General features: G+C 40.3%; 54 protein-coding genes and 1 tRNA gene (2 of these 55 running past the window's edge). 26 read left to right on the forward strand and 29 right to left on the reverse strand.

Annotated features, from left to right (window positions below):
• On the reverse strand, nucleotides 1–1,085 hold the 5' portion of the coding sequence (locus MMO42_RS10355; protein ID WP_241320462.1) for a long-chain fatty acid--CoA ligase. Its footprint begins 541 nt before the window's first position; the window shows 1,085 of its 1,626 coding nt (coding positions 1–1,085); the start codon lies at nucleotides 1,083–1,085; the stop codon falls past the left edge of the window.
• Nucleotides 1,086–1,678: 593 nt separating this feature from the next.
• Between MMO42_RS10355 and MMO42_RS10360 the strand changes: the two genes are divergently transcribed.
• The 3 genes from MMO42_RS10360 to MMO42_RS10370 are packed head-to-tail and all read left to right on the forward strand — an operon-like array spanning nucleotide 1,679 to nucleotide 3,410.
• The gene (locus tag MMO42_RS10360; RefSeq protein ID WP_241320463.1) at nucleotides 1,679–2,350 is read left to right on the forward strand and encodes a CsgG/HfaB family protein; all 672 of its coding nucleotides are present in this window, start codon (nucleotides 1,679–1,681) and stop codon (nucleotides 2,348–2,350) included.
• A 17-nt stretch (nucleotides 2,351–2,367) separates the two neighbouring features.
• Nucleotides 2,368–2,736, forward strand: coding sequence for a DUF4810 domain-containing protein (locus MMO42_RS10365; RefSeq protein ID WP_241320464.1), 369 nt, complete (start codon nucleotides 2,368–2,370; stop codon nucleotides 2,734–2,736).
• Nucleotides 2,733–3,410 (forward strand): GNA1162 family protein, encoded by a 678-nt coding sequence (locus MMO42_RS10370; protein ID WP_241320465.1) that lies wholly within the window; start codon nucleotides 2,733–2,735, stop codon nucleotides 3,408–3,410. The genes MMO42_RS10365 and MMO42_RS10370 overlap by 4 nt, the downstream gene beginning before the upstream one ends.
• 61 nt (nucleotides 3,411–3,471) lie before the next feature.
• Here the strand turns inward: MMO42_RS10370 and MMO42_RS10375 are convergent, their stop codons facing one another.
• On the reverse strand, nucleotides 3,472–4,932 hold the full coding sequence (locus tag MMO42_RS10375) for a coniferyl aldehyde dehydrogenase (RefSeq protein ID WP_241320466.1): 1,461 nt from the start codon (nucleotides 4,930–4,932) through the stop codon (nucleotides 3,472–3,474).
• Between the two features lie 131 nt (nucleotides 4,933–5,063).
• Here MMO42_RS10375 and MMO42_RS10380 point away from each other — a divergent pair, with 131 nt between their 5' ends.
• The 5 genes from MMO42_RS10380 to MMO42_RS10400 all read left to right on the forward strand — a co-directional run bounded on the left by MMO42_RS10380 (nucleotide 5,064) and on the right by MMO42_RS10400 (nucleotide 11,568).
• Complete coding sequence (locus tag MMO42_RS10380; RefSeq protein WP_241320467.1) at nucleotides 5,064–6,134, forward strand: AraC family transcriptional regulator; 1,071 nt, start codon at nucleotides 5,064–5,066, stop codon at nucleotides 6,132–6,134.
• 480 nt (nucleotides 6,135–6,614) lie between these two features.
• Entirely contained in the window at nucleotides 6,615–7,952 is a 1,338-nt protein-coding gene (locus tag MMO42_RS10385; protein WP_241320468.1) for a CitMHS family transporter, read from the forward strand.
• Nucleotides 7,953–8,093: 141 nt separating this feature from the next.
• Nucleotides 8,094–9,209 (forward strand): porin, encoded by a 1,116-nt coding sequence (locus tag MMO42_RS10390; RefSeq protein WP_241320469.1) that lies wholly within the window; start codon nucleotides 8,094–8,096, stop codon nucleotides 9,207–9,209.
• A 213-nt stretch (nucleotides 9,210–9,422) separates the two neighbouring features.
• The gene (locus MMO42_RS10395; RefSeq protein WP_241320470.1) at nucleotides 9,423–9,983 is read left to right on the forward strand and encodes an undecaprenyl-diphosphatase; all 561 of its coding nucleotides are present in this window, start codon (nucleotides 9,423–9,425) and stop codon (nucleotides 9,981–9,983) included.
• 172 nt (nucleotides 9,984–10,155) lie between these two features.
• A complete protein-coding gene (locus MMO42_RS10400) occupies nucleotides 10,156–11,568 on the forward strand; it encodes a glutamine synthetase family protein (RefSeq protein WP_241320471.1) in 1,413 nt (470 codons plus the stop codon).
• Nucleotides 11,569–11,605: 37 nt separating this feature from the next.
• On the opposite strand, the gene MMO42_RS10405 is transcribed toward MMO42_RS10400, so the two are convergent.
• The 5 genes from MMO42_RS10405 to MMO42_RS10425 form a co-directional block, all read right to left on the reverse strand.
• Nucleotides 11,606–11,678: transfer RNA gene (locus tag MMO42_RS10405), tRNA-Arg, on the reverse strand.
• Between the two features lie 185 nt (nucleotides 11,679–11,863).
• Nucleotides 11,864–12,319 carry a hypothetical protein gene (locus MMO42_RS10410; RefSeq protein ID WP_241320472.1) on the reverse strand — a complete coding sequence of 152 codons (456 nt, stop codon included), beginning with the start codon at nucleotides 12,317–12,319 and terminating at the stop codon, nucleotides 11,864–11,866.
• Nucleotides 12,320–12,333: 14 nt separating this feature from the next.
• A complete protein-coding gene (locus tag MMO42_RS10415; RefSeq protein ID WP_241320473.1) occupies nucleotides 12,334–12,954 on the reverse strand; it encodes a hypothetical protein in 621 nt (206 codons plus the stop codon).
• Nucleotides 12,955–12,959: 5 nt separating this feature from the next.
• Nucleotides 12,960–13,508 (reverse strand): PAAR domain-containing protein, encoded by a 549-nt coding sequence (locus MMO42_RS10420; RefSeq protein ID WP_241320474.1) that lies wholly within the window; start codon nucleotides 13,506–13,508, stop codon nucleotides 12,960–12,962.
• A gap of 245 nt (nucleotides 13,509–13,753) precedes the next feature.
• Entirely contained in the window at nucleotides 13,754–15,112 is a 1,359-nt protein-coding gene (locus MMO42_RS10425; protein ID WP_005296452.1) for an amino acid permease, read from the reverse strand.
• 372 nt (nucleotides 15,113–15,484) lie between these two features.
• On the opposite strand from MMO42_RS10425, the gene prpF reads away from it, so the two are divergent.
• The 3 genes from prpF to MMO42_RS10440 all read left to right on the forward strand — a co-directional run bounded on the left by prpF (nucleotide 15,485) and on the right by MMO42_RS10440 (nucleotide 18,320).
• Complete coding sequence (gene prpF / locus MMO42_RS10430) at nucleotides 15,485–16,672, forward strand: 2-methylaconitate cis-trans isomerase PrpF (protein WP_241320475.1); 1,188 nt, start codon at nucleotides 15,485–15,487, stop codon at nucleotides 16,670–16,672.
• 168 nt (nucleotides 16,673–16,840) lie between these two features.
• Nucleotides 16,841–17,758, forward strand: a complete 918-nt coding sequence (locus tag MMO42_RS10435) for a polyprenyl synthetase family protein (protein WP_241320476.1) — start codon at nucleotides 16,841–16,843, stop codon at nucleotides 17,756–17,758.
• Nucleotides 17,759–17,951: 193 nt separating this feature from the next.
• On the forward strand, nucleotides 17,952–18,320 hold the full coding sequence (locus MMO42_RS10440) for an MmcQ/YjbR family DNA-binding protein (protein WP_241320477.1): 369 nt from the start codon (nucleotides 17,952–17,954) through the stop codon (nucleotides 18,318–18,320).
• 47 nt (nucleotides 18,321–18,367) lie between these two features.
• Here MMO42_RS10440 and MMO42_RS10445 read toward each other — a convergent pair whose 3' ends face one another.
• From MMO42_RS10445 to MMO42_RS10460, 4 genes are all read right to left on the reverse strand, one after another.
• Nucleotides 18,368–19,219, reverse strand: coding sequence for an SPFH domain-containing protein (locus MMO42_RS10445; RefSeq protein ID WP_005150204.1), 852 nt, complete (start codon nucleotides 19,217–19,219; stop codon nucleotides 18,368–18,370).
• A gap of 19 nt (nucleotides 19,220–19,238) precedes the next feature.
• Nucleotides 19,239–19,700: an NfeD family protein gene (locus tag MMO42_RS10450; protein ID WP_005192694.1), complete on the reverse strand. Its 462-nt coding sequence runs from the start codon at nucleotides 19,698–19,700 to the stop codon at nucleotides 19,239–19,241.
• A 182-nt stretch (nucleotides 19,701–19,882) separates the two neighbouring features.
• Nucleotides 19,883–20,800 (reverse strand): patatin-like phospholipase family protein, encoded by a 918-nt coding sequence (locus MMO42_RS10455; RefSeq protein WP_241320478.1) that lies wholly within the window; start codon nucleotides 20,798–20,800, stop codon nucleotides 19,883–19,885.
• Nucleotides 20,801–20,861: 61 nt separating this feature from the next.
• Entirely contained in the window at nucleotides 20,862–21,488 is a 627-nt protein-coding gene (locus tag MMO42_RS10460; protein ID WP_241320479.1) for a lysophospholipid acyltransferase family protein, read from the reverse strand.
• A 145-nt stretch (nucleotides 21,489–21,633) separates the two neighbouring features.
• Between MMO42_RS10460 and MMO42_RS10465 the strand changes: the two genes are divergently transcribed.
• The 5 genes from MMO42_RS10465 to MMO42_RS10485 all read left to right on the forward strand — a co-directional run bounded on the left by MMO42_RS10465 (nucleotide 21,634) and on the right by MMO42_RS10485 (nucleotide 28,277).
• Entirely contained in the window at nucleotides 21,634–22,881 is a 1,248-nt protein-coding gene (locus MMO42_RS10465) for an MFS transporter (RefSeq protein WP_241320480.1), read from the forward strand.
• Between the two features lie 335 nt (nucleotides 22,882–23,216).
• Nucleotides 23,217–24,323, forward strand: coding sequence for a porin (locus MMO42_RS10470; protein WP_241320481.1), 1,107 nt, complete (start codon nucleotides 23,217–23,219; stop codon nucleotides 24,321–24,323).
• 276 nt (nucleotides 24,324–24,599) lie between these two features.
• Nucleotides 24,600–26,237: a phosphoethanolamine--lipid A transferase gene (locus MMO42_RS10475; RefSeq protein ID WP_241320482.1), complete on the forward strand. Its 1,638-nt coding sequence runs from the start codon at nucleotides 24,600–24,602 to the stop codon at nucleotides 26,235–26,237.
• A 14-nt stretch (nucleotides 26,238–26,251) separates the two neighbouring features.
• Nucleotides 26,252–26,929, forward strand: coding sequence for a DNA-binding response regulator PmrA (locus MMO42_RS10480; protein WP_005296434.1), 678 nt, complete (start codon nucleotides 26,252–26,254; stop codon nucleotides 26,927–26,929).
• 4 nt (nucleotides 26,930–26,933) lie between these two features.
• Nucleotides 26,934–28,277, forward strand: coding sequence for an ATP-binding protein (locus tag MMO42_RS10485; protein WP_241320483.1), 1,344 nt, complete (start codon nucleotides 26,934–26,936; stop codon nucleotides 28,275–28,277).
• Nucleotides 28,278–28,305: 28 nt separating this feature from the next.
• On the opposite strand, the gene MMO42_RS10490 is transcribed toward MMO42_RS10485, so the two are convergent.
• The 11 genes from MMO42_RS10490 to MMO42_RS10540 form a co-directional block, all read right to left on the reverse strand.
• A complete protein-coding gene (locus MMO42_RS10490; protein ID WP_241320484.1) occupies nucleotides 28,306–29,118 on the reverse strand; it encodes a lipopolysaccharide kinase InaA family protein in 813 nt (270 codons plus the stop codon).
• A gap of 61 nt (nucleotides 29,119–29,179) precedes the next feature.
• The gene (locus MMO42_RS10495; RefSeq protein ID WP_241320485.1) at nucleotides 29,180–29,896 is read right to left on the reverse strand and encodes a phosphatase PAP2 family protein; all 717 of its coding nucleotides are present in this window, start codon (nucleotides 29,894–29,896) and stop codon (nucleotides 29,180–29,182) included.
• Nucleotides 29,897–30,083: 187 nt separating this feature from the next.
• The gene (locus tag MMO42_RS10500) at nucleotides 30,084–30,809 is read right to left on the reverse strand and encodes an amino acid ABC transporter ATP-binding protein (protein ID WP_241320542.1); all 726 of its coding nucleotides are present in this window, start codon (nucleotides 30,807–30,809) and stop codon (nucleotides 30,084–30,086) included.
• 14 nt (nucleotides 30,810–30,823) lie between these two features.
• Nucleotides 30,824–31,507 (reverse strand): ABC transporter permease subunit, encoded by a 684-nt coding sequence (locus tag MMO42_RS10505; RefSeq protein WP_241320486.1) that lies wholly within the window; start codon nucleotides 31,505–31,507, stop codon nucleotides 30,824–30,826.
• Nucleotide 31,508: 1 nt separating this feature from the next.
• Nucleotides 31,509–32,252: an amino acid ABC transporter permease gene (locus MMO42_RS10510; RefSeq protein ID WP_241320487.1), complete on the reverse strand. Its 744-nt coding sequence runs from the start codon at nucleotides 32,250–32,252 to the stop codon at nucleotides 31,509–31,511.
• Nucleotides 32,253–32,328: 76 nt separating this feature from the next.
• The gene (locus MMO42_RS10515; protein ID WP_241320488.1) at nucleotides 32,329–33,273 is read right to left on the reverse strand and encodes a transporter substrate-binding domain-containing protein; all 945 of its coding nucleotides are present in this window, start codon (nucleotides 33,271–33,273) and stop codon (nucleotides 32,329–32,331) included.
• A 446-nt stretch (nucleotides 33,274–33,719) separates the two neighbouring features.
• Nucleotides 33,720–34,907 (reverse strand): ammonium transporter, encoded by a 1,188-nt coding sequence (locus MMO42_RS10520; RefSeq protein ID WP_005296410.1) that lies wholly within the window; start codon nucleotides 34,905–34,907, stop codon nucleotides 33,720–33,722.
• Between the two features lie 351 nt (nucleotides 34,908–35,258).
• Nucleotides 35,259–36,668, reverse strand: coding sequence for a TIGR00366 family protein (locus MMO42_RS10525; protein WP_241320489.1), 1,410 nt, complete (start codon nucleotides 36,666–36,668; stop codon nucleotides 35,259–35,261).
• A 137-nt stretch (nucleotides 36,669–36,805) separates the two neighbouring features.
• Complete coding sequence (locus MMO42_RS10530; protein WP_241320490.1) at nucleotides 36,806–37,447, reverse strand: CoA transferase subunit B; 642 nt, start codon at nucleotides 37,445–37,447, stop codon at nucleotides 36,806–36,808.
• 2 nt (nucleotides 37,448–37,449) lie between these two features.
• Entirely contained in the window at nucleotides 37,450–38,154 is a 705-nt protein-coding gene (locus MMO42_RS10535) for a CoA transferase subunit A (RefSeq protein ID WP_241320491.1), read from the reverse strand.
• 147 nt (nucleotides 38,155–38,301) lie between these two features.
• A complete protein-coding gene (locus tag MMO42_RS10540) occupies nucleotides 38,302–39,186 on the reverse strand; it encodes a LysR family transcriptional regulator (RefSeq protein ID WP_005296398.1) in 885 nt (294 codons plus the stop codon).
• Between the two features lie 505 nt (nucleotides 39,187–39,691).
• Between MMO42_RS10540 and MMO42_RS10545 the strand changes: the two genes are divergently transcribed.
• Both MMO42_RS10545 and MMO42_RS10550 read left to right on the forward strand, forming a co-directional pair.
• Entirely contained in the window at nucleotides 39,692–41,116 is a 1,425-nt protein-coding gene (locus MMO42_RS10545; protein ID WP_241320492.1) for a GntP family permease, read from the forward strand.
• 72 nt (nucleotides 41,117–41,188) lie between these two features.
• The gene (locus MMO42_RS10550) at nucleotides 41,189–41,974 is read left to right on the forward strand and encodes a 3-hydroxybutyrate dehydrogenase (protein ID WP_241320493.1); all 786 of its coding nucleotides are present in this window, start codon (nucleotides 41,189–41,191) and stop codon (nucleotides 41,972–41,974) included.
• Nucleotides 41,975–42,038: 64 nt separating this feature from the next.
• Here the strand turns inward: MMO42_RS10550 and MMO42_RS10555 are convergent, their stop codons facing one another.
• Nucleotides 42,039–42,647 (reverse strand): hypothetical protein, encoded by a 609-nt coding sequence (locus MMO42_RS10555; RefSeq protein ID WP_241320494.1) that lies wholly within the window; start codon nucleotides 42,645–42,647, stop codon nucleotides 42,039–42,041.
• A gap of 162 nt (nucleotides 42,648–42,809) precedes the next feature.
• Between MMO42_RS10555 and MMO42_RS10560 the strand changes: the two genes are divergently transcribed.
• Nucleotides 42,810–43,397, forward strand: coding sequence for a hypothetical protein (locus MMO42_RS10560; RefSeq protein WP_241320495.1), 588 nt, complete (start codon nucleotides 42,810–42,812; stop codon nucleotides 43,395–43,397).
• A 103-nt stretch (nucleotides 43,398–43,500) separates the two neighbouring features.
• Nucleotides 43,501–44,520 carry a molecular chaperone DnaJ gene (locus tag MMO42_RS10565; protein ID WP_241320496.1) on the forward strand — a complete coding sequence of 340 codons (1,020 nt, stop codon included), beginning with the start codon at nucleotides 43,501–43,503 and terminating at the stop codon, nucleotides 44,518–44,520.
• Nucleotides 44,521–44,565: 45 nt separating this feature from the next.
• Here MMO42_RS10565 and MMO42_RS10570 read toward each other — a convergent pair whose 3' ends face one another.
• The 3 genes from MMO42_RS10570 to MMO42_RS10580 form a co-directional block, all read right to left on the reverse strand.
• A complete protein-coding gene (locus MMO42_RS10570) occupies nucleotides 44,566–45,237 on the reverse strand; it encodes a hypothetical protein (protein WP_241320497.1) in 672 nt (223 codons plus the stop codon).
• Entirely contained in the window at nucleotides 45,230–46,771 is a 1,542-nt protein-coding gene (locus tag MMO42_RS10575; protein WP_241320498.1) for an AAA family ATPase, read from the reverse strand. Before MMO42_RS10575 ends, MMO42_RS10570 begins: the two co-directional genes overlap by 8 nt.
• Nucleotides 46,772–46,841: 70 nt before the next feature.
• Nucleotides 46,842–49,742 (reverse strand): valine--tRNA ligase, encoded by a 2,901-nt coding sequence (locus MMO42_RS10580; RefSeq protein WP_241320499.1) that lies wholly within the window; start codon nucleotides 49,740–49,742, stop codon nucleotides 46,842–46,844.
• A gap of 372 nt (nucleotides 49,743–50,114) precedes the next feature.
• Here MMO42_RS10580 and MMO42_RS10585 point away from each other — a divergent pair, with 372 nt between their 5' ends.
• From MMO42_RS10585 to MMO42_RS10610, 6 genes are all read left to right on the forward strand, one after another.
• Nucleotides 50,115–50,795, forward strand: a complete 681-nt coding sequence (locus MMO42_RS10585; RefSeq protein WP_241320500.1) for a hypothetical protein — start codon at nucleotides 50,115–50,117, stop codon at nucleotides 50,793–50,795.
• Between the two features lie 112 nt (nucleotides 50,796–50,907).
• The gene (locus MMO42_RS10590) at nucleotides 50,908–51,570 is read left to right on the forward strand and encodes a hypothetical protein (RefSeq protein ID WP_005296370.1); all 663 of its coding nucleotides are present in this window, start codon (nucleotides 50,908–50,910) and stop codon (nucleotides 51,568–51,570) included.
• 13 nt (nucleotides 51,571–51,583) lie between these two features.
• Nucleotides 51,584–52,390 (forward strand): SDR family NAD(P)-dependent oxidoreductase, encoded by an 807-nt coding sequence (locus tag MMO42_RS10595; RefSeq protein WP_241320501.1) that lies wholly within the window; start codon nucleotides 51,584–51,586, stop codon nucleotides 52,388–52,390.
• Nucleotides 52,391–52,423: 33 nt separating this feature from the next.
• Entirely contained in the window at nucleotides 52,424–52,759 is a 336-nt protein-coding gene (locus tag MMO42_RS10600; protein WP_241320502.1) for a hypothetical protein, read from the forward strand.
• Between the two features lie 53 nt (nucleotides 52,760–52,812).
• Entirely contained in the window at nucleotides 52,813–53,520 is a 708-nt protein-coding gene (locus tag MMO42_RS10605) for a diphthine--ammonia ligase (protein WP_241320503.1), read from the forward strand.
• Between the two features lie 233 nt (nucleotides 53,521–53,753).
• A complete protein-coding gene (locus tag MMO42_RS10610; protein WP_241320504.1) occupies nucleotides 53,754–55,382 on the forward strand; it encodes an OFA family MFS transporter in 1,629 nt (542 codons plus the stop codon).
• Nucleotides 55,383–55,498: 116 nt separating this feature from the next.
• On the opposite strand, the gene MMO42_RS10615 is transcribed toward MMO42_RS10610, so the two are convergent.
• From MMO42_RS10615 to adeK, 3 genes are all read right to left on the reverse strand, one after another.
• Complete coding sequence (locus tag MMO42_RS10615; RefSeq protein ID WP_241320505.1) at nucleotides 55,499–55,933, reverse strand: heavy metal-binding domain-containing protein; 435 nt, start codon at nucleotides 55,931–55,933, stop codon at nucleotides 55,499–55,501.
• A gap of 8 nt (nucleotides 55,934–55,941) precedes the next feature.
• Nucleotides 55,942–56,292 carry a YbjQ family protein gene (locus tag MMO42_RS10620; protein ID WP_005296351.1) on the reverse strand — a complete coding sequence of 117 codons (351 nt, stop codon included), beginning with the start codon at nucleotides 56,290–56,292 and terminating at the stop codon, nucleotides 55,942–55,944.
• Between the two features lie 108 nt (nucleotides 56,293–56,400).
• Nucleotides 56,401–57,671 carry the 3' portion of a multidrug efflux RND transporter AdeIJK outer membrane channel subunit AdeK gene (gene adeK / locus MMO42_RS10625; protein ID WP_241320543.1) on the reverse strand. It continues 190 nt past the right edge of the window, so the window shows 1,271 of its 1,461 coding nt (coding positions 191–1,461); the start codon falls outside the window, past its right edge; it ends in the stop codon at nucleotides 56,401–56,403.

Consider the following 57,671-nt stretch of genomic DNA (forward strand, 5'->3'; position numbering starts at 1 on the left):
GGACGACCTTGGTTTTGTCGCAATTTCTCAAGTTCATCTGGATTTAACGCATCATGTTTTGCTTTGGGTTGATTGGCTGTGCCCAGTGGGCTTATTTCTGACATTCCCCATGCATGAATCGTGTCGCAATGATACGTGTTTTTAAATTCACGGATGATCGATGGCGGGCAGGTCGCACCTCCAACAACATTGCGCTGCATACTTTCCAAGCTGCTGCCTATTTTTTTAGCAGCAACCAATAGGCCTTGCCAAATGGTCGGTACACCCAAAGCCACGCTCACTTTATAATCGTCAATCAAGTGAACGAGGCTCTCGCCATCTAAATTTGGTCCGGGCAAAACTAGAGAGCTACCCACCATTGCAGCTGCATAGGGGATGCCCCATGCATTGACATGGAACATGGGAACCACGGGCATGACAATATCTCGAGCAGAAATATTTAAAGAGTCAGGCAGTGCAATTGCCATACTATGCAGTAAGGTCGAACGATGGCTATATAAGACACCCTTAGGATTTCCTGTCGTGCCGGAGGTATAACATAAGGAACTTGGTGTTTCTTCTTTGAATTGTGGCCAATCAAATTCAACCGATTGATCTTGAATTAACGCATCATAGAAAATAACGTTTGGAAGTGCAGCAGCGACACTTTCATCATACGCGCTTAAACAGATAAATTTCTCAACTGAAGGCACCTTATCTTTAAGGGCGCTGATTAATGGTAAAAATGTAATATCGAAGAAAATAACTTTATCTTGGGCATCATTAATAATGAAGGTCAATTGCTCTAGAAATAATCGGGGGTTAATGGTGTGGCAAACATAGCCACATCCAGAAATGGCATACCATGATTCTAAATGGCGATGGTTATTCCATGCAATTGTTGCAATACGATCGCCCTCGGTTAAGTTAAATACCTTGAAAGCATTTGCTAGGCGTTTAGTATTTTGCTGGATGCGTTTCCAATCCGTTTTGTAGAGTTGACCATCAACTTCACGTGAAAAAATAGCAGTATCTGCATGGTATTTTGCTGCATGCTCAATTAAGTTACTGATCAATAAATCCTGATGTATCATTTTTCCAAACATTTTTTATCCTTTTTCGCGGGTTGGTGTATTCAATTAAGGGATGAGCATGAGGTTGATTGTGTGACTTTTTATCGTTACCAACTGAAATAAAATGATATTTTAAAGGTAAGCTCAGGACAAATGAGCGATCTAGAAACCTACCATATCGGTATAGAGAAAATTTTAGGTATGGCAAAATGAAAGTAGCATTGAGAAAAATAGTGGTCAATATGAACGCAAATTTTATTCATATTTATCATACAAACGCTGAATAACTCGATGCATTTCAGCTCACTGATTTACAGCAATTTTATACAAGTTATATGAGCAAATCAGATACATAAGATTTTAGAAAATAAAAGAAAATTTAAAATATATTTTTGAAACTCTAATTGTCATTTTATGTGATTGAGCCAAGAAATAGGGTTGCAACTCTCGTTCATCACAGCGTATTGAGTGATCATCAGATACTTGTAATGTGTAATATATTTGAAGGTATAAAATTAATTTTATTATAATTAATAATAGTTTAGCCTTTTAATGGTTATAGGCTATATTCAGCTTTTTAGTATATACTGCTGAGACTTTTTTATGTCTTGCTTATTAGAGTCAAAATGAAAAAATTATTAGCGATTACTGTATTCAGTTCTTTAGGTTTAATGGCCTGTTCAACCACAGAAACTTCAAAATCAATCCAAAGCCCACAAGTGACGGCAGCAGTACAACAAATTAAATATAACGGCGTGAAAGTACCTGTTTCAATTGGCAAGTTTGATAATCGCTCAAGTTATATGAGAGGAATATTTTCAGATAATGTCGATCGTCTTGGCGGACAGGCAAAAACTATTTTAGAAACACATCTACATCAAACAGGTTATTTCTCTGTTTTGAATCGCGATAATTTGTCTGAACTCAAACAAGAAGTCGGTTATAGCAATTCGGCCCAAACCATTAAAGGCGCACGCTATGTCATTACAGGCGATGTATCTGAGTTCGGCCGAAAAGAAGTGGGTGACCAACAGTTATTCGGTATTTTAGGCCGTGGTAAACAGCAAATTGCCTATGCAAAAGTGAACTTAAATATTGTAGATGTGAAAACCTCAGAGATTGTTCATTCAGTACAAGGTGCTGGTGAGTACGCGTTGAGCGCGCGTGAAGTACTCGGTTTTGGCTCTACAGCATCTTATGATTCTACTTTAAACGGCAAAGTCTTAGACTTGGCGGTACGTGAAGCAGTCAACAATTTGGTTACCGATATTCAGAATAATCGCTGGACTGCACAATAAGACTGGATCGTCCTAAAATGAAAAACATTGTTTACACCAGTCTGATCAGCATCGGATTGGTCGGTTGTGCTGCTGGACCTCAACCTTTATATAGCTGGGGCTCTTATACACAGCAAACCTATCTGATGTATAACGCGTCAGAAAAAGCAACGCCCAATGCACAAATGATCAAGTTGGAAGCAGAAATAGAGAAAGCGAAAGCAAAAAATCTGGCTGTTCCACCTGGACTATATGCACATCTGGGTTTGTTGTCTTTACAGCAAAATAATGCACAAAAGGCAGTTGAATATTTTCAATTGGAGCGACAGGTCTACCCTGAATCTACGGTATTGATGGATCGTTTGTTGCAGAAAATGAATGCCAATGCAGGGGATCCAAAGCCATGATGAAGGCATTTTTAGTTTCGAGCCTTCTGCTCGCGAGCGTGCTTGTGACGGGATGTGCATCATCTCCTGCGGTGAATAAGGATATGACTGTTTATAAACAGCATATGCCGAAATCCATTTTGGTATTACCCCCTGTAAATGATTCTCCTGATGTTAAGGCAACCTATAGCTATTGGCCGACAGTGATTACGCCAGTTGCTGAAGCAGGATACTATGTCTTTCCAATTTCTGTAGTCGATTCGATGTTCAAAGAGAATGGTGTGACCAATGGTCATGATGCTCAAAGCATTCCGCCGCAGAAATTACAGGAAATCTTTGGGGCTGATGCGGCCTTATATATTCGAATCAAAGAATATGGATCAAAATATCAGGTCATTCAAAGTGTTGCTACAGTAAGTGTGGAAGCCAAACTGGTCGATCTAAAGACCAATGAAACTATTTGGACTGGGGAGAAGAAAGCGGTTCAATCGAGTAATAATGGCAACAACGATTTACTTACTGCACTGGTTGGAGCATTGGTTGAACAAATTGCGGGCAGTGTCAATGATCGTGCTTATCCTTTGGCGACGATTGTTAATACCCAGTTATTTACACCAACACAGCACAATCCTGGATTAGGGTTGCTGTATGGACCTCGTTCACCCAAATATCAACAAGATGGCATGATGAAGTAAACCATTTACTTGCATGTAAAAATAAAAAAGCCTCTAGACGAGGCTTTTTTATTTTCAGTGATTATTTAATATTTGGGTCGCCCTGTTTCAGGAAGAAACGTATAGCCAGTTTTTGTACCCAAGTGCCATATGGAGGATAGAACAGTTGGGTCGGGAAGAAGCGATGACGGGCAAAGACGGTTTTCGCATGGGAAAGCTCACGGAAACCTTCTTCGCCATGATAAGTTCCCATGCCTGAGTTACCAATCCCACCGAATGGTGCATCATGGTTTACCACATGCCAGCCCCAATCATTGACGGTGACTCCACCTGAGTGAGTCCGTTTTAAAATATAATCAAGTTCGTTAGCATCATGGCTAAAGCAATATAAAGCCAATGGTCTTTCACCTGCTTGAATATACTGAATCGCATCATCTAATGCCTCATAAGCGACGACAGGTAAAACAGGGCCAAACAATTCTTCTTTTAAAATACGCATGTCAGGTGTGCAATTCAGTACGATATGCACAGGCATACGACGCGCATCTTGGTCGCGGTCATATTCACCACAAGCAATGACTTGTGCGCCTTTGGCTTTGGCATCATCCAGAATTTCGAGCAAACGTTTCAGATGGCGGTCATTCACAATCGAGGTGTAATTGTCGTTATTGCGAATACTTTTGCCATACATGCTGGTGAAATTCGCTTGGCATTCTGCGACAAATTGATCGACTTTTTCTTTTGGTACCAGTGCATAGTCGGGTGCAACACAGATTTGACCACAGTTCGTTGCTTTACCATGTAAAACACGTTTTGCAGCATCGGCTAGAGGATAATTGCGGCTAACCAATGCTGGAGATTTACCACCCAGCTCCAAGGTGACTGGAGTTAAATTATCTGCTGCTGCGCGCATGACCACACGACCAATTGCTGGCGAACCTGTAAATACAATATGGTTGAATGGCAGTGAAGTGAATTGTGCTGGATCAAGGATCTCTTCACCAAAAACAGCAACCTCATCTTCATTAAAGATTTCAGCCAACATCCGTTTAACCACTGCATTAGTGGCTGGAGTCACTTCAGGTAATTTGATCATCACGCGATTGCCTGCTGCAATTGCCGCAACCAATGGACCAAGTGCTAAATAAACAGGAAAGTTCCATGGGACAATGACACCAACGACACCTTTGGGTTGGTATTGCACGCGCAAACGATTCGATAAAAACAGCAATTCAGTGCTACGTTTGCTGGGTCGCATCCAACGTCTCAAATGACGAATTGCATGTTCTGCTTCAAGTACAGAACCAAGCAAATCAAGTAGTTTGGATTCATCTACAGAGCGTGAACTAAAATCCGTATTGATTGCAGCCGCAATTACATCTTGATAACGGATAATTTGCTTTTTTATTTTCAGTAATTTGGTGCGTCGATCATCCAGATCAGGGTAGGGCTGAACATCAAAAGCAGCACGCTGTTGATTAAAAACCGAATACATATGTTCGGTTGCAGGATCACTGAATTGTTGTGAAGTTGAAAGTGTCATTGTTGCTCCTTTCATGCTTATTAGTAGAATAGACTTTATGATTGATGAGATTTGTAGTCGATGTTAAATTGAGACAACAAAAGGTAATTTAGTGCCATTATGCATCATCACTCAAGGAATGAGGTGAAAAAATGCGTAAACAGGATGTGAACTCGAAAATGATTGAAGCACGATATGATCATAATCAATTGGGTCAAGGCACAGCGATCTTAGGTCTGACCAGTCTGCTTGACGCAATGCAACAACAAGGTTATAGCTTAGCTGAAATATTAAAAGGTACAGGTATCGCTCATGATGCACTGAGCAGCGCAGCTTCCCAGATCTCACCCTATCAAAAATTACAACTTTTCCAGACGATTCAGCATTTATCAAAAGACCCTTTGATTGGTATGCGAGCAGGACAAAAACAGAAACTCTCGGACTTTGGTGTCTATGGTTATGCGCTTTATTCTTCTCGTAATTTTCAACAGGCAGTCGAGTTTGGGATTCGCCATATTAAGCTCGCTGCACCTGTATTAAAGAAATCATTTTCTATTCAAAAGCACGCTGCGGTTTTTGAAGGGAGTGAAATTATTGCACTGGGTAAATTACTACCTTTGGTCTGTGAGTTTTGGTTTAGTTCAATGCAAACTTTGATTGAGTGTGTATTAGAAGCGCCTTTTCAGGCTCAAAAATTATTGTTGCCTTATCCTGCACCTGACTATGCCGATGAATATCAAAAGGTATTTCGCTGTCCAGTTGAATTTAATGCAGAGGTGATGCAGTGGCATTTTGATCTTGGCTGGCTAGACAAGCCTTGCCCAAATGCCAATCCAATTACGGCTGATATGTGCCAGTCATTCTGTGAACGAATGCTAGGTACAGATGAGCATGAAGAACCTGAACTGGTTCGTAGTATTCGGCTGCTGTTGTTAGATGCGGTAGGTAGCTTTCCTACAGCGCAACAGATGGCGGATCAATTGCATTTATCTAAAAGAACACTCTATCGTCGTTTAGCGGATATTGAGGTCAGTTATCAGGATATTCTAGATAGTACCAGAAGGCGACTTGCTGATGAGTATTTAGGGGCTACAACATTAAGTATTGATGAAATAGCAGCAAGATTGGGCTTTTCTGATACTTCGAATTTTAGGAAGGCATATCGAAATTGGGTGGGGATTTCACCAAATGAATATCGAGAGCATCAAACTCACCATATTTAGTTTTAATAAGTACTATTATTCTCAAAATATGAATTTTTTAATTTAATTTTAATATCGCTCGATAATAATGATTGCTATAATTGTTTTATGGCAATGAAGGGTTGTTCATTTTAAGTTGGATAGTGGTTTTATAAATTAATGATATTTGTTTTGATTATCATTTAATGGTTCATGTTGATTGTTTAATCAATAAATGCACCATAATATAGCATTTCGATTTCAAATAAATGGTGTGCTGATTAGTTATTATTCAAATTTTTTGATCGTTTGATCTATAATTAAAATAATAAATATAATAATAATCATGGTCTTATGTTTAAAGTATATTTGTATACTTTTAAGGTATTTTTCATGTGAATGGGTGCCTAAGACATATAATTAAATTAAATGAATTACCTAAAGTTAAATCGCATAGAATCTGTGCTGGATTAGGGTAGGTCTACCCATTAAAAAAACTTATTATGCTAAGGATTGCTTTAAATGCTGACTTTTTTAGGTATCAGCATGATCATGTGCTTTATGTATTTGATCATGTCAAAACGTCTCAGTGCATTAGTTGCATTAATTTTAATCCCATTCATATTCGCTATTATCGCTTGGGGCTTAGGTTTTTATTTTGAGAGCTTAAGTCATATTCAATTGGCCGAACTTGGCAATACCATGTTAGAGGGTATTAAAAAGTTAGCACCAACAGGCGTAATGCTTCTTTTCGCTATTTTATATTTTGCATTAATGATTGATTCGGGGTTATTTGACCCTTCGGTAAGATGGATTTTAAAGAAAGTAAAAGGCGATCCATTAAAAATCACTTTAGGTACTGTTTTTCTAACATTATTGGTTTCTTTAGATGGTGATGGTTCAACCACGTATATGATTTGTGTGGCGGCAATGATGCCATTGTACAAACGTGTTGGCATGAATCCATTGATCATGACCTGTTTGATGCTGCTTTGTAGTGGAGTCATGAATTTGACACCATGGGGTGGGCCAACAGCACGTGCTGCAAGTGCGCTTCAGGTCGATGCCAGTGAAGTCTTCATTCCAATGATTCCATCAATGATTGTTGCTGCTGCTTGGTTATTTTTCTTGGCCTACTTGTATGGAATGTATGAACGCAAACGTTTAGGCGTGATTGAACTGGTCGATATCAGCCATGCGGATGACATCTCTATTTCAAAAGACCCAGAAGCACAACGTCCGCATTTACGCTGGTTTAACGGTATCTTGACCGTAGTGTTGATGGCTTCGTTGGTAAAAGGGATCTTACCAATGTCGATTCTGTTCATGCTGGGTTTCTGTATTGCTTTAGTCGTGAACTATCCATGCGTCAACATGCAGAAAAAACGTATTGCCATGCATGCGGATAGCGTACTCGCAGTCGTCGGTGTGATCTTTGCTGCAGGTGTCTTTACTGGAATTTTATCTGGTACAGGCATGGTTGAAGCGATGTCTAAAGGTTTCGTGGCTGTGATTCCACCAAGTATGGGACCTTATTTGGCACCAATTACAGGTGTCTTAAGTATGCCTTTAACCTTCTTTATGTCGAATGATGCCTTCTATTTCGGTGTTCTACCGATCCTTGCCGAAGCTGCATCGCATTATGGAATTTCAGCGGTTGAAATTGCCCGTGCTTCGATTATTGGTCAACCGATTCACTTGTTATCGCCACTCGTCCCTTCAACCTATTTGTTATGTGGTTTGGCGGCTGTAGAAATGGGTGATCATCAGAAATTCACGTTGAAATGGGCCTTTATTACCTGCTGCGTGTTGATGGGCAGTGCGTTAATATTTGGTGTATTCCCATTTTATAATATGTAAATCAAATTGTTATAATGCTTTTATATTCATGAGAATATAAAAGCATACCTGTTTACACATTCCCAGTTAATTTTAAATTTTGCTTGAAACAGAGCGAAATAGAGACTTTTTACACTTTTTTAGATGGTTAGGAACATAAAAATGAAGATGAAACTTGCGCTTGCGACAATCATAAGTATTGCAACCAGTTCTGCCTTTGCAGCGCCAAAATTATATGGAGAAATTGATGCGAGTTTGGATTATTTACCTGAAGTGAATGCTAATTCATCAGACCGCGATGTATGGAAAATAAATAGTAATAGTTCATTTCTTGGGATTAAAGGCGAAGAAAAATTAACCGAGCATTTGAGCGCGATTTATTTAGCAGAATGGGCATTTTATGCCGATGGTGATAAAACAGACTGGTCACAACGAAACCGTTATGTTGGATTAAAAGATGATCGCTTTGGTGCGATTAAAGTGGGCAAGCACAATACACCTTTGAAAGATTTATCGAGCCCAGTCGATAGCTTTAACAACTATATTAGTAATAAAGCAGATATCACGGGCATCATGACAGGTGAGAACCGTGTCAATAACGTCGTGGTCTATGATTCTCCAGAAGTTGCTTTTAATGGTGGTAATTTTGAAGCAAGCGTTTTGGTTGCGACAGGTGAAAATAAAAGTAAGGGAATTGAAGATGACAACCGCGGTGGTGTCAATGTCGCTGGTGGTGGTCTAGGGGATGCATGGTCTGCATCACTGAGTTATAGCCATCCATTATTCTTAGTCGGTTTGGGCTACGATAAAGCGATTCCAAGTGATTTCTTGGGACATGGTTTATTGAACTCTAGCGACACTGAAACGCAAGTGGATGAAGTGTTTGCTGCTGCGAATACAGTGCGTGTGATTGGTCGTTTGACGGCAATTGAAGGACTGGCATTAAAAACCTTATATCAGACCTCGAAAGTTGCTGATAAAAAAGGAAATGATGACACTGCGATCAATATTGATGATTCGCAAGGCTGGCTCATTGGTGCTGAATACAAGTTACCGAATCAATCAAAATGGACGGTGAAAGCACAATATAGCCAAAATAGCACCAGCTTTAAAGCCAATGAAGCCGATTTCGATGCCAAGCAACTTTTGTTAGGTGCAGACTACTCATTTACTAAACAAACGAAAGTGTATGGTTACGCAGGCTATTCAACTTTTGAGCAAGCAAGTGCTAAAGATAAGCAACCGATTGCGGGCACTGGTTTAGAATTTAAGTTCTAAACTTCAGTCAGTTAACGTCAATAAATAGGATAAATTTGTCCTATTTATTGATGATTTTACTTGAGGAATTTTGTGAGTCAATTCAGTAATACTTGCCCTCAATCTTTTTGGAATATGTGAATAATAAAATATAAAAATTATTAATAATTTCTTCATTATTATCCTGTATATTGAGCGCATTGATCTTCATGGATAGTGTGGATAGAAACGGAAATGATTTTTAAAGAGTTAAATATTTCTTTATTTAATAGTATAAATTCTTTTGCAAAGGAACATGCAGTTTTAGACAAGGCCGCGATTTTTCTAGCCGATGATCTCAACACTGTGTTTATCAGTTTTCTTGTATTTTTATTAGTGACACAATGGAAAATCTATAACTTATTGTTCGCAAAAACATTGGTGATCGTCCTGTTCTCTTTACTGCTCAGCGACATCATTGAATTCTTTTATCATCATCCACGCCCATTTCAAATTGATTTAGGTCATAAATTGATTGGTCATGGTTCAAGTTCATCCTTCCCAAGTCAACATACTTTAACCATTGTTATTATTGCGTTTTCCTATTTATTGGCGGGTTTCAAAAAGATTGGAATCATCGGGTTGATCTTGAGTGCGATTGTTGGGCTATCACGGGTTTTTGTCGGGGTGCATTTTCCATTCGATGTGATCGGTTCGTTTGTAATTGGTTTCATGCTGGTTGTTTCGATCAATTATGTATTGAAAGAATTGGCTATAAGAATAAGACGATTAAAAGCTATTCGGGTACTCGACTAAGCATCAAGAATAAATTGATTTATTGTTTTAAGAACGGAGTCTGACTCCGTTTTTTATTGCTCATTTTTATGAAAAATTTATTCAATACCGCAATGAGTTTACGCACTGTTTACGTTACTTATATTGAGGCTTGTTCTAAGCTGAATCTATCGAATAACTAGAGTTTTCAGCTATGAGTGCTGTACTTGTTGAGATTAATCATCCATCTGTGCTTAAAAAGTATATGCATACCACCATGCATAAAAATGAGCGCAATGATCTTGAGTTAAAGAATTTATTCATAGAAGAAGTTGAAGCCTATTTACAACAGTATCCAAATACTCAACATGTCGATGTGTACTTATGTGATTTGAACGGACATTTACGTGGCAAAAGAATTGATATTGGCTGCCTAAAAAAACTGGTCAAAGGTTGTTATTTCCCGTTGTCGATTTACGCAATGAGCTTAGATGGTAAGGTGATTGAAGAGACTGGATTGGGAAAATATATCGGTGAGCCAGATCATTTGTGTGAACCTATTTTAGGGTCCTTACAACCTCATCCCACCGATCCTGAGCATAACGCACAGTTGCTTCTTAGTATGAAAGACGATTGTGGAAAAGATTGTTTGTATGAGCCTCGGAATGTACTGAAAAAGATTCTGTATCAACTGCATGACAAAAATTATTATCCCTGTATCGCAGCAGAAATAGAGTTTTATTTACATCCTTTAAGTACTGCTAGAGACGTTCAAGAAACGATTACGCAATGCTTTGACATTAATACATCTGATCATTATCAAAATATTCTGAATGAAATTGAATCGGTTGCAAAATTGCAGAACATTCAGATTACAGGCATCGTTTCTGAGTCTTCATCGGGGCAATATGAGATCAACCTGCAACATACTACGGATATTTTAAAGCTATGTGATCAGATCATGGTGTTGAAGAGAACCATTAAGCAGATTGCACATAAATATCACTTGCGAGCAAATTTCCTTGCCAAGCCAGAGATGCATAAGGCGGGCAGTGGGATGCACTTCCATATGAGTATTTTAGATCAACATCAGCAGAATGTTTTTAGTTCAATGCCAGACAAACTCTCTGAGGCATTATTAAAAGCAATCAGTGGTTTACTATTATTCATGCCTGATTCTATGGCAATTTTAGCGCCAAACTTAAACTCTTTCCGTCGCTTCAAGTTGGGTAATCATGTTCCTTTGGAAGCCAATTGGGGGCTGAATAATCGAAATGTTGCGATCCGAATTCCATGCTCTGATCAAGAAAATCAGCGTTTGGAATATCGCGTAGCAGGAGCAGACTGTAATCCTTATTTGGCGGTAACTACAATTTTGATAGGTGCTTTGCATGGTTTGACTCACCAGTTACCACTGCCTAAGCAAGCATATCAATTAAAACTTAAAAGTGAGCATGTGTTATTGCCAACTGAGCAAATGCAAGCACTAAGCTTATTGAAAGGCAATAGATGTTTAACTGAATATCTAGGCAAAGATTTTGTTGAGCTGTGGTGTACGGTGAAACAGGCAGAGTACCAAAGTGTCTATAGCCAAATTACCGCCATCGAAAAGAACTGGGATATTTAATTTTCCCTTAGTGTAAATATAAAAAATCTAGAGGGTATGCGCTTAGCGGGACTCGAACCCACGTCGGTCGCTTAGGAGGCAACTGCTCTATCCAGTTAAGCTATAAGCGCATAATTTTATGATTATAAACAAAAAAGTGATTGCAGAAGCAATCACTTTTTCATCAAACCGATCAACTGTTAAAAGGGAACTAATAATTTCTAGGGATAGGCCTTATATGATATTCGCCACAGCTACGTTACGGGTTTAAACCAAAATTGATAAATTATTGAAAAATGTGTGAACCAAATGAAATTTAAGAAATACAAGAATAGTCAAATGCACCTACACCTTCATTTTTCAATAAGTTCTCCCATTTTTTCTGTTTCATATCAAGCCATCGATAAAGGTCCGCATGATACTTTTTATCAATGTTAACCGTACTTTGGTAGTCAGGTGAGTTGAGAAATTTTCCCATTAAGCACAACGAGTTTATTTTTACGATGTTAGTGCCATCTTCAATAGAAAAATTGTTGCCTACTTCATTCTCATACTTCATCAATAAACCAGCCTTAAGTAACGCACTATCAAAAAGTTGAATTGTTAAAGGTGTTGGTTTTTGTTGCAAGGCGATAGCATATACTCCAGCATCTATACCTACAATTGTTGGTAAAAATTTAGCTTGAATCGATAGCTCTTGTTGTGGAGTAGTCTTGGCATTACATCCTGAAATAAGGAAAGGTAAGAGACCAATTAAAATAAATTTTTTCATTATGTTTTATACCGTTAAAAGAGAGTATTTATTTCATCTGGATAAATTTTTTGCACAGCTAAAACTCTTAACATTTCTGGATTATAGTCTTGCTTAAAAATTTGCCGGTACAGTTTTCGGTTAATGAATGTTGCCCGCCCACCACGTCTACTTATCATTATTCCTCCTGTCATAATATCATCCACTCTTAAGTCATCAATTTCGCCTTTTAGTGAGAACAGATCACCAATGGCAAAGGCTGATTTAAATCGAGTTGTAAATGCATTATGTTGAAATATTGCGACAAGTACAGCCGCTTCTTTTTGAAAATTCTTTTGTAAATAGCTTTGAAATTTTACGTACATTTGTGTATGAAAGCCCGTAGTACTAAGTAGGCCATCTTTATTTAATTTAGATAAGTCATATTCCATTCCAAAACGTACAGCAAGTAAAAACTCAAGTTTGTTTTCTTGAGATAATCTTTTCCACTGGCTTGCGGACATCATAAAATTATAAGGGATAGCTATAGGCTTATTGAATTGAAATACACAAAAAGGTTCACGAACAGCACAAGTCTCAACCTCAGGTGGAAAGGCCCCCCATGCATCACTAGTACTCGGTATGTATTTAGTTGGCTTTGATAAATTATCACTCATTGTATTTACTCTAAAGGTGGTAATGGTTGTGATAGATCAAAAGTCTCAACTTTTACATCTTCTGGCTTGAAGCCAATCTCGGTGATCTTTGTTTTACCTTGTTTATCTGTAATACCTTCTATTTTTTCCCCATTAGGGAGTGTTAGTAGATAATAAAAATATTCTAGAGGGGTATTTCCACTTTGATCTAGAAATTCAAACTGTGCTTTGAAGGCTTTTTTATTAGATAAAAAGCTATCTTGTTGAGGTTGAGTATTCGATTGTTGGCTGCCATTCCCAACAGAGCTGCCATTATCTTGAACAACGAGATTTTGCTTTGGTAAGAGCTTACAGCCGCATGAAAGGCTATCATTCACTCTTGCTGCCGCTTTACCTATAACTTGCATATACGGATCACCAGTAATAATTGTTGAAACCGTCTTATGCTTTGGACATGTTGCTTTATCACCTACACAGGCAATGGGGATACCTTCAATTAAAAAGCTATTGTTTCCTGAGATAACTTGGCCACCGCCCGTTGTAGGACATCCAATCACAATATAAGGTGTTGCCATAATTTATTTTACCCTCTTAATTTTTATAGAAGGATAATAGTAAGCCATATACAGAACATACTGTTTAGTTTTTTTAATAAGTTTCTAAAGTTAAAATTTAATTATTCTAAAACTGGTTCAGGGCTTTTGGTTCTTTCAGAGCTTTGTGGCTAAAAAATAAAGTCGTTCTATTAACCGTAATTTAATGATTATAAACAAAAAAGTGATTGCAGAAGCAATCACTTTTTCATCAAACCGATCAACTGTTAATGTTCAGTTTTGCGATTTAAAATTTTATAGAAAATAAACATGCCTACGATCCAAATCGGAATCATCAGTACAGATTCTTTGAAGCCTTGTTGCCACATGATATAGAGCACAACAGCAATGAATGCTAATACTAAATAGTTACTGAATGGAGACCATAAGGCTGGATAAGAAGTTTTAATTTGAGCAGCTTTGATATGACTTCTATATTTCAAGTGGGTCAAGCTGATCATGGCCCAGTTTAAAACCAGAGCACCAACAACGACATACATCAAATGACCTAAGGCATCTTCAGGCACAAAGTAGTTGAGTAATACGCAGCCAAAAATCAGGAATGCTGAGAGGAGTACCGCTGGAACAGGGACGCCTTGTTTATTGGTTTTGGTAAATACTTTGGGTGCATTGCCTTGTTGGGCTAGACCAAACACCATACGGCTGTTGGCATACATACCACTGTTATAAACCGATAATGCAGCTGTCAGGATAATAAAGTTAAGTAGATGTGCTGCCCAAGCAATGCCCATTTGACTGAAAATCATCACGAATGGACTTTTATCTAAGCCACCTAGGTCCAGTTGGTTCCAAGGCACCAGCGACAATAGAATGGTCAGTGAGCCGACGTAGAAAACCAGAATACGAATAACCACTTGGTTAATCGCTTTAGGAATGGTTGTCTTTGGATCTTTGGCTTCTGCTGCGGCCATACCAATCAGTTCAATGCCACCAAAAGCAAACATCAAGAAAGCCAACATATAGAACAGGCCATCAAAGCCATGCGGGAAAAAGCCGCCATGTGACCAGAGGTTGCTAAATGAAGCTGTTGAGTTTGCATCGGCAGTGAAAAGCAGGAATAAACCAAACAAGATCATGGCAACCACGGCAGTGACCTTGATGATCGCTAACCAGAACTCAGATTCACCATAGAATTTAACATTGGTCAGGTTTACTGCTGTAATCACAACAAAGAAAAATAATACAGACTGCCAAGCCGGGATTTGAGGCCACCAGTAATTAATATATTTACCTACCGCCGTTAACTCAGTCATTGCCACAAGGATGTAGAGCACCCAATAGTTCCAGCCTGTAATAAAGCCTGGAAATTTACCCCAATACTTATAAGCAAAATGACTAAATGAACCTGCAACAGGCTCTTCGACAATCATTTCACCTAAATGACGCATGATGAGAAAAACAATCAAGCCGCCAATTGCATACCCCAAAATAATAGATGGTCCAGCAGACTGAATAATTTGCGCAGAACCTAAAAATAAGCCCGTACCAATCGCTCCACCCATCGCGATGAGTTGGATATGGCGGTTTTTTAGTCCACGCTGAAGTTGAGAAGAATCGTTGTTCAAAGGACTGAGCTCGACGAGGAATTAACTGGATTATTCTAATAGATTGAAAGATTTTCGCCTAGTAAAAGTACAGCGATGCTATGACTGGAAAGTTGTTTTTAAAAGTTATTTAAAATCTTATATTTATATGAATATTAAAATGAAATATGCTGTAATTTTGTACAGTTAAAAAATGTCTCTGTTTTTCCCGACGGATGGATCACTATTTCTACCATGATCAAAGCCTTGAAATCTACTCACTAAAATGCACAGATTCTAGGAATTACGACCAATCCCAAAACAATTGGTCGTATGGTATTTTTGATGGCAGTGCAGTACCTTTAGATTCAAAATTTATCTGCATCAAGAACATGATAAAAGGAAGACATTGACATGAGCTCAGTACCGCAAATTAAAGTCCCAGCAACCTATATGCGTGGTGGCACAAGTAAAGGTGTATTTTTCAAACTGGATGATTTACCTGAAGCGGCACAAGTAGCAGGCAAAGCACGTGATCAACTTCTTCTGCGTGTGATTGGTAGCCCAGATCCTTATGGCAAGCAGATTGATGGAATGGGTGCTGCAACTTCAAGTACCAGTAAAACAGTGATTTTGGCAAAAAGTACACAGCCAGAGCACGATGTTGATTATCTATTTGGTCAAGTTTCGATTGATCAACCATTTGTCGACTGGAGTGGTAACTGTGGCAATCTCACTGCGGCAGTGGGTTCATTTGCGATTTCAAATGGTTTGGTGGATGCAGCGCGTATTCCTGAAAATGGGATTTGTACAGTACGGATTTGGCAGAAAAATATTGCAAAAACGATTATTGCACATGTCCCTGTGACCAACGGTCAAGTTCAGGAAACAGGTGATTTTGAACTGGATGGCGTGACTTTTCCTGCTGCTGAAGTGCAAATTGAATTTTTAGACCCTGCTGATGATGGTGAAGAAGGGGGCGATATGTTCCCGACAGGAAACGTTATTGATCAGCTGGTGGTTCCTGAGGTGGGTACTTTTCAGGCAACATTTATCAATGCAGGCATTCCAACCATTTTCTTAAATGCTGAAGACATTGGTTATCAAGGGACAGAATTGCAAGATCAAATTAATGGTGATGCCACAGCCTTAGCGCGTTTTGAAAAAATCCGTGCTTATGGCGCAGTACACATGGGCTTGATTAAAGACATTTCAGAAGCTGCTGCGCGTCAGCATACGCCTAAAATTGCTTTTGTTTCACAGCCAAAGCGTTATAGCTCATCGAGTGGTAAACCCGTTGAGACGAGTGATGTGGATTTATTGGTGCGTGCTTTGTCGATGGGTAAATTACATCATGCCATGATGGGAACGGCGGCAGTTGCGATTGGTACAGCAGCAGCCATTCCGGGAACCTTGGTAAATTTAGCCGCAGGTGGCGGTGAGCGTGAAGCCGTTCGTTTCGGTCATCCTTCTGGAACCTTACGTGTCGGTGCTCAAGCCGAATTGATTGATGGAAAATGGTCTGTAAAAAAAGCCATCATGAGCCGTAGCGCACGTGTACTGATGGAAGGCTGGGTTCGTGTACCCGGCGATACCTTCTAATTTATTTTGTTTTGAATTTATTGCTAAAGCCTTCATTTGAAGGCTTTATTATTTTGAATCTATTAAAAATACAAACACAATTTCATGAGATAAATAATGTTATGATGTTGCCATTCTGACAAGTCCTGTCATTTTACTCTTCCATTCAGATTTCCTGAGGCAACAACTGTGTCATCTATTTCTCAAGTTAATGCGGATGTTCTAAAACAAGCTCAACAACGTATTCAACAGGATTTATTGACAGCATTGGCTGCATTTTCAATTCCAGAACCTTTAAAAGCAGCCGTTCACCACACCGTGATGTTGGGTGGGAAACGTGTTCGCCCGGCCTTGTGTTATGCAGCAGCTTCACTGCAAGCCAATCATAACTTTGCAGCGGCACGACGCGCGGCGGTTGCAGTAGAATTGATTCATTGCTATTCCTTGGCACATGATGATTTGCCTTGTATGGATAATGATTTACTACGTCGTGGACAACCAACTTGTCATGTCGCATTTGGTGAAGATACTGCTTTATTGGCAGGTGATATTTTGCAGTCGATGGCTTTTGAAATTTTGGGCAGCCGTTTGTTTGATGAGCAGGGTCAAGGTACTGAAGCAGCCATTGTCTTAAAACAGGTGCAGATTTTAGCAACAGCAAGTTCAAGAATGGTTTGTGGTCAGGTATTGGATTTGCAGGCTGAAGGGGAAGGAAAGCAAGTTGATCAAGCTGAGTTGGAAAATATTCACCGCAATAAAACAGGTGCTTTGATTCAAGCGGCAATCATGATGGGTGCGGTGACCATTTTTAATGGCACTGATCCAGCAATTCCGAAATTACGCCAATTTGGACAAACGATTGGTTTAGCTTTCCAAGTGCAGGATGATATTCTGGATGTTACTGCTAGCACTGAAACTTTAGGCAAGACCGCCGGTAAAGATGAGCAGGTACAAAAATCAACCTATCCATCCTTGATGGGCTTGGCGCAAGCACAAGCTTATGCACAAACTTTACATGACCAAGCCTTTGAGGCACTGGCTTATTTCGGTGAGGATGCCAAAGTACTGGTGGCAATCTCGCAATTTTTATTGGCACGTAAAAGTTAATATTTCATCAGCTTTGATCGATTCTTGAATGTTATAAAAGACCATCCTTGTATGGTCTTTATTTTTGGAATAGATGTACATCTAAATACGATCAATAGAATGGATTTTAGCGGCTTATAAATCATTGTTTTAATATAAAAGCGAATCTAAGATAAAGAGACGATCCAGAGAAATAACAACAGGGCATCACTTTATGAATGACCATCAACTCGAACAGTGTGCTTTGCAATATGGCAAAAATTTGGCTTTTGCGAATCTGTCACAACCGTTTGGACCTGACTGTGAGGTGTTTAAAGTCTTTGACAAAATGTTTATGTACGTGGCTTCCCATGCGGGGAAGTTAATCGTAACCGTCAAATGCAAGCCTGAGAAAAGTTTGGAATATCAGGAACTTTATTCCTCAATTTCGGCTGGTTATCACATGAATAAAAAACACTGGATTTCAATTGCAAGTAGTAGTGAGATTACGGCTGATTTACTCGAGGATTTGATCAAAGACTCTTATGATTTGGTGGTGAAGAAACTGTCCGCCAAAGATCGAAAAAAGATTCAAGAAGCTTAAAAAAATAAAGCAGCGAGAACGCTGCTTTATTTGATCGGAACCAAGGTTTAGTGTTTGCCCATAATTCCACGAATGGCATTGAGTACATCGGCTGGAAGTACCACAGTTTTTGCATTACTTGATTTAGAAAGATCCTGCATCGCTTTCACATATTGCTCACCAAGTAAGTAAGCAACAGGGATTTCTTTATCACCGACAGCAGTAGTGACCATTTCAATCGCACGTTGTGATGATTCAGCAAGTACAACCTGTGCCTCTGCATCACGACGCGATGCTTCTAAACGACCATCAGCTTCTAAAATGGCAGCTTGTTTTTCACCATCTGCTTTGGTTACAGTCGCACGACGTTGACGCTCAGCAGCAGCTTGTGCTTCCATCGCCGCTTGCATGGTGTGAGATGGTTGAATATCTTGGATTTCAACTGTTTTAAGCGTAATCCCCCAATCTGAAATATCATCAGAAATGGCTGCTTTCAATTTTGCTTTGATATGATCACGTGAAGACAGTGCATCATCCAAGTCCATTTCACCCACAATTGAACGGAGTGAAGTTTGAACAAGGTTTTGAATTGCCCATGTATAGTTTTCAATCCCGTACACCGCTTTTTCTGGTGTTGTAAGATTGATATAAGCCACAGCGTTCATGACCAGTACGGCATTGTCTCGGGTAATTACTTCTTGTGAAGGAATATCTAAAACAATATCTTTGGTGGTAATTTTATAAGCAACTTCGTCTACATAGGGGATAACGAAGTTGAGACCAGGATTCAACGTAGTATGGTATTTACCTAAACGTTGAACAATCCATTTATAACCTTGGGGAACAATACGAACCCCTTTAAAGATGGTTATAGCAATAAAAGCTAAAAGCGCTAAAACAACAATAGTACCGACAGACATTGAAAACCCTCTTTTGTGTTTATGACGTGCTATGCGGTTGAACGACTAAATCATTACCCAAAATATCAACAACTCGAACGCGATCGCCAACTTGTACTGGAACAGTACAGCGACAATTCCATTCATCATTACCTAAAACAGGCATCGGAAAGCGCACAATAATTTGCCCATGTTCAAGTCCAGTCTGGATGACCATACCGACTTGACCAATAGTTGCTTCACGAGGAAGTCCTGCTTTGGTTTTATCAATGGAGAGTGGTTTGATAAATTTGAACCAAAGAATCGTGCATAAAATAGATAAAATCCCCCAAGTAATCACTTGGGTTGTAAAGCCCATCATCGGGAAAAGCCACAGTAAAATACAGACCATGACTGCTGCTATGCCAAACCATAATGCAGCAAAAGCAGGCAAAATTAACTCTGAAAGAATCAGTAAAATCCCTAATACAAACCAGTGCCAAGGTTCAACTACAAATTCCATAGATTTGCTCGCATCATTAAACGGAGTGGAGGTGAAAAAACATTCACCTTTAGCACTCTAGCAGATCATTATCTTTATGAATATACAAAGATTGTTTTTTTAGGATTTAGGGCTGATGCGTGCTAAAAATCTGACTTGGATCGCAAGTATTTATAGACAACAACAACCCTTGATGAGGGCTTTTAGAATTTTGGTCTAGGGGCAGGTTTTAATGCAGCAGGGGAGTTCTTAAATGTCGTAATGGCATTTCGAATAGCAGTGATCTTCGCCTGTGTTGCTTTTTCACCTTCTAAAATCGCTTCATTACTAGATTTAAGGTCAAGTACACCAAGGTGGCCTACTTTCGGTTGAATCACAATAGTCGCTTGATTGAGTTCTTCATTAATACTCTGCTGTCCCATGATGTTAATGGTTTGGTCCAATAGACCCCACATGCTTAAGGGCTTATCACCCGCTGGACGAGCAGAAATATCCACGGCAATGACAATATCTGCGCCCATATCTTTTGCTGTTTTGACTGGAATCGGGCTGACTAAGCCACCATCTACATATTTAGTATTGCCAATCACCGCAGGGACAAACACGTTTGGAATACTACAAGACGCACGTACCGCTTGGCCTGCATTGCCTTTAATAAACTCTGCTTTTTTTCCTGTGTCTAAGCGCGTTGCGACCGCAGCAAAACGAATCGGGAATTGCTCGATCGGTTTATTGCCGACTTGGCTATTTACATAATTCTGTAGTTTTTGACCGAGGATAATGCCTTGGCTATTGAGGGTTAGATCACGCAAGTCAGATTCTTGCAGTTTTAAAGCCAGATTCTGCATTTGATAAGGCGTTTGCCCACTGGCATAAATGCTACCGACAAAGCTACCCGCACTGGTACCTGTCACGATTTTGGCTTTAATACCATGCGATTCTAAAACTTTGATCACACCAATATGGGCAAAGCCCTTGGCACCGCCACCGCCTAAAGCGAGAGCAATCACGGGTTCACGTGCTTTAATTGCCGTTGTAGGTGGTGTTTTCTTTGCTGTTTGATCACAACCAAATAAAGCCAAGCTAATAATAGCCAAGCAAGACAGTCGAGCAATTTTCATATCAGGTGCAGATAAAATGTACAAAAAGATGGCACATCAGAGCAGATTTACCCTCAATTTTCTAGTTTTTTTTCACAAGTTTTTGTAAGGGTTCTGCCAACCAATCTGGATTCTTTGGTGAGAAGTGTCCCACATAGCGTTGCATGATCTGTTCGAGGTCTTGTTGGTAGTGGCCTGTTGGCGTAAAGGCACCCAAACAATAAATGGTTTTATGATCATAATCAAAGGCAAACATCACGATGGGGATACCCGCGGCATGGGCAATATGGTAAAAGCCACTTTTCATTTTTTCGGCTTTTTTGCGAGTACCTTCTGGGGCCATGCCAATCCAGATTTTATCGTGCTGATGAATCGTGGCAACGACCTGTTCTGTCAGTCCGTGTGCGCTGTCGCGACGGACAGGAATCAGACCAGCCCAATTTAAAAGTGGCTTCAAAGCTGGTTTAAATAAAGTATCTTTACCTAACACGGTAATTTTTAAACCCAAACCGCCAATGGCTAAAAAGCCATACCAACCATCAATATTGGAGGTATGCGGGGAAATAATCGCAACCGCTTTGGGTAAGTTTGGTATCTCGCCAACGACAGTCCAGCCTTGCCCGAGAAAAAGCTTTTTACACAGTGCACGACTATAAGCGGTCCCACGTTGTGGAACAAGCGGCGGTAAATCAGGAAAATGTTGTGGCATAAATCACGATATGTAATGACAACTATAATCATGTTAAACGCTCATTACAGCGACTGCATTGGCAAAAAATAAGATTTTATTGCCATGTAGATGAAAGGATTAGATACTTGAGCAACTTCATCGTACAGCCATGGAAAACTCAAAAATGCTTAATCTTAGACAGGTTTACATTTTATTGTTTTCTTTATATTGGGCACAGGGTTTACCTGTTGGATTTATGACCCATGCTTTGCCCGTGATCTTAAGAGCGCAAGGGGTATCGTTGGCGCATATCGGCGGTTTCGGCTTATTGATGTTGCCTTGGTCGATTAAAATTTTTTGGGCAGCTTATGTAGATCGTTTTGCTTTATCAACATTAGGACATTACCGTAGCTGGATTATCCCAATGCAACTGTGCAGTGTCATTATTCTGATTGTCCTATCATTTTTCCCTATTCATGCTTTGGATCAACCGAGTTATTTACTGATTTTCTTTGTGTTGCTACTTTTAATGAATTTAACTGGCGCAACTCAAGACATTGCAACTGATGGCTTGGCAGTGAATCTACTCAAAAGTGATCAACAGCATTGGGGCAATACCTTTCAAGTAATTGGATCTCGGTTGGGCTTTATTGTTGGGGGCGGAGCTGTACTCTGGTGCTTGGATTGGCTGCATTGGCAAAACACATTTCTGGCTTTGGCTGTTTTGGTGTTTCTAAATACGCTCCCAGTTTTGTTTTATCGCGAACCGCAACACCTGAGCAAAACTACGCCTGATAGCGTTGCTTCGCAATCATTTATGCAAGCGGTGAAGACCTATTTAAATTATTTTCAGTCTTCCAAAGAACTAAAAGCATGGTTGTTGGTACTGATCTGTTTTAAAGTGGCTGATGGCCTCGCAGGTCCATTATTAAAACCTTTAATGGTCGATATGGGACTGAATTTCACTCAAATTGGTGTGTTTATCACCATGTTTGGTGCCGTGGCTGCATTGTTGGGCGCTGCCATTGCAGGTTTATTATTGAAGCATTATTCCAGAGTACATTGCTTAGTTGTATTTTCGGTTCTGAAAATCATCAGTTTAGCAGGATATACAGTTCTCGCTTATTACTATGAAGCTCAGAAGCAAATTACACCGATCTGGCTGTATGGAGTGAATGCATTTGAAGATGCTTGTTCAGCCATGCTACTTGTTGTCATGTTAACGCTCGTCATGCAGTACAGCCGTAAACAGTTTGCAGCAACTGACTTTACGTTCCAAGTCTCTATTATGGCAACAGTGAGCGGTTTACTCTATTTGTTTAGTGGTGTGGTGGGTGATTGGCTTGGATACTATCGTTATTTGATTGTGATTTGTATCGTTTCGATGCTTTGTTTGGCACCAATTTATTATTGGAAAAATAAAGCAAGCTAAAGATCATCTTTTATTACAATTTTTGTATTAAGCAGACACTTTATGAAACAAAGCGTATTGTCTTATATGGGAATTAGATGATTTTTATCGGATTTTTTGTTTTTTTGAATATAGGAAATAATAAGAAAAAATAGTTAAGATGACGGTTTTAATTAATTGATAATGCAATTAATTTGTTCATCAATAAAAGCATAAAAATCTTTTGCGCTCATAAAAAGTGAGTGTATAAAAATTAAACTTTAGTCGAAATTGGAATAAATTAATAAGATTTTAATCGTTTTGTCATATAAAGTTAATGTGTAGGATTTGTTACAAATTTAACCAGGATGTAAACAATGAAAATCAAAATTGTAACAGCAGCAGTGCTTAGTTTACTTGCAACAACCACATTTGCAGCACCGACATTTTATGGTGAGATTGATGCCAGTGTTGATTATTTACCAGAAAAAAATGCAACCAAATCAAACAAAGACGTTTGGGAAATTAGCTCAAACAGTTCATTCCTTGGATTAAAAGGTGATGAAAAACTGACTGAGCGCTTAAGTGCAGTTTATGCGATTGAATGGGCGTTTAATGCCGATGGTGATGGCGACGACTGGAGCAAGCGTAATCGTTTTGTCGGTCTGAAAGATTCACAATTAGGTACAGTTAAAATTGGTGCGCATGACACGCCATTAAAGCAATTATCGAGTACGGTAGATACGTTCAACAACTATGTTGCTAACAAAGCTGATATCACGGGGATTTTCGCGGGTGAAAACCGTGTTTCGAATGTCGTGGTGTATGAGTCTCCAGCGCTTAAATTATTAGATGGTGCTTTTAAACTCAATGCTTTATTGGCTACTGGTGAGTCGAGTGGTATTAAATCAGATAAGGGCGTTGTTAAAACTGCAGGTCGTGGTTTAGGTGATGCATGGTCAGCATCTGTTACCTATGAAAACCCTTTAGTCGTTGCTGGTATCGGCTATGACAAAGCAATTCCAAGTACTTTCCTTGGTCGTGGTTTTTTAAATGCTGCTGAACCTGCAATTACAGGTGGTAGTCTTTTTGCCGCGGCGAATACAGTACGTGCAATTGGTAAAGTAACGCCGATTGATGGTTTGGCATTAAAAGCACTCTATCAAACTTCTGAAGTTGAAGAGGCCGCAGGCAATGCTCCAGGTTCAGAAAATATTGACGATGCACAAGGCTGGTTATTGGGGGCAGAATATAACATCCCTCAAGCAAAAAACTGGACGGTGAAAGGCCAATACAGCCAGAATGATACAAGCTTTAAAACCAATACTGCTGATTTTAAAGCAAAACAAATTATTGCTGGCGCAGACTATGCATTTAACAAGCAAGTTAAAACCTATGGTTATGCAGGTTATCTAACACTTGAACAAGCAAGCAAAAAGGATAAACAACCTGTTGCAGGCTTAGGTTTAGAATTCAAATTCTAATCTGCCGTCATTCAAAAAAGCCCTTTAAGTTTGCTTAGAGGGCTTTTTTTATATTGGATTGTTATAAAAGCAAAAATTATTCATCATAAAATTTAGTTTATCGATGATAAAAAAATTTGATCAGCATTTTAAGCTGATGTTGTTCACCCTACTTTTGAACAAAAACATCCTACCATTCAGCAAATCCATGCCCTTATTACAGGGTTTAAGTGATTTTTAAGTTTTTATTCTTATTTTAAAAAAAGCAAAGAAAATTATTTTTAGATTGTGATGCCTATGTTGCTACAAAAAGCCATGCCTAGATCGATTTCACTACTGACCTTCAATGTGCTACTTGCCATTTGGTTGGGTGTATTTCTGAATATTGCATTTTATCAAAAGATGCAAGCATTAACGCCTTATACTGGGCTTAAGGCTGGACTGTTTGTGGCCGCATCCATAGGTGTGGTGACAGCATTATATTTGTTTGCTTTACAGATTTTAAATTGGAAATGGACGGCAAAGCCTATCGCAATTGCTTTGATATTTATTGGTGGTTTTGCAGCCTATGCAGTGAATACTTTAGGCGTTTGGATTACTGCCGACCAAATTCAGAACATGATGCAAACTAATATTGCAGAGGCCCGTGATACTTGGTCTTGGCGATTAGTCATTTGGTTTGTTGGCATGGTAATTGTGCCGATTGTGGTTATTTTGAAGGTTCGGTTAAAGCCAGAGTCAGGGTTGAAACAGGTCTTCAAAAAAATAATCGCATCGCTGGTCTCTTTAATGCTGGTGGGTGGCTTGCTATTTATTTTCTATGTCGATTTTGCGGCAATCTTTCGTGAGAATCGTGATTTAAAAGGGATGATTTCCCCACAAAATATGATTGCTGCTTCGGTGTCTTATTATAAAAAGAAAGCCCCTAAACAGAATTTACCGCTGGTGCATTACGGTGAAGATGCACAGCTTTCCAAAGCGGCAAAAGGTGCACCTAAACTGATGGTGTTGGTGGTGGGTGAAACAGCGCGTGCTGAGAACTTTGCTTTAAATGGTTATGCCAAGGACACCAATCCGAAACTCTCCAAGCAAGATATTTTAAATTTTTCTCAAGTCAGTTCGTGTGGTACTGCGACAGCAGTATCTGTTCCGTGTATGTTCTCAGGTATGCCGCGAGTCGACTACGATGAGCGTTTGGCCAGTCATCGAGAAGGGCTATTGGATATTGCAAAACGTGCGGGTTACCAAGTCACTTGGATTGATAACAATTCAAGTTGCAAAGGTACATGTGATCGGATTGGCGAATATAAAATTCCTGAATCGATCCAGCAGAAATGGTGTAAGAATGGTGAATGTCTGGATGAAATTTTGATTGATAGCCTGAAAGCGTATCTCGAAACGATTCCAAAAGATGATAAACGCCCGCAATTGGTGGTCTTGCACCAAATGGGCAGTCATGGACCCGCTTATTATAAGCGTGCACCAGCAGCGTTTCGTGTCTTCAAGCCAATTTGTGATACCAATGCGATTCAAGGCTGTACCCAAGAAGCCTTAATCAATACTTATGACAATACCTTACTTTATACGGATTATGTTTTAGACTCATTGATCAATACATTAAAAAATACTACGCAATATCAAACAGGTTTGTGGTATTTATCTGATCATGGTGAATCAACTGGTGAAAGTGGGATGTATTTGCATGGTGCGCCGTATGCGATTGCACCGAGCCAACAGACACATGTTCCGATGTTGATGTGGTTCTCTAGCGCATGGCAGCAACGGGAAGCCAAGCAAATCAAATGTTTAGTACAACAAAGTAAAAATAAACTCAGTCAGGATAATTTATTCCCAACTATGCTCAGTTTGCTTGATATTAAAACTAAAGTAATTAATCCTAAAGATGACATGTTACAAACATGTCCTAAGCCATAAGGTGAAGTGAAATCATGACCAAGATCTTGATGATAGAAGATGATTTTATGATTGCAGAGTCAACTTTGACTCTATTGCGATATCATCAGTTTGATGTGGAATGGGTCAACAATGGGGTAGATGGATTGGCTTTGCTGACCAAGCAGGCTTTTGATTTGGTCCTGTTGGACTTGGGTCTTCCTTTAATGGATGGCATGCAAATACTCAAACAGATTCGTCAGCGTAGCACGGTTCCCGTATTGATTATTTCTGCGCGTGATCAACTACAAAACAGGGTTGATGGGTTAAATCAAGGTGCGGATGATTATCTGATCAAGCCTTATGAATTTGATGAATTACTTGCACGAATTAATGCCTTGTTGCGCCGTGGCAGCAATGAGACCGCACAGCTGAAAAGCCAGTCGCAATTGCTAAAAAGTGGTGAATTGACTCTGGATGTCGAGCAGCACTTAGCCACATTCAAAGGGCAACAGATTGAACTGTCCAATCGTGAATGGGCCATCCTCATTCCGATGGTTTCTCATCCAAATAAAATTTTCTCGAAAGCTAATCTTGAAGATAAGTTGTATGATTTTGATAGTGAAGTCACGAGTAATACCATTGAGGTCTATGTGCATCATTTGCGCGCCAAATTAGGGAAAGACTTTATTCGTACGATTCGCGGCTTAGGTTATCGTTTGGGACAAGCTTAAATTGATGAAAGCGGCAAGGCATTATTCACTCAAGAAAAGACTGATTTGGGGAACTTCCATTTTCAGTATTGTGCTGGGCTGTTTTTTGATTTTGGCAGCTTATAAAGTTTCATTGCATGAAGTCGATGAAATTTTAGATACACAAATGCAATATATGGCTGAACGCTCAACCTTGCAGCCGCTCACGCCAACGGCCAGTCGGGTTGAGTTACATCGGACTTATCACGAAGAAGATTTATTGATTGATATCTGGGCGTACAAAGATCAGAGTCATTTGTGGCATCAAACCCATTTATTGGTTCCACCCGTGAAGCAAGCGGGTTTTTATATGCAAAACACACCACAAGGGAAGTGGCGTGTTTATGTGATTCCTCTAAAAGATTTCCAGATTCAGGTCAGCCAGCAAGAACAGGTACGTAAGGTTTTTGCGTTGGAGCTGGCAGGAAGCATGTTTATTCCATATCTGCTTCTGCTACCGATCGCAATTATTGTACTGGCATTCATTATTAGCTTGAGTTTAAAGCCTTTAGATGATTTCAAAGCTGAACTGACCCAACGTGACTCAGATGGATTGGCACCGATTGACAGCAGTGAGTACCCACAAGAGTTACAACCGACCATTGAGGAAATGAATCGTTTATTCGAGCGGATTCAACATGCGCAAACAGAACAAAAGCAATTTATTGCAGATGCGGCACATGAGCTACGAACACCTGTGACTGCACTGAATTTGCAAACCCGAATTCTGATCAGTCAGTTCCCTGAGCATGAAGCATTACAGAATCTCAGCAAAGGCTTAGCCCGTATTCAGCACTTGGTCACCCAGCTTTTGGCTTTGGCAAAACAGGATGTTGCACTCAGTTTAATTGAACCAAACACACAGTTTAAGCTCAACGATGTGGCTTTAAATTGTGTAGAGCAATTGGTGAATCTAGCCATGCAAAAGGAGATTGATTTAGGCTTTGAGCGTAATGATCCTATTGAAATGCGGAGTCTTGAATCAACCGTACATTCGATTATTTTTAATCTGATTGATAACGCAATTAAATACACACCCAATCAGGGGATTATCAATATTTCTGTGTATAGTGATACCGATGGCTATGCCTACATCCAAATTGATGACAGTGGTACAGGGATCGACCCCGAACAATATGACAAAGTACTCAAACGTTTTTATCGCGTGCATCATCATTTAGAAGTGGGCAGTGGCTTGGGACTCTCTATTGTGGATAAAGCCACCCAGCGTTTAGGCGGTATTTTAACTTTGTCGAGAAGCATTGAATTGGGTGGTTTGAGTGTATTGGTCAAACTCCCTAAAAAATTGGCGCATCACGAACCGCATTAAGTCTTGGGGAGGGTCCCTCATCTCATGTTTATTCGTTCTTGTTGATGTCGGCTTGTTGTTTCAGATAACACAGGAACAGCACACATTTTTGAATGCGCTTGCCATCATTGCCGACTTTGCTCACATTCAAACGTAATACCCAATTTAAGCGTTTTCCAACTTTACAAATGTCTTTGTAGACTTGAGGCTCATCTTGCAAAGCTTGGTAGAGTACCTGACTGGCTTGCTCGAGTTGTTCAAACTCAAAATGATAGGCAGTTGAGAAGATAAACAATAACCAGTCACGGACATAGCAATCATGTAAGCTAAGTACATCTTGAGGGTCAGTTTCAAAGTCAATAAACGTAAATTGATTGTTTTGATCAACCAAAATATTGCGGGCGAAGGCTTCGCTCAAATAGCCTTGTTGTTGATGTAATTGACTAATCGATTGAATTGCTTTATGAAACAGTTGGAATTGCTCTTCAGTATGATCTTTCAAGCTCCCTAACTTTTGATCAAGCTGACTGACAGGACTTTGGCGCTGAGAACCAACATCCTCCAATAAAATACCTTTTTTAGAGAGCGCCAATACATTTGGGGTGGAAATGCCCAATGCTTTCAGTTGTTGGATCCGCTTAAATTCACACTGGATGGCGGTTGATCCACCTTGATTGGGAACTGGGGTGATTGAACCTAAGTTAAATATTTTAGCTAACCATTTCAATGGGGTATATAACCATAATCCATGGCGTTCAGATGCTTTTTTAAGCCATACTTTACGTGAATCTAATTCATAAGATTGAATTGAGTCTTGTTGCGTTTTTAAAGTGGATTCTAAAAAAGTTTCAAAGTCAGACATAGGCCAGCAAAAATAATCCTAATGTGAGTGTCAAACGTACTCGTTCTATGAGCACATTCGTTCACTTTACCACATCAACTACCTGGAAAGGTACAGAATTACGATTTGCAGCTGCTTGATGATACTTATAAGTCAATGCATAACAAAGTAAATTAATCGCAACACAAACCCATGCAGTCCAAAGATTATGACTCAGGAAATGAGCGCCACGCATCATTTGTGCCCACCCCATGGCAAAGCCGAGGATTAGACCTGCTATTAAATAGAACCAAGCACGTTGTGTTTGATGTAAGCGATAAACAAAATAACCAGTGATGAGCGCGAAACCTGTGCTGGCATGTCCACCTGGGAAACAATTTCCAGCTGTTGCTGAGAAATCCCAAACAAAGCCTGTGACAGTTTCATGGGTCATATACCACGGGCAGGCTTGGGCAGAATGTGCTTTGAGTAATCCGACAATACAGGTGCAGAGCATACTGACCCAAAACATATAGCCATATTGCCAACGATTTGGTTTTAGTTTTTCAACTTTAAAAGAAGCAGCCCATAAAAAGAAAAAAATGACATAAACAACAGTTAGCAGTTGTTTGACATAACTATGATTCAGTTTATCGAGGAACCAATCATTTTTATATGGAAATGTGCCATGCGCGCTAACCCAAGGTTGAATTAGGTTTAAGTCAATTGCTCCTCCCACAGGAAACACCCACAACAGAATGAAAAAGCTGATAAAAAGCAAAAAACTCAGCCATAAAAAAAAGGGTGTTTTCAAGATCATGGAACTGGCTGTTAGGGCTGGATGATGGTCCGATTATTTAATGCGGAGAAGCTTAATTGGCTCTTAAATGAGTCTTAAAACGAGCGAAAGAGGAGCATTGAAAAATAAGATAGGTAATTTATGTTATGGGGTTTTCAAAATAAAGCAGCCCAAAGGCTGCTTTATTTTAGGCTGCAACATATACGGTTTAATGCAGAATTTTATCCAGAAATTGTTGGGCACGTTCACCACGGGGGGTACCAAAGAATTCATCTTTGGAGCAATCCTCAACAATTTTTCCTTGGTCCATGAAAATAATACGATTGGCCACCTGACGAGCAAAGCCCATTTCATGGGTCACACACATCATGGTCATACCTTCTTTGGCCAGTCCAACCATCACATCGAGAACTTCATTGATCATTTCAGGGTCAAGCGCAGACGTTGGCTCATCAAATAGCATAGCAATCGGGTCCATGCTCAGTGCACGAGCAATCGCAACCCGTTGCTGTTGACCACCTGAAAGCTGAGCAGGATATTTATTGGCATGTGCGCTCAGTCCAACCCGATCCAAATAGGCCAATCCTTTTTTATTGGCCTCTGCTTCTGAGCGGCCAAGTACCTTGACCTGAGCAATCGTCAGATTTTCAGTAATGCTCAGATGTGGAAACAGTTCAAAGTGCTGGAAGACCATACCAACACGGCTACGCAGTTTGGTCATATCGGTCTTAGGTTCGTGAACAGGGACCCCATCGACAAAGATTTTACCTTGCTGAAATGGTTCTAGTCCATTAACGGTTTTGATCAAGGTCGATTTACCTGAGCCTGATGGACCACAGACAACCACGACTTCCCCTTGACTGATCTGAGTGCTGCAGTCGGTCAGTACCTGAAATTGTTCATACCACTTACTGACATTTTGGAGGTCTATCATTACTTTATTATCGCTCATACACGTAACCTCCTTTGTAAACGTTTCACTGTGAAAGTCGCTAAAGCACTGATGCTAAAGTACACCAGTCCAGCAAATAGAATATATTGGGTGAGTAAGGACATTAAATCACCACGAACATAATTGGTTCTGAAAAAATCCAGTAACCCGATGGCATAGACCATGGTTGAATCCTGAAACAGGATAATCGTCTGTTGTAGTAGCAATGGCGTCATTTTTCTGAATGCCTGTGGCAGAATAATCAAGCGCATCGACTGGTTGTAATTCATCCCCAGTGCATATGCTGCAGCCGCTTGACCCTTGGGGATGGATTGAATTCCAGCACGTACAATTTCAGAAAAATAAGCAGCTTCAAACAGCATGAATGCCACGATGCTTGAAACCAAAGCCGTATCAATGGTGAGGTATTGACCTGTGATCGCGGTATAAAGAAACGGAACGGCAAAGTAAAACCACATCAACACCAACAGTAGGGGAATCGAGCGGAACAGGTCGACATACGCCTGCGCAATCCAATTCAGAATTTTGATCGATGAGAGGCGCATCAGTGCCAGTATTGTACCAATGGCTATACCGCCAATCGTTGCGAGAACAACGACTTTTAAGGTAATGCTGAAACCGTACCAGAGCGCAGGCCCAGACTGCTGTAAATCATTAAGAAAAGAAGTTAACCATTCCATACTACTTTCCTCCTGATATTAAACCAGGAATACGCAGACGTTTTTCCAGCAGGTTCATACTAAAAATAAGACAGACATTGATCACAATGAAAATGATTGTGACATAGGTGTAAATTTCGATGGTGTTCTGGGTGTATTCACTAATGGTTTTCATCTGCGAAATAATTTCTGCTACCCCAACCAGAGAGGCAACCGAGGTATTCTTCACGCAGTTGGTCAGCTCTGAACTCAGTGGCGGTAAAATGGTGCGAAAAGACTGTGGCAGAATAATATAGCGGTAGAGTTGTGCCGTGGAAAACCCCATGGCATAACCTGCATTAACTTGCCCCTTGGGTAAGGCTTCAATACCTGTTCGGACTTGCTCACACACACGTGCAGCCGTGAATAACCCGAGTCCAACACTGGCAGAAATCAGGGCCGTGGTATTGGCACCCAGATCGTTCATCCACCAGCTTTTGATTGGTGCAGGGAGAAAGTTGGGAACCACATAAAACCAGATAAATAACTGAACAAGTAAAGGTACATTCCTGAACAGCGTGACATAGGCTGTACCCATCGCTCTGGCTGTTTTATTTGGGAGCGTCCGCATAATGCCAAGGATACTGCCGAGAAGCATGGCAATGCTCCATGCGACAATCGCAATCACTACAAGCCATCCCAGACCCGTTATAATCCAACTAAGGTAGGTTGTATCTCCGATACCTGTAGATTGCCACAAAACTCCCCAGTTCCAGCTATAATTCATAATAACTCCTGAGAAGAAGCGGGAGAACATCCACTGTTCCCCGGTTCCATAATAAGATTTTGGTTATAAGGACAAATTATTGATCCCGATCATGCGGGTTACTGATTAATGCTTTGAGTTGATCAGACATGGCAAAGTTCAAATTAATGTTCTTTGGTGGAATCGGTTGCTGGAACCATTTTTCATACATCTTGTTGATTTCACCAGAGGCATAGGTTGCCTTAATGGCATCATCGACGACTTGTTTAAAACCAGTATCGCCCTTACGCAGCATACAACCATAGATTTCATGAATCGGCGCAGTACCGACGATGTCCCATTGATTTGGATCTTTGGCCTTGGATTTCTCACCTGCGAGTAGGATATCGTCCATCATAAAGGCAACAGCACGGCCATTTTGCAGCATCAAGAAAGATTCGGCGTGGTCCTTGGCAGAAATGATTTCACCAATACCAAGTTCTTGCTGGTGTTGGCGGATATAGCGTTCAGAGGTGGTTCCTGCTGTGGTCACCAGTTTTTTGCCTTTTAAATCTGCAAAATCTTTAATTCCAGAGTTTTTAGCAGTGAGCAATCGAGAGCCAACCTCAAAGAAACCAACAGAAAAATCAACCTGTTGCTGTCGCTCTTTATTGTTGGTGGTCGAACCACATTCCAAATCTACCGTACCATTCGAGACCAGAGGAATACGGTTCTGACTGGTCACAAGGTTATAACGGACTTTCAGGTCTGGCATGTTGAGCTTCTGCTTCACAGCCTCAACAACTTTAAGTTGCAGATCGTGTGCATAACCTACTGGCTGATTTGGGGTAGAGGCGATATAGGAAAATGGAATAGATGAATCACGATAACCAAGTACAATCGTACCCGAGCTTTTGATTTTGTTTAACGTACCAGAGTCGGAAGTGCTACTTTCAGCAGCTTTTTCACCAGCAGCGGGTGCTTTATTGTCACTACAGGCACTTAAGCCGAGCATCAAGGCGCTTGCACAAAGCAGGGAGGTCATGGTGCGTTTAGGTGTCATATACAAAACTCCTTTTGTATCGTTATGATCGCATTCGTAATTGTTGCGGTTTAACCGTTCATTGTTATGAAAAATAATGTGCTCTTTTTTATGCATAAAAAATACATTATTTTTCATCTTAATAGACTTCAATACGATTGCTCAAGCGATATTCTTTACCGTTTTGTTAATAGTAACTGTCGATGAATTAAGCAATTTTTAAATGAATGAATTACAGTAAAAATTGCAAGAAACGTAAAGCATAATATGTGCCATGATTGTTATTCTGATTTCAAATGCAACCAAGAATCGCTGTGTTAGATGGCCTATTCCAATTGATAGATATGCGTAATCAAATAGTTTCTGGTGCTGACAGAAGCGCATCAATTGCAGTATAGATGCGCTTATATTTTTTAATCACCTATAAAAAAAGCGGCATGGTTAGCCGCTTAAATTGATGTAAGAAACTAGAACATTGATTCTTCAGAGTTGGCTGAAATTTTGTGAATTGAAAGGTCTGCACCGCGGTATTCATCTTCTTGAGAAAGGCGGATTCCCATGGTTACTTTGAGTAGTCCATACACAATGAAACCGCCTGCAAGTGCAATGCCGATGCCTAAGCTGGTGCCAATGATCTGAGAAATGATTGACACACCACCGAGACCGCCAAGTGCTTGTTGCCCAAAGATTCCTGCTGCAATACCACCTAATGCACCACATACTCCGTGTAATGGCCACACCCCAAGTACATCATCTACTTTCAGCTTGTTTTGCGTATAAGTAAATAAGTAAACAAAGAGTGCACCAGCAGTACCACCAATCACCAATGCACCAATTGGGTGCACAATGTCTGAGCCTGCACAGATCGCCACCAGTCCAGCCAATGGACCATTGTGTAAGAAACCAGGGTCATCTTTACCCATAAAGTTTGCAGCTAAAGTTCCACCGACCATTGCCATCAGAGAATTGATTGCAACCAGACCTGAAATTGCTTCAACACGTTGTGCACTCATCACGTTAAAGCCAAACCAACCCACGATCAGAATCCATGAGCCTAATGCAAGGAATGGAATCGATGACGGTGGGTGTGCACTGACACGACCATCATTTTTATAACGGCCATGACGTGCACCGAGTAAAATCACAGCAGCCAAAGCAATCCATCCTCCCATTGCATGCACGACAACTGAGCCTGCAAAGTCATGGAAACTTGCACCAAAAGAGTTTTCTAACCACTTTTGTAGGCCATAGTTGCCATTCCAGATCATGCCTTCGAAGAACGGATAGATCAAGGCAACCAAGATCAGCGTTGCAATCGCTTGAGCGCGCATTTTGGCACGTTCTGCAATGCCGCCTGAGATAATTGCAGGAATTGCAGCGGCAAAGGTGAGCAAGAAGAAGCAGCGCATCAGGTTATAGCCATGATCGGCTGCTAAGGTGCTGCCTGCATGGAAAAAGTTTTGACCATATGCAATCCAATAGCCTACAAAGAAATAGGCAATCGCTGAGATGGCAAAATCGGTAAGGATTTTACTCAGTGCATTGACTTGGTTTTTATGGCGGACTGTGCCTAATTCCAAGAACGCAAAGCCAGCGTGCATTGCTAATACCAGTACTGCACCGAGCAGTAAGAAAAATAGATCTACGTTTTGCATAGTGGTGCTCAAAAAAAGTGCTAAATTCTATTTTTATGCAAATATTTGATTCATTTTTTGCACCAAAATAGATTTAGTAAATCTAAAAACTCAAGTTGTCTTGAAACAACTCAATTTGATGGAATTTATAATGCAAAAAACGCACCAATATAGAAATTAAATTGTAATTTTGATGAAAAGTGGTGCAATTTGCTTAAAAATAGCACAGTTTTTGGTGTGGATAGAGTTCAACAGCAGAATATTACTTTGATTTTTTAGGGGAATGAACAATTGCGGACTCATAAAAACACCGTAACGTTTCAGCCTAATCAGATTGAAGATGAAAGGTTACGGTGGATAATGATGACTTAGCTACATCACGGGTGGAGTATAGGTTAAGGTGCGCCCTAAAATCCAAAGCAAGAACAACACTAAAGGAAGATGGAACACCAACTGAGTGACGGTAAAACCAATCACGTCTTTGGCCTTGAGTTTCAAAATCCCCAACATTGGAAGCATAAAGAACGGATTGATCAGATTTGGCAATGCTTCGGCAGCATTATAAATCTGCACCGACCAGCCCAAATGTACTTGCAAATCATTGGCGGCTTGCATCACATAAGGTGCTTCAATAATCCATTTACCACCGCCAGAGGGTACAAAGAAACCGAGTACCGCAGAATAAATACCCATCACAATCGCAAAGGTTTCTTTCGAAGCAATCGAAACAAAGAACTCTGCAATATAGTGCGATAGTGATAAGTCCTGACTATTCAATGCTTGGGTCATAATGAACGCAATACTTCCGTAGAGCGGGAACTGGATCAGAATCCCAGACACCGCAGGCACCGCCTGACTGACGGCATTGAGAAAATTACGTGGGGTACGATGTAGTGCCAGACCGAGCATCAAGAACACAAAGTTATAAGTATTGAGGCTGGAAATGGCAATGATTGGATTGGTTTTAGAAAACTCAATAAACATCCAGATCAAGCCTAATGCCACCACAATAATGGTTAATAGTGGGGAGTTCTCTAACCAATCTCCAGGTCGAGTCGATTTGACTTCAGTTTTTTCTTCTTCGTCAAAGCTCAGCTCAAAATCCTGCATGGTTTTGACATTGTCACCTTTTGGTGCAGACCAATAGGCAATCGCAATCGAGACAATCACCAAAATCAAGGTCATGAGCATCGATTGCCACAGAAAGATGGTTTCAGTAAATGGAATCACACCTGTGAGCTTATAGATGGATTCAGGCAAACTGGCTTTATTGGCTTGTAATTGTGCCGCAGATGAACTGATTCCCAGTGCCCACGTTGCGCCCATACCAATAATTGCAGCAGCGGCAGCAGCACGATAGTCCATCTGTAGTTCTTTACGCTTTGCCAACGCAATTACTAATAACGCGGTCAAAATGGTACTGACCGCCCAATTGACCAGAGAAATCAATAAACTGACTGTGGCCACCAATACGATTGCACTGCGACCTGAGTGCGGAATACGTGCCATCTTCTGAATCAGTTTTTTTACAGGCGCAGAAACAGAAACCACATAACCGACAATAATCAGCATGGTCATTTGTAAGGTGAAGGGGATTAAGCTCCAAAAGCCATTACCAAATGAGCTGGCAACATCTTGTACGGATGCACCAATGCCAATGGCAGCAAATGAAACAATAATTACGCCGAGGAGGGCAAAAATGTAGGAGTCCGGAAACCATTTTTCCGACCAATTACTGATACGCAAGGCAAAACGTTCTAACAAAGCAGGTTGTTTATTCATCTTCAGCATCCATCTTTGATTTTGTTGTATCTCATTCATTTGTCCTAAATGAATTTCTGCTGTTGAAAAAACAGCGAAAAGTGATGCTCGTAAAAAGCATCACTTCAATAAGAAAAAATAAGATTAAAAAAGTTTGATTAAGCTTTGGCTTCAATCAAAAGTTCGACACCTGTAGCAGCTTGAATTTGCTGTTCAGTCACATCAGGCGCTAACTCCACCAATTTGATGCCTTCAGCAACAATATCCAAAACACCTAAGTCGCTAATAATGCGATGCACGACTTTTTGACCTGTCAGTGGCAAGCTGCACTGTTTAACAATTTTGGCAGTCCCATCTTTGGCATTGTGTTCCATCAACACCACCACGCGCTGTACGCCTGCGACCAAGTCCATCGCACCACCCATGCCTTTGACTTTCTTGCCCGGAATCATCCAGTTGGCCAAGTCTCCTTGTTCGGAGACTTCCATTGCACCCAGAATGGCAATGTTGACGTGTCCGCCACGAATCATGGCAAAGGATTCACTACTTGAGAAAAAGGCCGCACCTGCACGCGCGGTGACGGTTTGTTTGCCTGCATTGATTAAATCGGGGTCGAGTTGCTGTTCGGTTGGAAACTCACCAATCCCAAGTAGGCCATTTTCCGATTGCAGCCACACATCCATATCCTCTGGAATGTAGTTGGCAACTAGAGTTGGCAGGCCAATACCTAGATTGACGTAGAAACCATCTTGTAATTCTTGCGCGGCACGTTGTGCCATTTGTTCACGTGTCCATGCCATGATTATGCGTCCTGTGCTTTTAGGGTTTTTTGTTCGATACGTTTTTCTGGTGTGGCATTGAGCACCACACGGTTGACGTAAATCCCTGCTAAATGGATTTCATCTGGATCCAGTTCGCCAATTTCTACAATCTGTTCAACCTCGGCAATGGTGATTTTTCCTGCCATTGCACATTCAGGGTTAAAGTTTTGAGCGGTTTTACGGAATACCAGATTGCCAGCTTTGTCTGCTTTATAAGCTTTGACCAATGCCACATCCGCAGTGAGAGATGGTTCCAGAATATAGGTACGACCATTAAATTCGCGCTGTTCCTTACCTTCAGCTACCAATGTGCCCGCACCAGTTGCGGTATAAAAGGCAGGAATGCCTGCACCGCCAGCGCGTAGTTTTTCCGCCAATGTGCCTTGTGGGGTGAGTTCCACTTCGAGTTCACCATTTAGATATTGGCGTTCAAATTCTTTATTTTCGCCCACATAAGAAGAAATCATTTTTTTAATTTGTCGGGTCTTGAGTAATACACCCAAACCAAAATCATCAATACCTGCATTATTGGAGATACAGGTCAGGCCCGTGACGCCTGTATCTTTAAGCGCCTGAATCAAGGCCTCTGGAATACCACATAAGCCAAAACCGCCAACCGCAAAAGTCTGCTGATCTTGCACCACATCTTGTAGTGCCTGTGCCGCCGTTGAATAGACTTTATTCATTTTTTCACCTGTAAATTCCTTGGTTTCTATTAGTTTTAGCACTCAGGGATTATTTACAGAAGTTTAAATTTTTAAAGGATTAATGAGAGAAACTCATTAATACAAGAAAATTCATCTATTGCACTAACACAGGCACGCTGACGAAACTTAGCCAAAATCATGTTGTAGCAAGATCTCGATAAACTCGGCCGAAATATTGGAAAGCTCAAAGTCCTTCTTATACACAATGCCGATCGCCTGAGGCAATTTGCCATCCTCAATCTCAATCAGCACATTATGTTCCTTGTCGATAAAGTTTTGAAAATGGCGCGGTATCGCACTGACACCCATATCCAGTGCAACAAAGCTGGAGAGGGAACTGATCTGGTGGCATTCGACTTTTAAATCCAAAGTCAGGTGATTTTTGAGACAGTTTTCTTCAATCAGGTGCCGCACAATCGAGGGGTGTTGCAAGGTTACAAAGGGATTGGCGCACAGTTGTTTCCAACTGATCGATTCTGCTGTTGCCAGTGGATGCGTTTTTGGTAAGAGCGCAAGGAAGTCTTCTTCAAATAAAGGTTTAAATTCCAGTTGATCATTGCGTGGCGGCTCAAAGCAAATGCCAATTTCAAAAATACCATCTTGTACATTTTCCAGCACTTTCTCATTGGGAATATCATGAATGGAAAAGCTGATATTGGGATGTTTTGCTAAAAAGCTATGAATCACTTGCGGCAAAATCGCATGGGTGACAAAGGGCATCGAAGCAATATTCAAGGTGCCGCGATTCAGTTTAAAACGTTGTTTGACGTCTTTTTCCATATCTTCCCAATTGGCCAATAATTTCTTGGCATAGGGAATCAGCGACTTTCCTTCCTGTGTCAGCTCAACCCGACGGGTATTGCGTTTAAATAGCTTGCCGCCCAATTCTTCTTCTAGTGATTTGATACTCAAACTTAAAGCAGACTGACTGAGATGCAATTCAGCAGAGGCGTTTGCATAATTCAGGGTACGAGTCAAAGCCAGAAATGCTTTGAGTTGCTTTAAAGTCATGGTGGACGACCTATGAGAAAAGTTTTTGATTTATATGGTGTAATTTATAAAAAAAACAGCACATTGTGACTGGCATTTTTGTTAATTCGTTGATCAGAGGCAAGCCGTTTATTTTTTAAAATATGAGACGAGATTATTCATTTATTTTATCGCAATATCGAAAAATAGATTATTAAAATAATAAGCTAAATATACTTTGAATGGATTAATGAGTATTTTTTAATAGTTAATTTGTTTTATTAATCAATCAAAATAATTAACCTTTTGTTTGTTATGTGTATGATTTTTATAATTAATTTAAATTATTATTTTTGTTTTAATGATATTGTTTTTTATGATTTTAATGCTATTTTAAAATACGTTTTAACATGCGTCTTTGCTTTAGATTCTGTACTGCAGTTCGCAGTATTTTAATTTTATTTATGGTTAGGATAACCAGCACATAGTATAAAAAAAATAATTTGGTTGACCCTGACATATATTCTTTGGAATGGAGTAAAAGAATATGTGGGACTTATTTGTCATTCTGCTGTCTTTAGGCTTGTTGATGTACACCGCCTATCGCGGTTTTTCTGTGATTTTGATGGCGCCATTGTGCGCATTACTGGCGGTTTTTCTGATTAACCCCGCCAATGTACTGCCGTTTTATTCAGGCGTTTTCATGCCGAAAATGGTCAATTTCATCAAAGACTATTTCTTAGTGTTCTTGCTTGGTGCAATCTTTGGCAAAGTGGTGGAAATGTCGGGGATTGCCGAGTCGATTGCCCGTACCATTGTCAATTTGATTGGTGCAAAGAAAGCTATTTTAACCGTGGTTTTACTCGGTGCCATTCTGACTTATAGCGGTGTCAGCCTGTTTGTGGCGGTGTTTGCGATTTATCCATTTGCCAACCAATTGTTCCAACAAGCCAATATTCCAAAACGTTTGATTCCCGGCACTATTGCCTTAGGCGCATTTACATTCACCATGGATGCCTTGCCGGGCACACCACAAATTCAGAACGTGATTCCAACCACGTTCTTTGGCACCAATATCTATGCAGCACCATTTCTCGGTGTGATTGGAGCGATTTTCGTCTTAAGCATGGGCCTACTTTATTTGGAGTCACGTCGTAAAGCTGCGGCACGTGCGGGTGAAGGCTATGCAGGTTTTGCTGCGGAGGGTGACGCTACACAAACGACTGCGGATGTAGAGTCATCTCAGCAAAGCAACGGTTCAGTGTTACGTCAAGGTATGGCCTTTGTGCCATTGATTCTGGTTGCAGTCATGAACCGTTATCTATCTACGGCAATCAAAGAATGGTATCCGAATGGCTTTGATTTTAATGCGATTGGTCTCGCCAATTATACCGTTGATGTGGCAAAAACGGGTGCGATCTGGGCAGTCGGTTTGGCGTTGATTGTCGGCATTATTGCTGCGATCTTATTTGATTATCAACGAGTTGTAACCAATTTCAAAGAAGGTGTGAATGCCAGTATCAGTGGTTCTTTATTGGCAGTGATGAACACTGCATCTGAGTATGGTTTTGGAGCGATTATTGCGGCATTACCGGGCTTTGCTTTGATTAGCCATGCATTGGGTACAACCTTTACCAATCCTTTGGTCAATGGTGCAGTGACCACGACAGTACTGGCAGGGATTACAGGTTCGGCATCGGGCGGGATGAGTATTGCCTTGAGTGCGATGGCCGAAACCTATAACGCAGCTATTTTAGCAGCAGGTATTCCACCTGAAGTGATGCATCGCGTGGTGGCGATGGCATCGGGCGGTATGGATACGCTGCCGCATAATGGCGCAGTGATTACCTTACTCGCCGTGACAGGTTTAACCCATAAGCAATCCTATAAAGATATTTTCGCAGTGACGATTATTAAAACCTTGGTGGTATTTGTGGTGATTGCTGCATTTACATGGTTCGGTATTGTCTAAGTCGAACTTTAATTTCAGTTTGTCCGTATTGATTGGCGAGCAATCAAGATCATCAAGAACAGGAGTAGCACAGTGACTCAACAACTCGAAGCCAAAGTGGCCTTTATTACTGGTTCAGCGAGCGGTATTGGTTTGGAAATTGCGAAAAAATTTGCTCAGGAAGGCGCGAAAGTGGTGATTTCTGATGCCAATGCAGAGAAATGTGAGCAAGCAGTGGCGCAGTTAAAACAGCAAGGTTTTGAGGCGTTGTCTGCGCCTTGTGATGTGACTGATGAACAGGCCTATAAAGCTGCGATTGAGTTGACCACGCAAACTTTTGGGCGTTTAGATATCCTGATCAATAATGCAGGTTTTCAGCATGTTGCAGCAATTGAAGATTTCTCAACGGACATTTATCAGAAGCTGGTACAGGTGATGCTGACAGGTTCATTTATCGGAATTAAACATGCGTTTCCAATTATGAAAGCGCAGCAATATGGTCGTATTATCAATATGTCTTCGATCAATGGCTTGATTGGTTTTGCAGGGAAGGCTGGATATAACAGTGCCAAGCATGGGGTGATTGGTTTGACCAAAGTGGCGGCTTTGGAATGTGCGCGTGACGGAATTACTGTGAATGCATTATGTCCGGGTTATGTGGACACGCCATTGGTGCGTGGGCAAATTGCTGACTTGGCGAAAACCCGCAATGTGAGTCTGGAAAGTGCTTTGGAAGATGTGATTTTAGCGATGGTGCCACAAAAGCGTTTACTCAGTGTTGAAGAAATTGCCGACTATGCGATTTTCCTTGCCAGTAACAAAGCCGCAGGGATTACAGGACAGGCGGTGGTGATGGATGGTGGTTATACCGCGCAGTAATTGCTTTATCTGATTGAATAAGCCGCTGAAAGAAGCGGCTTTTTTATGAAATGAAAGTGCTGAGTTAGCACAGCGCAATGCGTTTAATTTTTTCATCTGCTAAGAAAAACACAGATGTTGCACAGGTTTCTTCTAATACATTGACTGAAATACCATCACCTTTGAACTTTAGATAATGTTTTGGATCAATTTGCTCATTAGCTAAGATGTTTCCATCTTCATCAAAGCGATAGTCTTCATCCAAGTAAATCTCTGTTTTAGGTGCAACTTCAAAAGTTCCGAAAATATCGAGGTCATAATCTTTATCTGTATTTTCGTAGTAATAAACTTTGTCGCTATTTGAGATACGGAATTCAAAGAGATATTTCATTCCCTTTTTATTGGGGTTTTTCAGCACTCGAAAGGTATCCAGATTTCCATCGCCATCAAAATCAATAAACACAGGCTTTTTGAGATGGGTTGTATCGACTGAATAGCCTTTTGGTAGTGGAGTTGAATTATTGGCGAGATAATCGGATTCGGGTGTAGCGGGAATAACTACAGGTTCCGATGCGACTTTAGTCTGTTGAACTGCTTTTGGTGCGGGTTGATCGCTTTCTGAAGATGTTTTTGGTTTTTCATTACATCCAGTGAGCAAAATAAATGAGGTGAGTAATAGGACTTTATTCTTCATACAATTCGAGTATTTAAATGATGATGCATATAAAAGATTTTAGCTTAAAAAATGGGTTTGTCATTTTTAATGTTTCATTCAAACTGAGGAGTATGAGAACTTTCTTTAGTCGCTATTTTTTAAGTTAGAATGAATCAGCCTTTAATTCTAATATGACTTCATATGAACAATAAATTCGTCAGCTTTTGCCTTTTATCTTTGTGTTTAATTCAAATAAACCAAGCCCAAGCAACGCCATTTAAGACCTATCAATCAGAAGTATTGCATTGTGGTGAAGCAACCTTTCAGGTGATTTCATCCTGTTTTGATCCTGATGAAGGCGCATTGAGAGGCAGCGGGGGCGTCATGCGTGAATCTTGTGAGTCGAGTCATTTGCAGGTGAACTGGAAAGGACAGCAAAAGCGGATTGATTTTCCAATTGCAACCGCAGCACAAACGCAGCAATTAAAAAGCAAAGGCTATACGTTGCAAAAAGTGCTTCGCCAAGGGGATTGGTCACCACAAAGTTTGGCCTGTGGTCAGGTCAAAGACATTTCGGGATATTTTGTTGTGGTCAATCAAGCAACCACCAATGATTTGAATCAAGAGTACTTGGGCAAAGGGTCGCTGAGTGAAGAGCCTGTGTTACTGAATTTGAATGGCAGCATGACCAGTGATGCACTTAAACAAAAAATCTATCCCTTGCTTAAACAGGATAAAGTTAAAATCACCAAAGTCGTTTCAGCCAATGCCTTATTTGGTGATGAGTAAAGTTTAGTTAAGCGACATGTTTCTCCAAACACGATATTGAAGGCGTTTGCTGACTTTGTCGGCTGATTATTGCTACACTTTTTTATTTTTAGGCGGCAGCATTATGTCCTTTGATCTCAAAGTCAGTTTAAAGCAAAGGGCTGAACCTTCCTCACAGCAGAAAAAGCTAAATCGCCTGATTGATCAAATAGAACAGCAAAAGATCAGCCTTGCCACTTGGCAGAATGCGCAAGCCGAGATTCAACAACATACACGACAAAAACTGATGCCTGTGTATAGCGAGCTGCATGAAATCCTGTTTCAGCAGTTAGATCAGCTTTGGAATTTGTTGCAGCAGCATGAGTTTTCCAAAGCAGATATGCAGCAACTGGATGAAAAAATTGCCCAGCTTGCCCAAATGTTAAAACGTTCCAAGATGTTGAATGATGAACAGTTAAAGCTGGTCAAGCAGATCGATACTTTTTATCAGCAACATGAACAGCAATCGCTTAAAAAGAATAAAAAAGTACAGTTAGCCAAGTTTGAACAGTATGAGAGTTCTGAGCAAGATATAGAATTGGAAGATGACTTTGAGCAGTATGCTGCAGAGCAGCAACAGGCACGTGAACAGGCTAAACAACTTCGCCAGCAGCAGAAACGTGAACAAGCTGAGCAGATGGCAGCGCAGTCGCTGAAAACGGTCTATTTAAAAATTGCTGCGATGATTCACCCCGATCGTGAGCAAGACGAGACCAAGAAAGAAGAAAAAACCGAGTTGTTTCAGCAGGCGAGTCAGGCTTATGAACAGCAGGATTTGTTTTATTTGCTCAAGCTTCAATTACAGTTGGAACAGAACAAAGGTGTTGGTACGAAAGAGTTATCAGCGGAGCAGGTGAAGTTTTATAAACTGGCTTTGGATGCACAGAGTCAGCAGCTCGACAGTCAAATTGAAGAGATTCTGGATTCTTTTCAGTTGGCGAAGAAAGTCAAAGCTGAGCATCTGCATATCAGTGATGTGTATAAAGCCATAGATGCGGATTGTGCTGAGTTAAAACAGCAGTTGAAGTGGGAAAAAGAGCGTTTAAAGCATATGAAGAAGGTGAATGGGGTGGAGATGTTGTTGGTGGGGCATGGGGTGCTTTAATGTTTTTCACCCTCTTCCTTTGGAAGAGGGTTTGAAAGGTTAGTTTTAAAAGTTAATATATGTTCCCATTTTTGCAACTAAAACTTCGTCATCTAATACGTACCAACGCCAAAAAGCAGAAAATGGATAATGAGGAGAGGTCATGTTTTTTAATTTATCTACTTCTTCTCCTTCTTGAAAAGAAGTAAGTCTTTTTGATTTGAGTTTACCCCTTATTTCTAGCATTAGAGATAACTCTTCCAATAATTGGTTTATTAATTCCCTTCTACTAATTCTTCTAGCAGCTGTTGAAATATCATTAAAGCATCTATCTAATAATTCTACAGTTCTAACTGAACTTGCATAATTTGGGTCAGTAGAAGCACATTGGTTTTTGACTAATACAGGATCATTTGCACGAGAAGGGGCTACTATTAAAATATTCCTAAAGATATTATGGTTGGTATCACAAGGGTTTAAAATATACTCATAGTTATCACCTTTTATTCTATTGCATCTTTTACAACTATAAAATAAATTCCCCCATTCAAATTTTAATGAAGGATAATGAGCATGAGGTAAAAAATGTTCAACTTCAACCTCTTGTACTTTATCATTTTCACATAAATAGCATTTCGAATAACATATCTCTGAAAGAGCAGCAAGAATAGGAGCTGTATTATATTTATTTCTCAGAAGATCAGCAGGAGCAGGTAGGGAGCGAATAATCTCAAACATCAAGATCACCTAATTCATCATTGTCAATTAGGAAGTTTAAAGCTTGCATATAAATGTTTTTTGATTCGATATTTAATTTCGACTTGTATGGTTCTAGCTTTTTAAGCTCATTATTTAGACTCTTAAAATCAATAATATCGCTGCGCATAGTATTATAAATATAATCAATCGACTCTTTCAAGTCTATTGATTCAGTATTGACATGAAATAACTCCTTGGTTATGGTCTCAACTGAATACTTACTGAGGTTTTCATCGATAAAACTGCCATCTGTTAAATCGAAAATAACTGTGTCATTATTGGATGATGTAATTACAAAAGGTGAATGTGTGGTGACAATAAATTGAATATTTGGAAAAGATTTAATAAAAAAAGGAAAAATTTTTCTTTGTAGTGATATGTGAAGGTGTGCATCTATTTCATCAATTAATACAATGCCATTTAACTCATCAGGTAAAATATTTAATAATTGTGAACGCATCATTAATTCGGTGTATATCGTGAATATTGATGAATAGCCAGAAGAAAGATTTTGAAAGTTAAATGTTTTCTTATTTTGGTTTATTAAAAATTTTTTTGTTTTGTAATCAAAAAGCAATGAAGTTGAATCATCTTCAAATATAAATTTTAAATCATTATCAAGTTTTTTAAACCATTGATCAATTTTCTCAGCATACTCTTGATCAGATCTTTCTGTTATAGCTAATGATTTTTCTATTTTAATATTAACTAAATATTGTTCAAATGCTTGACTGAGGTTAGTATCATAGCCTGTTTTTGCACTATTTATATAATCATCCAATGAACAAGTATTAGTGGAATGTGTTATTTGAGTTTGTCTAAATGCTGAAAAATAGTTAAAAGTGATTCTTGTTGATCTGATATCTCTATTTAATTCATCAATTTTTTCAATTTTAACTTTTAAGTCACTACCAATAGTTGTAAAAATGTCAAAGTTATTTAAAATTTTTAACATTTTTTCTAAATTATATATTAAGTCATCAGTTTCTGATAAAATATTTTTCTCAAATCTATTATCTAAAATGTAGTCAGGTAATAAATGTTCTATATAGTTGTGAGATTCTAAAATAATTTTACTTGAATTTAGTTCATGTGTGTATCTGTTCCTATTTTTCATATTAGATTTAATGGAAAAGTATATGTCATTTAGAATTGTTTTTGATATTTCGTAAAATTGATTGTTATTTTTTACGTTGAATTCACTTTTGCTTTTGCTTAAACTGATTAGTTTTTTATAATCAGAATGATTTATTATGGAGTTTAGCTCGTGGTTCTGGTTTAATATAGAATTTAGTCTGATTATGAAAGTCTGTTTTGCTTTGTAACTTTCGTCTGAAAGTGATGCAATCTTAGATAGTAACTCTTTCGTAATAGTATTATTAATTTGGTTCAAAAAGAATGTTTTACCAACACCATTTTGACCTGTTATGATTAAGTTTCTACCATGTAACGGAATTTTTATTTCCTTTGCTAAACCTTTTGTTGTACCAGTTATGCTTTGTAAATATTTCATAATTTTTAATTAATAAAGGGCTGAATAGTCAGCCCTTTATATTACATATTAATTTTAAAGTTACAATACTTTACAGAGCAGCAATTTGCTCCATACTTTGCTTAATTTTCGCTAACTGATCAGCAAACTCAGCCAATTTAACCTTTTCACCTTCAACAACCGCTGCTGGTGCTTTAGCTACAAAGCCTTCATTCGAAAGTTTATTGGCAATTTGATCATGTTGCTTTTGAACTTTATCCAAGTCCTTCTGCAAACGACCCAATTCAGCTTTAGGATCAATCAAGCCTTTCATTGGTACAAATACCGATGCATGGCTGACAACACTAGAACAAGACAACGGTGGTTCTTGCTCATTGCTTAAGAACTCGATGCTTTCAACTTTCGCCAATGCTTTGAATAAAGCTTCGATACGGATGATTTGCTCACGCTCAGCATCAGAAATGTTCTTGAGTAATACAGGCAATAAACGTGCATTACCTAAGCCCATTTCACCACGGATATTACGTACCGCACCAATCAAACCTTGTAACCACTGCATATCTGCTTCAGCTTGATCATTCACCTTCGCTTGATCAGGTACAGGGTATTGCGCAGTCATAATCGTAGCACCGCCTTTGCCCAACATTGGCGCAAGCGTTTGCCAGATTTCTTCTGTCAAATACGGCATCAACGGATGTGCTAAACGTAAAGACGCTTCCATCACCGCAAGTAACACACGGCGAACTTCGGCTTTACGCTCTTCAGACACATTGGCATCGTTTAGAACTGGCTTGGTTAACTCAACGTACCAGTCGCAATATTCATTCCAGATAAAGTCATAGATCGCTTGCGCAGCAAGGTCTAAACGATAGGTAGCAAATGCTTGATGTACCGCAGCTTCTGCTTTTTGCAGACGGCTCATGATCCATTTTTCTGGAAGTTCCCAAAGTTCAGGACGCGCTTCTTGAGCTACCGTTTGACCTTCAACATTCATCAATACGAAACGGGTTGCGTTCCAGATTTTGTTGGCAAAGTTACGATAGCCTTCAACACGTTTCATATCAAACTTAATGTCACGACCCGTGTTCGCAAGCGCACAGAATGTGAAACGAACTGCATCGGTACCGTAAGCTTGAATGCCTTCTGGGAATTCTTTACGCGTTGATTTCTCAATCTTCGCTGCTTGTTTTGGATTCATTAGACCTGTAGTACGTTTTTGTACCAAAGTCTCAAGGTCAACACCGTCAATCAAGTCCAGTGGGTCAAGCACGTTACCCTTAGACTTCGACATCTTCTGACCTTCGCCATCACGGACTAGACCATGCACATAAACCGTTTTAAACGGGACTTGTGGCGTACCATCTTCATTCTTCATGAAGTGCATCGTAAACATGATCATACGAGCAACCCAGAAGAAGATGATGTCAAAACCAGTCACCAATACATCAGTTGGGTGGAACGTATTGAGGAAATAGTTTTCCGCATCTTTCTTGGCATCGCCAGTCCAACCTAAAGTTGAGAAGGTCCACAGCGCAGAAGAGAACCATGTATCCAGTACATCTTCATCTTGGTTTAACACAACATCAGCAGGGATGTTGTTTTTAGCACGGACTTCAGCTTCGTCACGACCGACATAGATGTTACCTTCAGCGTCGTACCAAGCTGGGATACGGTGACCCCACCAAAGCTGACGAGAGATACACCAGTCTTGGATGTTGTTCATCCACGCCATGTACATGTTGCTGTACTGTTCAGGAACAAACTTGATACGACCATCTTGAACTGCTTCAATTGCAGGTTGCGCCAATGGTGCAATTTTTACATACCATTGGTCTGTCAATAACGGCTCAACGATTACACCTGAACGGTCGCCACGAGGTGGTTTAAGCGTATAAGGTTGGATTTGATCTAACCAGCCTTCAGCTTCGGCTTGTTCAACCAGTTTTTTACGTGCTTCAAAACGCTCTAAACCGATATAGTCCGCAGGAGCAGGGATGGTTTTAGAAATTTGTTCGCCTGCTTTAGCGATGTATTCAAACTCAGCCAATACTTCTGCATTTTTATTGAAGATATTGATAATTGGCAATTCACAACGCTTACCGACTTCATAGTCGTTAAAGTCATGTGCAGGGGTGATTTTCACACAGCCTGTACCGAATTCTTTATCTACATATTCGTCTTTAACGATTGGAACAGCACGACCTGTAATTGGCAGGATAATGTTCTGACCCACAAGGTGTGAATAGCGTTCATCATCCAATGCCACAGCAACCGCGGTATCACCTAACAAAGTTTCAGGACGAGTGGTAGCGACAACGATGTGGTCTTTACCATCATGGGTCCGTAGGTTTTTATCTTCAAAGAAATATTTGAAGTGCCACAATGAACCTGCTTCTTCTTTATCTGATTCAACTTCTAAATCTGACAGCGCAGTTTGTAGTTTCGGGTCCCAGTTGACTAAGCGTTTGCCACGATAGATCAAGCCATCTTCATGCAGTTTAACGAAGACTTCTTTGACCGCATTCGACAAACCTTCATCCATAGTGAAGCGTTCACGCGACCAGTCTACTGAAGAACCTAGGCGACGGATCTGACGGGTGATGGTATCGCCCGATTGTTCTTTCCATTCCCAGATCTTTTCGATGAATTTTTCACGACCTAAGTCATGACGGCTGACACCTTGCGCACCTAATTGACGCTCGACCACCATCTGCGTTGCAATCCCCGCATGGTCAGTTCCTGGTTGCCATAAGGTGTTTTTACCCATCATACGATTGTAACGCGTCAGTGCATCCATGATGGCATTGTTAAAACCATGCCCCATGTGCAAGCTACCCGTGACGTTCGGTGGTGGAATCATGATACAGAATGATTCACCTTGACCTGAAGGTTTGAAGTAACCTTGTTGTTCCCAGATTTGATACCATTTCTTTTCGATCTCGGTTGGATCGTAAGTGGTTGCAATATTTTGAGCAGATTGAGCGTCAGTCATAGTACAGAAGATTAAAATTGAATAAAAAATTGCATCTATTGTAGCAAAAAATCCTCACTTCTGTAGGCATTTCAGCCTGACCTTATGTGAATGATTAAAGCCGCTTAAATAATGGCTAAATTGCGGTTTCTTGAGCTTTTATCGATGAGATGTTTAGTACATCTTCATAATGTGGCTGTTATTACAGCTAATCGATGACTCAATTAAGATAAGGTATTTATAGACTTCATTTTTTTCTGAAAAAGCCGATGAAAGGCGTTGGATTTTTATACAAATAGGATTAGATTTGTGTAATGCATCACATAACTTAAAAATATTGATGCTCAAAACAACAATATAAGAATGCGAAAAACTAAAAAAGGGATGCTTCTCATGAGTTATTCAATCCTATTGAAGATTAATGACGTTACACATGGACAATTTGAAGTGATTCGTCAGCAGCTCAATGCTGGCACCTATGAAAGCCAATCTAGAATCTTAGGTGAGGTACTTTCAGAAATTGCCTGCGATATTGTCGAGCAAGTCTTTTCAGTGTTATTGATCCAAAATCGCCAACCGACCCAGTTAACGCAAAAATATACCGCTGAATCTGAAAAGGTGATTCAACAGATTATTGCTGCGGTGCGTAAATATATGCCATGGTCGATTGCATTATTCGGTAATGAACGCCTTTGTCCTTTTGCCAATTATTTCTCCAATATGATCAAGTATCATGACGAGCAGGTTTATGTGTCTTATCCGATTGATCGACATTTGGTGCAACAGGTGCATGCCTTGGTAGAGCGACTAAAAAATAATGAAATCAGTGACATGGTTGATGTGTTCCAAACCTTGATTCAAATCGTGGATTTGGGGGTAACCAGTTTGATTCGTGAACCGAAAAAATGCCTTAACTTTAATACGGTGGTCGATAAAACCTTAAATGGGGTGATTAATATGACTGCGCATCTCAGTTATAAGCGTTTAGAGAAAATGGGTAACCAAGTCGATATGGGCGCTGCGACGGATTGCGTTAATCATTTTTTAGCATTTATGCATGTCGATACAGAATAGAGTGTGATAAATTCGGCGTGTACAATGCCAAAAACGTAGAAAAATAGATTGAATTAAAGGGCTTGTTAAACAAGCTCTTTTTTTATGGGATCTTACAATTAGGGTTATGAGAATGAACACCGCCGTTTTTTTAAATATTCATGCGGATACATACGCAAGGTTTGCCCATATTCGAACGCAATTGTTGCAAGGAACGAAGGAAAGTCAAGCCAGTGCACTGGGCAATGTTTTGTCAGAAATTGCTTGTGAAGTGATTGAACAAGTATTTATGGTGCTATTACAAGAAAATCAGCACTATTCACAAACTGGTGAATCCGAAAAAGTCATCCAACAAATTTTAGAAGCGATTCGCAAATATATGCCGTGGTCGATTTCATTCTTTGGGAATGATCGTTTAATTCCGCTGGTTGAATATCTTTCAAAGACCTTGCAGATTGAAGATGAACAGGTATACATGACCTATCCTGTAGAGCAGCATTTAGCACAAAAAGTCATCGCTTCGAGCCAGAAGTTGGCTGGTGGAGATCATCGGGAAATTTCCAATGCATTGAAACTTCTCACCGAAGTGATTGACGAAGGTGTGACACATTTAATTCGCGAACCGAAGAAATGCCTCAAGTTCAATTTTGTGGTTGATAAAACTTTAAATGGGGTAATTAATATGACCACACATTTGGGTTATAAGCGTTTGGAAAAACTCGGTACGCAAATTGATCAGCAAGTGGCTGCAACGTATGTGGATTATTTCCTCAAGTTTATGCGTCATCAAGCATAGGTAGGGCAGAACAATGGCAAAACTTAAAAGTCTTGAAAATAAAGTGGTCTGGATTACAGGCGCTTCGTCTGGTTTAGGCAAAGCTTTGGCACGTGAATGTGCATTACAAGGTGCGCAGGTGGTGTTGACTTCACGTCGTTATGATGAGTTAGAAGCAGTACGTGTCGGTTTACTCAAACCAGAACAGCATATTTCGATTGCTGCGGACATTACCGATGAAGCTCAAGTTCGCCATGCACATGAACAGGTTTTAGCCAGCAAAGGGCGTATTGATTGGCTCATCAATAATGCAGGTTTGAGTCAACGTGCCTTGATCCAAGACACCACCATGCAAACTGAACGTGCCATCATGGAAGTCGACTACTTCTCGCAAGTGTTCTTTACCAAAACCGTATTGCCGACCTTTTTAAAACAAAAATCAGGTCGGGTGGTCTTTGTTTCCAGTGTGGCGGGTTTGTTAGGTACGCAATATCGCGCTACTTATTCGGCTGCGAAAGGCGCGATTCATTTATGGGCCAACAGCTTGCGTGCTGAAGTGGCTAAAGAGGGTGTTGAAGTTTCTGTGGTGTTCCCTGGTTTTGTGAAAACCAATGTATCTTTTAATGCTTTAAATGGCGAAGGCAAGCCACAAGGACATCAAGATGAAGCCATTGAGAATGGTTTAGATGCCGATGTCTTCGCCGAACGTGTGGTGGAGTCGTTGATGGCAGGGGATGAATATATTGTGGTGGGTGGGAAAAAAGAGCAACTGGGCGTGCTGGTTTCTCGGTTATCGCCAAGCTTGTTATATAAAATGATTCGAAAAATGAAAGTGAAATGAGTGTGCATTTTTCTGTTCCCAAGGGAAATATAAATGGAAGATAGTCAAAACTTATCTCAGCCATCCTCAAGTCATCGAGTATCAATTCCATTGATTGTAAGTTATCTGTTACTTACTTTACCTACTAGTTTTTTGCTGGGTGGACTAGTGAGTCAGTTATTTACAATCATGGCTCCACTTTTCGGAAATACAAAGAGCGATGCTTGGATTGGAATATTTATACTATCTGTCCCATCAATCTTGTTAGCTTGCCTTGTTGCATTGCCAATTATTATCAAAAAAGCGCCTCGCATTTTATCTACTGTTGTTTGGATATTTGGTTGCTTAACTTTATTTTTAGTTTTATATCTCACCAGTGTTTTCAACTAGTCTGAAATAATCAAGAATACAGTCGTTCATAAATGCTTATAGGGTAGGATTAAATGATAGCGGATAACCGTAAGAAAGCCGTTTTCAATTGGAGTGGTGGTAAAGACTCATCCTTGGCCTTGTACAAAGTTTTACAGCAGGATGAATTTGAGGTGATTGCCTTATTAACCACCGTGAATGAAGAAACCGAGTTGTCTTCGATGCATGCGATTCCACATAGACTGCTCGAAAAGCAGGCTGAAAGTATTGGTATTCCACTCTATCCTGTGTTTTTGCCAAAGAATCTGCCTGTATACGAACAGCGTATGTTGGATGCTGCCAATCATTTTAAAGCACAGGGTGTTGAGCATTTTATCTTTGGTGATATTTATTTAAGCGATGTGCGCAAATATCGGGAAGATCGTTTACATCCATTAGATATTGAAGTGGTTGAGCCGATATGGAATCTGAACTCGACTGAAGTGATGCAGGATTTTTTGGATTCAGGTATTAAAACCAAGATTATCGTGACGGATGCCAGCAAACTGGATGAGTCATTTATTGGACAGGATATCGATGCGGATCTGATTGAACGGATGCCAAGCGGAGTCGATGTCTGTGGTGAGAATGGTGAATATCACACCTTTGCTTATGCCGGTGCTTTATTCAAGCATCCTGTTGAGTTTGAAATTGCTGAAACGCGTCAGATGTCATACGAGTTTAAGTTAGAAGATGGGGAAGAAAAAACCTATCACTATTGGCAAGCGATTTTTGCCGAGTAGGACAAAATATCCTGTGTATGACACAGGATATTTTTTAAAAATCATTAAACCCGTTATTTACTTTTTATTAAAAAAAGCTACTTGATAAAAACTAGACATTTTTTGCACAATCATTCGATTGGTCTTCACTGAAAAATAAGCATAATACAAAGCTCTGGCATCAGCGTGAATCGCTGCCTAGATCCAAATGAATAATACTCACCTCTTTAGCAGTGAAGGCATGGAGATTGTACATGGAAAGACGACTTTCACTTCTGGCCAAGGAACGCACGATTGCCCATTCTGGTTATAACCGTTGGCTCTTGCCTCCTGCCGCACTGGCGATTCATCTCAGTATTGGTATGGCATATGGTTTTTCCGTATTTTGGTTGCCATTATCCAAAGCATTAGGAATTGATGCACCAATCGAATGTAAAAATATAGGGCTGCTTGAACAGCTGTTCACTACAACCTGTGATTGGAGTGTGTCTACATTAAGCATCATGTACACACTATTTTTTGTATTTCTCGGTTCGTCTGCATTTTTGTTTGGTGGTTGGCTTGAGCACGCGGGGCCTCGTAAGGCAGGTGTGGTTGCGGCATTTTGCTGGGCAACGGGTTTGATCTTGTCTGCGCTGGGTGTTTATACACACCAGCTATGGTTGATGTGGTTAGGCGGAGGTGTGGGCGGAATTGGGCTCGGGCTTGGCTATATTTCACCTGTATCTACCCTGATTAAGTGGTTTCCAGACCGTCGTGGTTTAGCAACTGGTCTTGCCATTATGGGCTTTGGTGGAGGTGCCATGATTGGTGCGCCACTCGCAGATAAATTGATGAAGTTTTTTGCGACAGATACTTCTGTTGGTGTGTGGCAAACGTTTTTGGTACTGGCTGCGGTTTATTTTATTTTTATGATGGGAGGAGCATTCGGTTATCGAATTCCTCCTTCAAATTGGAAACCGAGTGGCTGGCAACCAAGCGCAACGCATGCGACCGGTTTAGTCACCAATCGGCACGTACATTTAAATAAAGCATGGAAAACCAAACAGTTTTGGCTCATTTGGGGCGTACTCTGTTTAAATGTGTCTGCGGGGATTGGTATTCTAGCCATGGCGTCACCCTTGTTGCAGGAAGTGTTTGGTGGACGTCTCATTGGTTTAGATCTGGGTATTAATGAATTAAATACCGAGCAAAAAATGCAGATCGCAACTTTTGCAGCAGGTTTTACGGGTTTACTGTCGTTATTTAATATTGCAGGGCGTTTCTTTTGGGCATCGGCATCGGACTTTATTGGTCGTAAAAACACATATTTTATTTTTCTGGCATTGGGCTTTTTGTTATATGTCTCGATTCCACAGCTGGCCCAAACAGAAAATCTGCCTTTATTCGTTTTAGCTTTCTGCGTCATTCTGTCGATGTATGGTGGTGGTTTTGCCACGGTACCTGCTTACTTGGCTGATATTTTTGGTACGCAAATGGTCGGTGCAATTCATGGGCGCTTGCTGACGGCGTGGTCTGTGGCGGGCGTATTGGGCACATTGTTGATAACCAATATTCGAGATTATCAACTGGCACATGGCGTGGCTCAGGCGCAATCTTATGACACGACAATGTATATTTTGGCTGCTATGCTGGCGATTGGATTTGTACTCAATTTAATGGTCAAGCCAGTTGATGAAGACAAATACATGACCGAGGCTGAATTGGCCGCTGAGAAGGCTTTGGCGCATGAAAAATTACCGCAAGATTTAAGCGTGGAAAGTGATGTAGCACATACACCATCCAAGACGATTACCGTTGTGTTTGCATGGCTGGTCGTAGGTCTTCCTTTGTTGGCTGGTATTTGGTTTACCTTGCAAAAAGCGATTGTTTTATTTCATTAATCTGACGATGTCATGATCAATAAAAACTGCCTTGCAATAAATGCAGGCAGTTTTTATTATTTCTTCTAATTGTAGTGAGAGCCGAGTTGGGCAGGGCAATCTTTGTGCGAAGAGACTTAATTGACGATGGCAGTTCCATAGGCAAAGACTTCAACCATTCCACCTTGCATCCCCAATTCAGTGGTACTGAGTCGAACCCCCATAATCTGATTGGCACCCATGGCATGTGCTTCTTGCTTGAGTCGAATCATAGCTTCACGGCGCGCACGTTCTACCACACTTTCATAACTGACCAAGCGACCACCAAAGAAGTTGCGAATGGTTGCCAGCACATATTTAAAATAATCGTGGGAGATCACGACATTACTGCTGATCATTTGTCCATGCGCAGTTGTTTGCACATAACGATTGGTATCAATTCGAATATGAGCGAACTGTTTTTCTTTCTGATCCAGTTCGCGCAAGTGTTTTTGCTCGATATGACGGCCAAAACCCCAACCCACTGAAAATAGAATCAGAAATAGAATAATCTGAAAAATTAAACCATCCATAATATCGCCTATGCGCCAAATGGATCAGGGAGTTTAGGTGCAACAGGTTGAACTACAACAGCTGTACCATAGACAAAAAGTTCAGACGCACCTTGCGCAATATTTGAGGTTGAGAAACGAATACCGACAATGGCATTGGCCCCTAAACCTTTTGCCTTATCAATCATTCGTTGTGTCGCTTCTTGGCGAGATTCTTCAAGGAGTTCGGTATAACCGGTTAGTTCACCCCCGACAATATTCTTTAAGCCTGCCATCAAGTCACGGCCAACGTGTTTACTGCGAACGGTGCTGCCATACACAACATCGAGTTGACGTAAAATTTCATGGCCAGGTACAGATTCTAAACTGCTCAGTAACATAGTATTTTTCTAAATCATCAATATTTAGCTTTGAAGATAAGAAATATTCGCAATTGTTGCAATAAAAAAGCTCACCGAAGTGAGCTTTTTGTTCGCAAATCATAAAAATTATTTTGCGTAGTGTTGTTCTGAACTCGAAGGCTGATGAGCTACAGTTTCACTGCTTGAGGCTTTGAGACCACCACCCAGTGTTTTGTACAGCTCAACTTGGTTATTCAGGTTGGCTTGTTGTAGCAGCAATAAACCTTGTTCAGCTGAATAAGCAGAACGTTGTGCATCCAATACAGTCAAATAGCTGTCAATACCAGCACGGAAGCGGGCATTAGAAAGCTTATAAGTAGTATTTGTTGCATCAACTAAACGGCGCTGAGCAGTCAAGCGATCACCAATGTTGGCACGTGTTGCCAAGGCATCATTCACTTCACGGAAAGCTGACTGTACTGACTTTTCATAGTTAGCAAGTGCAATTTTCTGATCAGTTTCAGAGATTTTGACATTGGCCTTACGTGTACCCCAGTCAAAGATTGGGATATTTAGGCTTGGACCAATTGACCATAAACCATTGGCTGATTTAAATAGATCACTCAAATCTGTCGATGCGTAACCCGCAGAACCTGTCAGGCTAATGGTCGGGAACAGTTGGGCTTTAGCAGCACCAATATTCGCGCCCGCAGCACTTAACTGGTATTCAGATGCTTTCACATCTGGGCGGTTATTTAACAAGTCACTAGGTAAACCAGCACTAAACACACTTTGCTGCGTGATACGCGCCACTTGTTGTTGAGGCAGCAAGTTCTGAGGAACGGGCTGACCAACAAGCAAGTTCAACAAGTTTTGTGCTTGTGCTACTTGAGTCTTGTAGTTCGCAACATCATTACGTGCAGTTTCAACTGAAATCTGAGCCTGACGGACAGGGATTTCGCTATCAATACCCACATCGAAACGTTTCTTGTTCAAGTTAAACGAGTCTTGTTGGGCTTTCAGCGTTTGATCCGCAAGTTTCAACTGTGCATTTGCATAAGAATAATTCAACCATGCTTGAGTCACTTGGCTGATTAAACTGATCTGCGTTGCATCACGTGAACTTTGGGTTGCGAGATAGCTGTCTAAAGCTGCATCTTTCAAACTACGGACACGACCCCAAAAATCCAGCTCATAGGCAGTGAGACCTAAGCCAACCTGATAAGTTGAATATGGATTATTTGGATCACGTGACGGCGTCACTTGACGAACTGCACTACCACTTGCCCCAATGGTTGGCAATTGGTTGTTTTCAGAAATTTGGTATTGCTGTTGCGCTTTTTGAATGTTCAGCGTAGCAGTACGCAAATCACGGTTATTGGCAAGTGCTAAATCAAGCACTTGCAATAAACGTTGGT

Source organism: Acinetobacter sp. ANC 3882, assembly GCF_022549545.1.
Lineage (GTDB): Bacteria > Pseudomonadota > Gammaproteobacteria > Pseudomonadales > Moraxellaceae > Acinetobacter.

What these genes read in the sequence shown, in the direction of transcription:
- MMO42_RS10360 (WP_241320463.1), top strand. Translation starts at nt 1,679, where the DNA reads ATGAAAAAATTATTAGCGATTACTGTATTCAGTTCTTTAGGTTTAATG.
- MMO42_RS10440 (WP_241320477.1), top strand. Translation starts at nt 17,952, where the DNA reads ATGAATGACCATCAACTCGAACAGTGTGCTTTGCAATATGGCAAAAAT.
- MMO42_RS10505 (WP_241320486.1), bottom strand. Translation starts at nt 31,507, where the DNA reads ATGGAATGGTTAACTTCTTTTCTTAATGATTTACAGCAGTCTGGGCCT.
- MMO42_RS10535 (WP_241320491.1), bottom strand. Translation starts at nt 38,154, where the DNA reads ATGAATAAAGTCTATTCAACGGCGGCACAGGCACTACAAGATGTGGTG.
- MMO42_RS10380 (WP_241320467.1), top strand. Translation starts at nt 5,064, where the DNA reads ATGCGTAAACAGGATGTGAACTCGAAAATGATTGAAGCACGATATGAT.
- MMO42_RS10400 (WP_241320471.1), top strand. Translation starts at nt 10,156, where the DNA reads ATGAGTGCTGTACTTGTTGAGATTAATCATCCATCTGTGCTTAAAAAG.
- MMO42_RS10580 (WP_241320499.1), bottom strand. Translation starts at nt 49,742, where the DNA reads ATGACTGACGCTCAATCTGCTCAAAATATTGCAACCACTTACGATCCA.
- MMO42_RS10385 (WP_241320468.1), top strand. Translation starts at nt 6,615, where the DNA reads ATGCTGACTTTTTTAGGTATCAGCATGATCATGTGCTTTATGTATTTG.
- MMO42_RS10575 (WP_241320498.1), bottom strand. Translation starts at nt 46,771, where the DNA reads ATGAAATATTTACAAAGCATAACTGGTACAACAAAAGGTTTAGCAAAG.
- MMO42_RS10370 (WP_241320465.1), top strand. Translation starts at nt 2,733, where the DNA reads ATGATGAAGGCATTTTTAGTTTCGAGCCTTCTGCTCGCGAGCGTGCTT.
- prpF (WP_241320475.1), top strand. Translation starts at nt 15,485, where the DNA reads ATGAGCTCAGTACCGCAAATTAAAGTCCCAGCAACCTATATGCGTGGT.
- MMO42_RS10525 (WP_241320489.1), bottom strand. Translation starts at nt 36,668, where the DNA reads ATGAATAAACAACCTGCTTTGTTAGAACGTTTTGCCTTGCGTATCAGT.
- MMO42_RS10520 (WP_005296410.1), bottom strand. Translation starts at nt 34,907, where the DNA reads ATGCAAAACGTAGATCTATTTTTCTTACTGCTCGGTGCAGTACTGGTA.
- MMO42_RS10500 (WP_241320542.1), bottom strand. Translation starts at nt 30,809, where the DNA reads ATGATAGACCTCCAAAATGTCAGTAAGTGGTATGAACAATTTCAGGTA.
- MMO42_RS10510 (WP_241320487.1), bottom strand. Translation starts at nt 32,252, where the DNA reads ATGAATTATAGCTGGAACTGGGGAGTTTTGTGGCAATCTACAGGTATC.
- MMO42_RS10620 (WP_005296351.1), bottom strand. Translation starts at nt 56,292, where the DNA reads ATGTTACTGAGCAGTTTAGAATCTGTACCTGGCCATGAAATTTTACGT.
- MMO42_RS10610 (WP_241320504.1), top strand. Translation starts at nt 53,754, where the DNA reads ATGGAAAGACGACTTTCACTTCTGGCCAAGGAACGCACGATTGCCCAT.
- MMO42_RS10495 (WP_241320485.1), bottom strand. Translation starts at nt 29,896, where the DNA reads ATGATCTTGAAAACACCCTTTTTTTTATGGCTGAGTTTTTTGCTTTTT.
- MMO42_RS10395 (WP_241320470.1), top strand. Translation starts at nt 9,423, where the DNA reads ATGATTTTTAAAGAGTTAAATATTTCTTTATTTAATAGTATAAATTCT.
- MMO42_RS10445 (WP_005150204.1), bottom strand. Translation starts at nt 19,219, where the DNA reads ATGTCTGTCGGTACTATTGTTGTTTTAGCGCTTTTAGCTTTTATTGCT.
- MMO42_RS10390 (WP_241320469.1), top strand. Translation starts at nt 8,094, where the DNA reads ATGAAGATGAAACTTGCGCTTGCGACAATCATAAGTATTGCAACCAGT.
- MMO42_RS10415 (WP_241320473.1), bottom strand. Translation starts at nt 12,954, where the DNA reads ATGAGTGATAATTTATCAAAGCCAACTAAATACATACCGAGTACTAGT.
- MMO42_RS10585 (WP_241320500.1), top strand. Translation starts at nt 50,115, where the DNA reads ATGAGTTATTCAATCCTATTGAAGATTAATGACGTTACACATGGACAA.
- MMO42_RS10540 (WP_005296398.1), bottom strand. Translation starts at nt 39,186, where the DNA reads ATGACTTTAAAGCAACTCAAAGCATTTCTGGCTTTGACTCGTACCCTG.
- MMO42_RS10565 (WP_241320496.1), top strand. Translation starts at nt 43,501, where the DNA reads ATGTCCTTTGATCTCAAAGTCAGTTTAAAGCAAAGGGCTGAACCTTCC.
- MMO42_RS10605 (WP_241320503.1), top strand. Translation starts at nt 52,813, where the DNA reads ATGATAGCGGATAACCGTAAGAAAGCCGTTTTCAATTGGAGTGGTGGT.
- MMO42_RS10455 (WP_241320478.1), bottom strand. Translation starts at nt 20,800, where the DNA reads ATGAAAATTGCTCGACTGTCTTGCTTGGCTATTATTAGCTTGGCTTTA.
- MMO42_RS10595 (WP_241320501.1), top strand. Translation starts at nt 51,584, where the DNA reads ATGGCAAAACTTAAAAGTCTTGAAAATAAAGTGGTCTGGATTACAGGC.
- MMO42_RS10420 (WP_241320474.1), bottom strand. Translation starts at nt 13,508, where the DNA reads ATGGCAACACCTTATATTGTGATTGGATGTCCTACAACGGGCGGTGGC.
- MMO42_RS10545 (WP_241320492.1), top strand. Translation starts at nt 39,692, where the DNA reads ATGTGGGACTTATTTGTCATTCTGCTGTCTTTAGGCTTGTTGATGTAC.
- MMO42_RS10530 (WP_241320490.1), bottom strand. Translation starts at nt 37,447, where the DNA reads ATGGCATGGACACGTGAACAAATGGCACAACGTGCCGCGCAAGAATTA.
- MMO42_RS10460 (WP_241320479.1), bottom strand. Translation starts at nt 21,488, where the DNA reads ATGCCACAACATTTTCCTGATTTACCGCCGCTTGTTCCACAACGTGGG.
- MMO42_RS10600 (WP_241320502.1), top strand. Translation starts at nt 52,424, where the DNA reads ATGGAAGATAGTCAAAACTTATCTCAGCCATCCTCAAGTCATCGAGTA.
- MMO42_RS10475 (WP_241320482.1), top strand. Translation starts at nt 24,600, where the DNA reads ATGTTGCTACAAAAAGCCATGCCTAGATCGATTTCACTACTGACCTTC.
- MMO42_RS10590 (WP_005296370.1), top strand. Translation starts at nt 50,908, where the DNA reads ATGAACACCGCCGTTTTTTTAAATATTCATGCGGATACATACGCAAGG.
- MMO42_RS10410 (WP_241320472.1), bottom strand. Translation starts at nt 12,319, where the DNA reads ATGAAAAAATTTATTTTAATTGGTCTCTTACCTTTCCTTATTTCAGGA.
- MMO42_RS10450 (WP_005192694.1), bottom strand. Translation starts at nt 19,700, where the DNA reads ATGGAATTTGTAGTTGAACCTTGGCACTGGTTTGTATTAGGGATTTTA.
- MMO42_RS10555 (WP_241320494.1), bottom strand. Translation starts at nt 42,647, where the DNA reads ATGAAGAATAAAGTCCTATTACTCACCTCATTTATTTTGCTCACTGGA.
- MMO42_RS10615 (WP_241320505.1), bottom strand. Translation starts at nt 55,933, where the DNA reads ATGGATGGTTTAATTTTTCAGATTATTCTATTTCTGATTCTATTTTCA.
- MMO42_RS10570 (WP_241320497.1), bottom strand. Translation starts at nt 45,237, where the DNA reads ATGTTTGAGATTATTCGCTCCCTACCTGCTCCTGCTGATCTTCTGAGA.
- MMO42_RS10470 (WP_241320481.1), top strand. Translation starts at nt 23,217, where the DNA reads ATGAAAATCAAAATTGTAACAGCAGCAGTGCTTAGTTTACTTGCAACA.
- MMO42_RS10365 (WP_241320464.1), top strand. Translation starts at nt 2,368, where the DNA reads ATGAAAAACATTGTTTACACCAGTCTGATCAGCATCGGATTGGTCGGT.
- MMO42_RS10480 (WP_005296434.1), top strand. Translation starts at nt 26,252, where the DNA reads ATGACCAAGATCTTGATGATAGAAGATGATTTTATGATTGCAGAGTCA.
- MMO42_RS10515 (WP_241320488.1), bottom strand. Translation starts at nt 33,273, where the DNA reads ATGACACCTAAACGCACCATGACCTCCCTGCTTTGTGCAAGCGCCTTG.
- MMO42_RS10560 (WP_241320495.1), top strand. Translation starts at nt 42,810, where the DNA reads ATGAACAATAAATTCGTCAGCTTTTGCCTTTTATCTTTGTGTTTAATT.
- MMO42_RS10375 (WP_241320466.1), bottom strand. Translation starts at nt 4,932, where the DNA reads ATGACACTTTCAACTTCACAACAATTCAGTGATCCTGCAACCGAACAT.
- MMO42_RS10485 (WP_241320483.1), top strand. Translation starts at nt 26,934, where the DNA reads ATGAAAGCGGCAAGGCATTATTCACTCAAGAAAAGACTGATTTGGGGA.
- MMO42_RS10465 (WP_241320480.1), top strand. Translation starts at nt 21,634, where the DNA reads ATGCTTAATCTTAGACAGGTTTACATTTTATTGTTTTCTTTATATTGG.
- MMO42_RS10490 (WP_241320484.1), bottom strand. Translation starts at nt 29,118, where the DNA reads ATGTCTGACTTTGAAACTTTTTTAGAATCCACTTTAAAAACGCAACAA.